Here is a 56203-nt window from a genome sequence, read left to right as displayed (position 1 = left end):
GCAGCATCTCGGGGCGCGGCGGGCAGCCGGGCAGGTAGATGTCGACCGGCACGATGTGGTCGACGCCCTGCACGATCGCGTAGTTGTTGAACATGCCGCCCGAGGAGGCGCACACGCCCATGGAGATGACCCACTTGGGGTTCGGCATCTGGTCGTAGACCTGCCGCAGGACCGGCGCCATCTTCTGGCTGACCCGGCCGGCCACGATCATCAGGTCCGCCTGCCTCGGCGAGCCGCGGAAGACCTCCATCCCGAAGCGGGCGAGGTCGTAGCGGCCGGCGCCGGTGGTCATCATCTCGATGGCGCAGCAGGCCAGGCCGAAGGTCGCCGGGAAGACCGACGACTTGCGCACCCAGCCCGCGGCCTGCTCGACGGTGGTCAGCAGGAAGCCGCTCGGCAGTTTCTCTTCGATACCCATGTGTACGCCCCTAGTCCCATTCCAGGCCGCCGCGCCGCCAGACGTAGGCGTAGGCGACGAAGACGGTGAGCACGAAGAGCAGCATCTCCACGAGCCCGAACAGCCCCAGGGCGTCGAAGGTGACGGCCCAGGGGTAGAGGAAGACGATCTCGATGTCGAAGACGATGAAGAGCATCGCCGTCAGGTAGTACTTGATCGGGAAGCGCCCGCCTCCCGCTGCCTGCGGGGTGGGCTCGATGCCGCACTCGTACGCCTCGAGCTTGGCCCTGTTGTAGCGCTTGGGGCCGACGATCGAGGCCATGACCACGGAGAAGACAGCGAAGGCTGCCCCGAGCGCTCCCAGTACGAGGATGGGCGCGTAGACGTTCACCGCTCCTCGCTCCTTCCAGTCGACGACGCTGCCGGCGGGCCGTTGCGGGCCGTTTTCGGACCGGTGTTCCGTTCACGAAGATCGCGTATATGTGAGGCAGTTCACAAGCCCGAGTCGACTGCATCCTATGCCCGTCCTTCTGTGATCTGCGACACGGGGTGGGGCAACAAGTTTGTGATCTCCACCACCTGACGAATGATCATGAAGCCGGATGGACGGCGATCTTCGCACGTGAAGCGGCCGACTGATCACCACACGTGACATTCCGGCGCGTCTTCGCTGGTCGGAGGGGGTGTGCTCTATCAAACGATGCCCACTACAGGCAAATTTGCCCTGGACACCCCGGCTTGGTAAATGGCGCGGAACGCACCTCCGGCGAGACCGGAGGGCGCGACTCCGGCACCGCCTCCACACCCCTCCGGGGGCCCGGGCGGCAAGATCGTGAATCCGTGCTCAATCTGTGACCTCCGCCACGCCCGGACCCCGCGGCGCGAGCCCTTCTTTGCGCGGGGAGGACCACCCGTGCTAGGCGCGCGGAGCGAAGTGGATCAATCGGACAATGTCATGGTCACGGCCTCTTAACGGGGCAATGATCGACTTCCGGGAGAGGCCTCCGGAGCACCACGCTCCGCCCAAAGTGGGCGCGTACACGCCGAGTGTGGCGTAACACACCTTTGTTGAACGGAACCTCCCACGGCTGATAGCCGTGGTGGCATGTCCCAGACCGCCCACATACCCAGCCACCGGAAACCCCGTCGAGCCGGCAGGAACCCCCTGCTGCGCACGGGCGTTGCCGGTGGCGTCCTCAGCACCCTCGCGGTGACCGCCGCGGCCGCCCCCTCCTCCGCCGAGGAGCGGGAGAAGGCCGCCGACACCGCGGAGATGCCCGTGATCGTCCCCGACGCGGCCACCGGCGCCCTGCGGGCCGCCGACGCCAACCGGACGGTCGCGACCCGGTACGAGGCCGAGGCCGCTCGGACCCTGGCCGCCGAGCAGGCCATGAAGCGGGCCGGGGAACTGGCCGAGAGGAAGAAGGCCGAGGCCGAGCGCAGGGCGGCGGAGGCCGCCGAGGCCGAGCGCGAGCGCGCCGCCCGGGAGCGCGCGGCGCGCGACTCCCGGCGCACCACCCTCGCCACCGCTCCCGCCGCGACCGACGCCCCCACCGCCTCCGCACCGGCCGGCAGCGGCAACGTGGCGACCCTGGTCGGCTTCCTGCGCGCGCAGGTCGGCAAGGCGTACGTCCTGGGTGCCACCGGCCCGAGCGCCTACGACTGCTCCAGCCTCACCCAGGCCGCCTTCCGCCAGATCGGGATCAGCCTCCCGCGGACCTCGCAGCCGCAGTCCACGGCGGGCACCCAGGTCCCCCTGAGCAGCGTGCGGCCGGGCGACATCCTCTACTGGGGCAGCGCCGGCAGCGCCTACCACGTCGCCGTCTACATCGGTGACGGCCGCTTCGTCGGCGCCCAGAACCCCTCCACCGGCGTCGTCGAGCGCGACATGAGCTACGACATGCCGACGGGCGCGGTGCGCGTGCTCTGACGCCACCCGGCGCCGAGTACGGCCAGGCGCCCCGCGCGCGAAGGGCCGTCCGGTCTTCCGGACGGCCCTTCGCGCGCTCCTCGGCGCACTCTCCCGCGCGCCGCCGCACGCACGATCGCGTGCGGCGGCGCGCTACGCGCGCGGGGCGACCTTCGTCAGCCCGTTGATGATCCGGTCCATCGCGTCGCCGCCCGTCGGGTCCGTCAGGTTCGCCAGCAGCTTCAGCGTGAAGCGCATCAGCACCGGGTGGGTCAGACCGCGCTCGGCGGCCAGCCTCATGACCTTGGGATTGCCGATCAGCTTCACGAAGGCGCGGCCCAGCGTGTAGTAGCCGCCGTAGGTGTCCTTGAGGATCCTCGGGTAGCGCCGCAGCACCAGCTCGCGCTGCGCCGGGCTCCGCCGGGCGTGGGCCTGGACGATGACGTCGGCCGCGATCTGCCCGGACTCCATGGCGTACGCGATGCCCTCGCCGTTGAACGGGTTGACCATGCCGCCCGCGTCACCGACCAGCAGCAGCCCCCGCGTGTAGTGCGGCTGCCGGTTGAAGGCCATCGGCAGGGCCGCGCCGCGGATCGGGCCGGTCATGTTCTCGGGCGTGTACCCCCACTCCTCGGGCATCGAGGCGCACCACGCCTTGAGGACCTCTCGCCAGTCCAGCTCCTTGAAGGACGAGGAGGTGTTGAGCACGCCCAGACCGACGTTGGAGGTGCCGTCGCCCATCCCGAAGACCCAGCCGTAGCCGGGCAGCAGCCGGTCCTGTGCCCCCCGCCGGTCCCACAGCTCCAGCCAGGACTCCAGATAGTCGTCGTCGTGGCGCGGCGAGGTGAAGTACGTGCGCACGGCCACGCCCATCGGACGGTCCTCGCGCCGGTGCAGACCCATCGCCAGCGACAGCCGCGTGGAGTTGCCGTCCGCGGCGACCACCAGCGGGGCGCGGAAGGAGACCGGCGTCTTCTCCTCGCCCAGCTTCGCCTCCACACCGATGATCCGGCCCGTGCGCCCGTCGGTGATCGGCGCACCGACGTTGCACCGCTCGTACAGCCGGGCCCCCGCCTTCTCGGCCTGCCGGGCCAGCTGCTCGTCGAAGTCGTCGCGCCTGCGGACCAGTCCGTAGTCCGGGAAGCTCGCCAGCTCCGGCCAGTCGAGCTGGAGCCGGGTGCCGCCGGCGATGATCCGCAGGCCCTTGTTGCGCAGCCAGCCCGCCTCCTCGGAGACGTCGATCCCCATCGCCACGAGCTGCTTGACCGCGCGCGGGGTCAGCCCGTCGCCGCAGACCTTCTCCCTGGGGAAGGCCGTCTTCTCCAGCAGCAGGACGTCGAGCCCGGAACGGGCCAGGTGGTAGGCGGTGGTGGACCCGGCGGGGCCGGCCCCGACCACGATCACATCGGCGCTGTGCTCGGAGGCTGCCTTCGAGGGGGACTCGGTCACGACGGACTCCCGCAAGACTCGGTATTCAACGTGCCGGTCGCGCCGGGCACTGGACGAGTGCAGTGTATGTGGGCGCCTCCGGCCCGCCGGGAAAGGGATGTGCGCGCGAACTCCCCCTCACGCACCGCCGATCGTTCCGCGCGCCCCGCCCCTTTCCCGTTCCCTTTCCCGCTCCCGGTTGCGGTCCCGGTCCTACGGGGCGAACCCCCGGTGCAGGGCGACGATCCCGCCCGTCAGATCGCGCCAGGCGACCTTCTCCCACCCCGCGTCCTGGAGCCTGCGGGCCAGGCCGGGCTGGTCGGGCCAGGCGCGGATGGACTCGGCGAGGTAGACGTAGGCGTCCGGGTTGCTGGACACGGCCTCCGCCACGGGCGGCAGGGCCCGCATCAGGTACTCGGTGTAGACCTTGCGGAAGGGCTCCCAGGTGGGGTGGCTGAACTCGCAGATGACGACCCGGCCACCGGACTTGGTCACCCGCAGCATCTCGCGCAGCGCGGTGTCGGTGTCGTGGACGTTGCGCAGCCCGAAGGAGATGGTGACGGCGTCGAACGCCTCGTCGGCGAACGGCAGTCGGGTCGCGTCCCCGGCCGTGAACGGCATCCACGGCTCGCGCTTCTTGCCCTCCCGCAGCATCCCGAGGGAGAAGTCGCACGGCACGGTGTACGCCCCGGCCGTCGCGAACGGCACCGACGACGTCCCCGTCCCGGCCGCCAGGTCCAGCACCCGCTCCCCCGGCCGAGCGTCCACGGCGCGGGCGACCTCGCGCCGCCACAGCCGGGCCTGCCCGAGGGACAGCACGTCGTTGGTGATGTCGTACCGGGCCGCCACCTTGTCGAACATCGCGGCGACTTCGTTGGGCTGCTTGTCCAGGGATGCGCGCGTCATACGCCCATCCTCCCAGCCCCACCCCCCTGCCCCCGCCCCGGCTCCCCGGCGCATGGGCGCACAGAGCTTTCGGACACCACCGCGAACCTGCCGGCCACCGTGAGGGCCGCGACCGTTCGGATCCGGCCGATCCGGCCAGGCCACGCCCAAGCCCTTTGCGATGCCACCGACGGGTGCGTTACACACTGCCTCCGTAGATGTACCGACTGCCACCACGGGGGGATCGTGTCGTTCGACGAAGAGTGGGCCCAACTCGTGGCCAAGGCCACGCGCGAGCAAGCGGCCCGCACCCGCCTCAACGGGGACAGCGGTGGGGGCGGCGGGAAGAAGCTCCGCGTCACCCCGAGCGAGCTCACCAAACGTGCGGGCAAGGCCGACACCGTCCGGGGCAACCTCGGCAAGGCGGACGACGCCACGATGAGGGAGACAGCGCAGGTCGCGGCCGGGCTGACCGGTTTCAAGTCCGCAGAGGCCTTCGCAACCTTCGCAGAGCGTTGGGAAGAGCAGATGAAGTACCTGCAAGGTCTGCTGAGCGACGGCGTCGCGAAGCCACTGCGTACGGCAGCGAACGATTTCCAACGCGAGGACGAGGACCGGGCCAAGGTAATCGACGGGCTGAAACTCGAAGAGGATGAGACGGGGAAGAAATGACGCTCGGTTACAGCACCGTCAAGAACGCCGATCTCGCCCCGCTGGCCGAGGCTGTCACCAAGTGGCGGAACCTGCCCGGTCAGTTCGACACCATCGCCACCTCCTTCAGGAACGGGGTGTCCAAGGCCCTGCGCACCTCCGACTGGGATGGGAAAGCCGCAGAAGCGGCCTTCAAGAAGTTCGACGAGGTGGAGAGGCAGTTCAAGAACGCCTCGGAGGAAGCCAAAGACATCCATCGCCTGCTCGACAGTGCGCTGGAGAACTTCCGCTCCGCCCAGAAACGCATCCATGACGTCACCAACGAGGTTGCCGAGGACAAGAACCTGAAGATGTCCTCCAGCGGCCTGGTGTACCTAGACCCGGATGACAAAAAAGAGCCCGGCCGGCTCGCCGTCCTCAAGCAGGCATACGAGGATGTGGTCCGCGGTTACAACGAAAAGATCAAGACGGCGCTCGCTGACGCCACCGAGGCGGATACAGCGCTGCACTGGGCCCTCTCGCAGGATCCCAACGGGCGCTCGTCCGGCTTCCACCCGGACATGTTCAACAGTGTCAAGGACGCTCAGCAGAGGCGCCGCGAAGCCCGAAAGGACGCCGATACCCTCGTCAAGCTCACTGCTCTCGGAAGAGAAATGACCGACGAGCAACTCAAGCAGTTCAACCGCCTGGCCAGGAAACATGAGGGCGACCCCTACTTCGCTGAGCGTTACGCGACCAAGGTCGGCCCCGAGGGAACCCTGCGCCTCTGGCAAGGCATCGCCGACCAGCGACGCCACTCCGACAAGGACGCGGTGAAGACCCTGGCGGACATCCAGAAGTCTCTGTCCCACACACTCGCCACCGCCTCTCACTCCGAGAGCGACGCCATGCGGGAGTGGAAGAGGGAGATGATCAGGCTCGGGGACGACCGTATCCAATTCACCCACTCAGGCGCGGCGGCGAACCTTCCGAGCCAGGGATCCTACGGTTTTTCCATCATGAGCAGCCTGATGCGCCATGGTGAGTACGAAACCGAATTCCTCAAAGAGTACGGCAACGAGCTCTACTACTTCGAAAAGGAACACAAGGGCGATCTCGAAGGTCTCTGGTACGTCGACGATCACAAAGCCCGTCTCAATTTTGGATCCGACGAAGGCAATGATCCCATGGCTGGCTACTTGGAGGCCCTCGGTCACAATCCGGAAGCTTCCAAGGCGATGTTCAACTCAGAACCCTGGGCTGCAAACGGAAACCACGAAAGCAACCTCAGCCCGTTCCTCGACTACCTGATGCGCGAACGTGACTGGCTCCAAGACCCGACGGCAGGCGAAGACGCCCACAAAGGTTACGGGTACGACGAATTTGGGCACGCACTGGAGTCGGCGACCCTCGGAGTCCCATACGATCGTCCCGATCTCGGCCTGAAGCGCGACGACATGACAGCGAACATCATGAGCCAAGTTGTCGCAGTCGTCAGCACAGACGCGAGTTTCGCTTCCGACAGGCCCGGAGTGGGGGACAGCTTGGCAAAGATGGGGGCTGGCTACATCGATGATCTGCACTGGGCTGTCTCTGACTTCGGGGGTGCGGACTACACAGAAGAAGCAAGAAACTCCGCTTTCCGCCACAAAGAAGGGGACGGCCATTTCAGCGTAAACGCCAGCACGGCCGAAAAATTCCTGGCTTCTGTCGGAGGAAACGAAGGCGGCTACGAAATACTTGCTTCAGCTCAGCAGGAGTACGTTGCCTCCCTGATGAGAGTTCAGCCTGAACCGAATGATGAGGCGAAGCTGATCCTAGAAGCAGGATCCAAGTTCAACGGAGTGATTGACGGTGCGCGAACCCTCGAAATCATGAATACATACGGGGACAACAAAGAAGAGGCAGAGCGCAAGTTGACCGAAGCTGCAGAGTGGGAAAAATTTGCCGTCAGTCAGGGAATCGGATTGGGCGCCGGACTTCTGACCCTTCCCTTTGGCGGTCCTACTGCTTCTGCAGCGGTAGCTTTCGCGGTTCCCGCCGTGGTGGAAGGGGTGGCGAGCGCCACGGAAACCCAATACGAAGTATCACTGAATCGCCAGCTAAAAGAAAAGATGGATAAATTCGAGGAGGAAAACAGGATAGACGTCATGGAATTCTATGACCGAGGGAAGGCCCGATCCGTGGACCCGCTCGACGCTTTCGTAAGCGCTCACGGGATTTCACCAGACAGCCCTTGGCTTCAGGAAATCAACCTCGAGGACAGATACGACACCGGACGCAACGATATTACACCGCTGTTTCGACAGTAGCCTGAGTCGCCGGCGAAAGGGTCGGGACACAGACAAGTACGGCTCCAAACGGAAGCGCTCGACCAGACTCCAGCAGGTAAGCAATCTTTTCGCCTCGAAGAGAGAATCACCAGAGAGACGGCCCAGTGGAGAAAAAGCTTTTTCGATTGCGCATCGCCTTCGCTTTCGGAAGCATCGCCTTGATGACATCATCTTGCTTCAGCGGAGACAGAGGAGATTCAGTCACCGCACAGGATGTATGCGGTGGCCTATCAGAGGCCGCCGCCTCCGCCATGGAAAAGATAACGGCGACAGAGGAATTCGGAAAGGATTCCGTCAGCGACAAAGGAGAGTTCACAGACGCCCTCTTGTCCGACCTGAAGGCAGGAAGAGAGGGAAAGAAGAGAGAGTTCTGCCGAGTCCACCCCGACAAGAATAAGGATTCACCCGTTCCGCGCATTCACTTCGGAATGCAAGACCGAGACGACATCCCCCCGGAAAAAGAAACAGCAGTCGTCGGCGAAGAAGATTTTCCTTTTGCCCTGCGGGCGACTTCCACCTATACGTCTGCTGACGTATATTTCGAGTGTCGCTCAACCAGCACAGAAAGAAATAGCAGAGAACACCCTGTAGTGCATGGAAAACTTTCCTACGGCCCTCGACTCGTAGGGGGGGAGGGTGGTTTGGACGCAATCAAACTGCACATGGACATACTTCAACATGTGGCGCGCAACATCGCGGGGGAACTGGGGTGCGAGGACCACGGGGACATCCCCGAGCGGGATGAGCCCTGGTAGGTCAGGCGCGGCGGTGGAGGAGGCGGCCGGCGAGGACCGTGGCGAGGCAGCGGCCGTCGGCGGTGTGGACGGCGAAGTCCGCGCGGGCGCCCGCGGAGAGGGTGGCGGGGCGGGGAGCGGGCAGGACGGTCAGACCGGAGCGCTGGACGGCGTTGCGGACCGCGGGGTGGCCGAAGGGACCGACGACGGAGGTGACGCCCTGGCGCAGCAGGCGTTGCAGACCGCGGCGGGCGCTGTGCCCCCAGCGCACCTCGTCCATCTCCAGGGCGGCCAGGGCCTCGCCCGTCAGCGGTTCGGTGTCGGGGATGCCGGGAAGGCCCACCTCACGCGGGTCCGGGTGGTAGGCGGCCTCCAGCCACGCCACCGCGTCCACCGCGCAGCGGCCGGGCGCAAGTTCGCCGGGCCAGTGGCGGACGCGGGCGGCCGGGTACGTCCCGGCGAGTTCGTCCGCCGGGCCGATCGCCGCGATCCTGTCGCCCTCGACCGCCACCGCGTACCCGTCCAGCCGCTCGCCGCCCTCGGCGGAGCGGACGGCGAGCGGGGTGTGGATGGTCAGCACGGCGGCGGGCGGGCGGGTCGGCGGGATCAGCCGGCGTCGATGAGCTTCAGCTCGGGGTGGGCGGTGCCGCCCTCGATCGCGGTGGAGGACAGGTGGGATACGACGCGGTCGTCCACCGGGTCCTTCGCCGGGTCGTCGTGGACGACCAGGTGCTCGTACGTCGTCGAGCGCTGCGCCGGTACGCGTCCGGCCTTGCGGATGAGGTCGATCAGCTCCATGCGGTTGGAGCGGTGCTTCGCCCCGGCCGAGGAGACGACGTTCTCCTCCAGCATCACCGAGCCCAGGTCGTCCGCGCCGTAGTGCAGGGAGAGTTGGCCGGTCTCCTTGCCCGTCGTCAGCCAGGAGCCCTGGATGTGGGCGACGTTGTCCAGGAAGAGCCGGGCGACGGCCAGGATGCGCAGGTACTCGAAGACCGTGGCCTGGGTGCGGCCCTTCAGGTGGTTGTTCTCCGGCTGGTAGGTGTACGGGATGAAGGCGCGGAAGCCGCCGGTGCGGTCCTGTACGTCGCGGATCATCCGCAGGTGCTCGATGCGTTCGGCGTTGGTCTCGCCGGTGCCCATCAGCATGGTGGAGGTGGACTCCACGCCCAGCCGGTGGGCGGTCTCCATGATCTCCAGCCAGCGCTCGCCGGACTCCTTCAGCGGCGCGATCGCCTTGCGCGGGCGCTCGGGGAGCAGTTCGGCGCCGGCTCCGGCGAAGGAGTCCAGGCCGGCGTCGTGGATGCGGCGGATCGCCTCCTCCACCGTCACGCCCGAGATCCGGGCCATGTGCTCGACCTCGGAGGCGCCCAGGGAGTGGATCACCAGCTGGGGGAAGCGCTCCTTGATCGCCGAGAAGTGCTCCTCGTAGTACTCCACGCCGAAGTCGGGGTGGTGCCCGCCCTGGAACATGATCTGGGTGCCGCCCAGCGCCACGGTCTCCTCGCAGCGGCGCAGGATGTCGTCCAGGTCCCGCGTCCAGCCCTTCTCCGTGTCCTTGGGGGCCGCGTAGAAGGCGCAGAACCGGCAGGCGGTCACACAGACGTTGGTGTAGTTGATGTTCCGCTCGATGATGTACGTGGCGATGTGCTCGGTGCCCGCGTACCGGCGGCGGCGTGCCGCGTCGGCGGCCTGGCCCAGCGCGTGCAGCGGGGCGTGCCGGTAGAGCTCCAACGCCTCCTCCGCGCTGATCCGCCCGCCCCCGGCGGCGCGGTCGAGTACGGACTGGAGGTCGGCGTTATCGGTCACCGGGCGGTCCTCTCGGGCTTGGCGGTCGGGTCGGTCGGGCTTGGCGGCCGGCCGGTCGGCGCGCGGCGGCACGGCGTCCGATCCAGCGTACGCCAGCGTCCGGGCGGCCTTTCGGCAGGTCAGTCCGGCTCGCCCGGTCCGCCCGGCCGCTGCTCCGGGCGGCCCCGGAGCGGTACGGCCTCAGCTCAGCAGGTCGACGCGCACATCGGCCGGGAATCCGGTGGTGGGGCCGGTCCGGCGGGCGAACTCGGCGATGCCGCCCAGCTGTTCGGGGCCCAGCCGGAAGTCCAGGGTGGTGAAGTAGCGCTCCAGCAGCTCGGCGTCGAAGGCCTCCCAGCGGGCCGCCTGCTCGGCCACCTTGCCGACCTCCTCCAGGGACAGGTCCCGGGAGGCGAGGAAGGCCCTGTGGACCTCCCGCACGGTCTCCGGCTCGCGCTCCAGGTAGTCGCGGCGGGCGGCGAAGACGGCGAAGACGAACGGCAGGCCCGTCCACTCCTTCCACATCAGTCCCAGGTCGTGGACCCGGAGGCCGAGCCGGGGCGCGTCGTGCAGGGATGCGCGCAGCGCGGCGTCGCCGATCAGCACCGCGGCCTGGGCCTCCTGCATCATCAGGCCGAGGTCGGGCGGGCAGGTGTAGTAGTCGGGGGCGAGGCCGTGGCGTTCGGCGAGCAGCAGCTGGGCCAGCCGCACCGAGGTGCGGGACGTGGAGCCGAGTGCGACGCGCTCGCCGTCGAGGGTGTCCAGCGGCACCTTGGAGACGATCACACAGGACATCACCGGGCCGTCGCAGCCCACCGCGATATCCGGCAGCGCGACCAGCCGGTCGGCGTTGCGGAGGAATTCCACGAGGGTGATCGGGCCGATATCGAGATCCCCGTTCACCAGCTGTTCACTCAGTTTCTCGGGGGTGTCCTTGGTGAGCTCCAGGTCCAGCAGGGTGCCGGTGCGGGCGAGCCCCCAGTAGAGGGGCAGACAGTTGAGGAACTGGATGTGCCCGACGCGGGGCCGCCTCCGCGGGGGCTCGGCGACGGGCCGGTCAGCGTCATTGGTGTCCACCTTGCGAGGCTATCCCCGCAGGTGCGGTCCGCCCCCTCGGGGGTGCTCACCCGGACGGACGCGCCGGAACATGATCACCCTTCCCCTCCGGGGGGCACCGTGCTACGCTCACAGCAAGTTGCAGTTTGGTTTCCCTTGCAGTACAGAGCCTGCGGAGCATGTGACCGCGGGCTCTCGTCGTTTTCAGAGTTCTTAATCGGCTTCTGGAGCAGGGCAACCCTTATAGGCCCAAGGAGGGCTTATGGCTACCGGAACCGTCAAGTGGTTCAACGCCGAAAAGGGCTTTGGCTTCATCGCCCAGGACGGCGGCGGTCCCGATGTGTTCGTTCACTACTCCGCGATCAACGCCAACGGGTTCCGCTCCCTGGAGGAGAACCAGGCGGTCACCTTCGACGTGACGCAGGGCCCGAAGGGCCCGCAGGCGGAGAACGTCACCGCGGCCTGAGTTGCCCGGCTCGGCCAGACCTTCTGGCCGTGACGGCGTACGGCCGTCCGTGAGGGCGGTACGGCGTCGGCAGACGACCGGATAAGCAGTACCCAAGGAGCCCCCGCCACGGCGGGGGCTCCTGCCTTTCCCGGCCCCGGGCCGGGGGGAACACGGCACCGCGGCCGAGGGGCAGTGTGCCGGCTGTGCCACCACGGCCCACGGCGCGGATGCGGGAGCGGGCCGCTCCCGCATCCGCGCCGGGACGGCCACGGGCCCCTGCCGGCTCCCGGGTGCGGGAGCCGGCAGGGGCCCGTGGGCGTTCGTTGTGAGCGGCCGGTCAGGCGGTGGCGGGGGCCGGCTCGCCGCCCCGGCGGCCTTCAGCGCCTCCCGTGCCTCCGGCGGAGGCGGCACCGGTGCCAGTGCCGGCATCGGCGTCGGCGTCGGCGATGTCGAAGCTCCGGGCGCTGCGGAAGGCGTCCAGGTCGAGGATCCTCTCGCGGGCCGCGACGACGACCGGGACCGCCGCCTGGCCGGCGACGTTGGTGGCCGTCCGGATCATGTCCAGGACCGGGTCGATCGCCAGCAGCAGACCCACGCCCTCCAGCGGCAGACCGAGGGTGGAGAGGGTCAGCGTGGTCATCACGGTGGCGCCGGTGAGGCCGGCGGTGGCGGCCGAGCCGATGACCGAGACGAAGGCGATCAGCACGTAGTCGCCGATGCCGAGGGAGACGCCGAAGATCTCCGCGACGAAGATCGCGGCGAGCGCCGGGTAGACCGCGGCGCAGCCGTCCATCTTGGTGGTGGCCCCGAACGGCGCGGCGAAGGACGCGTACTCCCTGGGCACCCCGAGCCGTTCGATGGCCTTCTGGGTCACCGGCATGGTGCCGACCGAGGACCGGGAGACGAAGCCGAGCTGGATGGCGGGCCAGGCGCCGCGGAAGAACTGCAGCGGGCTGACCCGGGCGGCCAGCGCCAGCAGCAGCGGGTAGACGCCGAACATCACCAGCAGGGAGCCGATGTAGACGTCGGCGGTGAAGGTGGCGTACTGGCCGATCAGGTTCCAGCCGTACTGGTCGATGGCGCGGCCGATCAGGCCGAGGGTGCCCAGCGGGGCCAGCCGGATCACCCACCACAGGGCCTTCTGCAGCAGGGCGAGGGCCGCCTCGGAGAAGGAGAGCAGCGGTGCGGCCCGCTCGCCGATCCGCAGGGCGGCTATGCCGGCGACGGCGGCCATGAAGACGATCTGCAGGACGTTCAGTTCGGTGAACGGCGTGATCACGTCGGTGGGGATGATCCCGGTGAGGAAGTCCAGCCAGGAGCCCGCCTGTTCGGGCCGGGCGCCGTCATTCGGGGACAGGCCGGTGCCCGCGCCCGGGTTCGTGAGCAGACCGATGGTCAGGCCGATCCCGACGGCGATCAGCGAGGTGGCCATGAACCACAGCAGGGTGCGGCCGGCCAGCCGGGCGGCGCCCGAGACGTTCCGCAGGTTGGTGATCGAGACGGTGATGGCGAAGAAGACCAGCGGGCCGACGGCCAGTTTCAGCAACTGGACGAAGGTGCCGCCGATCCTGTCGAGGGCGGTGCTGAGCCAGGCGACGTCGCCGCTGCGGGCGACCCAGCCCAGCAGGGCTCCCAGGACCAGGCCGAGGAGTATCTGGGCCCAGAAGGGGACCCTGGAAAGGCCTGTGCGGCGCTTCGGCCCGGTGGAAGCGGCGGGCGCGGTGGGCGCGGCGGACTCGCCGGGCGCGCTGGATGGCGTGTTTGAAGACACGGACACACTCCGGTGGGACATGTGACGGGGACTGGGTTCTCTGGGTTCTGCGCGTTCTGTGCGTGCGTCGGGACGACGGTGCCGGAGAACCCGGAAAGAGGGAAGAGCGCGCCGGAGGGACCCGGCCGCCGTGGTCGCGCGGGAATCAGCCGATGCGACAGGCCGCGGACAGGCAGCGGCAGAGGTCGACGTGCAGCCGGGCCACGAGCATCGTGCTCCTGGCCTGGGGGGTGGTGCGGGCTGCGGTCGTCATGGTCCTCACGCTAACACCGGGCTCCGGGTCTTCCCGGGCGCCGCCTGGGCGGAACGGTTTCCGCCGACGCACAACGCCCCGCCGGGCAAAGGCATTCCCGGCGGGGCGTCGTGAGGGATTGTGACGAGGGTTACGCGGTGCGAGGGGCCCGGGGCCGGGCCGGGGCCCGGTCCTCCCGGCCGGCCTGCCCGGTCCTCCCGCCTAGTCCTCCTGGCTCTGGTTGGCGGCCAGCTTCCGCTTGGCCCGGTCCACGCGCTCGGCGATCTGCACGGACATCTCGTCGCGCTGCCTGCGCAGCAGCACCAGGCTGAGCGGCGCGGAGACGACCATGGCGAGCATCAGCAGCCACAGCGGGTTGGCCCTGCCGATGGCCTCGGGCAGTACGCCGACGTAGGCGAGCACCGCGACGGCCACGAAGCAGGCGAGGAAGACGCCCAGCCGCATGGCCGTGTAGCGGAGCGTCGCGTGCGGCGCGCGGCCCGGCACGGCGCCGGACGCGGTGTCCGGCCCGGCGTCCGGCCCGGTGTTCGTGTTGCCGGTCTCCGAAGTGCTGGTCACGGTGGTGGATCCTTTCGGCGTGGCCGGGTCAGCTGAGCCGGAGCCACATGGTGATGTCGTCCCGGAGGTCGTCGTCCGCGACGCGGATGGCGTCGGGTACGCGTCCGACCTCCTTGTAGCCGCACGAACCGTAGAAGTGCTCCAGCCCGAGCCCGCCGCGGCAGGTGAGCCGGATGCCCCGGACGCCGTCCATGCCCCGGGCGGCCTCCTCCACGGCGGCCATCAGGGCCCGGCCCTCGCCCCGGCCCTGGCGGTCGGGGCGCAGCATCACGGTGTACAGCCACACCCAGTGTCGCATCAGCCGGTGTGTGTTCGGCATGAGGAAGGCGGTGCCCGCGACCCGCTCCTCCTCGTCGTACGCCGCCAGCAGCCGCGCCCGCCCCTCGGCCATCGCGGTCAGGTGCCGGGTCAGTTCGGGCCGTACGTCCGCGTCGGTCACCGGCGGTACGAAGCCGACGGCTCCGCCCGCGTTGGTCACCTGCGCCCACAGGGCGCAGATCCCGTCGGTCAGCCGCCGGTCGACGGGAGGGTCGAGTACGTACCGCAGCGTCATCGAGCCGTCCTCAACGGTGTGTTCCGCATCACGTCCGCCGCCGGGTCACAGCCGCATCGGCTGCGGCGACTCGCGCCGCGCCGGGTCCGGGCCGTCGTACTCGCGGACGATCTCGTAGCGGGTGTTGCGCTCGATGGGGCGGAAGCCGGCGTCGCGGATCAGCTCCAGCAGGTCCTCGCGGGTGAGCTTGTCGGGGGTGCCGTAGTTGTCCGCGTCATGGGTGATCTTGTACTCGACCACCGATCCGTCCATGTCGTCCGCGCCGTGCTGGAGGGCGAGCTGGGCGGTCTGCACGCCGTGCATCACCCAGAACACCTTCACGTGCGGCACGTTGTCGAACAGCAGCCGCGAGACCGCGAACGTCTTGAGCGCCTCCGCGCCGGTGGCCATGGTGGTGCGGGACTGGATCCGGTTGCGGACCTTGCCGTCCTTCATGTCCACGAAGTCGTGCTGGTAGCGCAGCGGGATGAAGACCTGGAAGCCGCCGGTCTCGTCCTGCAGCTCGCGCAGCCGCAGCACGTGGTCGACGCGGTGGCGGGGCTCCTCGATGTGCCCGTACAGCATGGTGCAGGGCGTCTTGAGGCCCTTGGAGTGGGCGAGGCGGTGGATGCGCGACCAGTCCTCCCAGTGGGTGCGGTGGTCGACGATGTGCTGCCGCACCTCCCAGTCGAAGATCTCCGCGCCGCCGCCGGTGAGCGACTCCAGACCGGCGTCGATCAGCTCGTCGAGGATCTCGGACGCCGGCAGGCCGGAGATCGTCTCGAAGTGGTGGATCTCGGTGGCGGTGAACGCCTTCAGGGAGACGTCCGGCAGCGCCTTCTTCAGCTCCCGCAGCGAGCGCGGGTAGTAGCGCCAGGGCAGGGTGGGGTGGAGGCCGTTGACGATGTGCAGCTCGGTGAGGTTGTCGCCCTCCATCGCCTTGGCCAGCCGCACGGCCTCCTCGATGCGCATGGTGTACGCGTCCTTCTCCCCCGGCTTGCGCTGGAAGGAGCAGTAGGCGCACGAGGCCGTGCACACGTTGGTCATGTTCAGGTGGCGGTTGACGTTGAAGTAGACGACGTCGCCGTTGAGCCTCGTGCGCATCTCGTGGGCGAGGCCGCCCAGCCAGGCCAGGTCGTCGGACTCGTACAGGGCGATGCCGTCCTCACGGCTGAGCCGCTCGCCGGCGCGGACCTTCTCCTCCAGCTCGCGCTTGAGCCCAGCGTCCATGCGTCGCCGCCTCCTTGTTCCTGTGTGGGTCGCGGGTCCTGCGGGCCGTCCCTTGCGGGCGACCCGTCGAGCCTACGCCTGCTCCGCCGCGCGCCCGGGCGGTACCCCGGGGCGCGCGGCGGAGGCGCTCACTCCTCCTCGGCGGGCAGTACGCCCACCCGGTTCTCCCACTTGGTGGAGAGCACGATGGTGGTGCGGGTCCGCGAGACGCCCTTGGTGCCCGAGAGCCTGCGGATCGTCCGCTCCAGTCCGTCCACGTCGGTGGCGCGGACCTTCAGCATGAAGGAGTCGTCCCCGGCGATGAACCAGCAGTCCTCGATCTCCGCCAGCTCCCTCAGCCGCTCCACCACGTCCTCGTGGTCGACGGAGTCCGAGAGCTGGATGCCGATCAGGGCGGTGACGCCCAGGCCCAGGGAGGGGGCGTCCACGGTCGCGCGGTAGCCGGTGATGACGCCGGCCGCCTCCAGCCGGTTGATGCGGTCGGTCACGCTGGGGCCGGAGAGGCCGACGAGCCGGCCCAGCTCCGCGTACGAGGCCCTGCCGTTCTCGCGCAGCGCCTGGATGAGCTGTCTGTCCACCGCGTCCATGCGTCCTGGTGCCTTCCGTCGTTCGGGCCGTCGTCCGGGCTGTCCGGCTGTCGGATACCGCAAGAGCTTTCCGTAATCGAATCTAAGGCATCCGGGCTCGCCGCCCTACGACTGCCTCTGTGCGCCCCCCAGCTCGCCTTCCCATCGGCGGTAGAGATCGTGTGGAACGCCCAGTGCGTCCAGCGCGCGGCCGGCGACGAAGTCGACCAGTTCCTGGATGTGGGCCGCCCCCGCGTAGAACGCGGGCGAGGCCGGCAGCACCACGGCCCCGGCCTCGTCCAGGGTGACCAGATGCCTGAGCGTCTGGCCGTTCAGCGGCGTCTCGCGCACGGCGACGACCAGCGGGCGGCGTTCCTTGAGCGTGACGCTCGCCGTGCGCTGGAGCAGGTCCTTGGACAGTCCCAGGGCGATGCCCGCCACGGACGCGGTGGAGGCCGGGACGACGATCATGCCCCTGGCCGGGTACGAGCCGGACGACGGTCCCGCGGCCAGGTCGCCGGCGGGCCAGTACCGTACGGTCCCGCCGCCCGTGCCCGCCTCCTCGCCCGCCTCCGGGCCGGGTTCGGGGATCGCCACGTCGTACGCGTCCGGGGTGCCGTCCGCCCCCCGGGCCAGCCAGCGCCGCAGGTCCTCGCGCCAGTGGGCGTCGCGGAAGGGGTGGCCGGTCTCGTCCAGCAGGGTCAGCCGGGAGGCCCGGCTGACCACCAGGTCCACGTCCTCGCCCGCCGCGAGCAGCGCGCGGATCACCGACGCGGCGTACGGCGTCCCGGACGCCCCGGACACACCGACGATCCACGGCCGTCGCACACTGTCCCTCACGGCACCGAGCCTAACGGCCGCCGCACCGCCCTCCCGCGCCGGCCGGGGCACCCTGGACCCTGGCCGTCTCCGCCCCCGAAGTAGTTGGATCGCCGCATGTCCCGTATGCCCCGCACGCCCACCGAGCACATCGAGCACATCGAGCACGTCGAGCACGCCGAGCACTCCAGGCACCTCCCGGACACCGGCAGCGCCTCGCGCACCCGGCGCACGGGGCGCACGGGGCGCACCGGGCGCGCGGGCCTGGCGGCGGCCGGCTGCGCCCTTCTGATCGCCGCCTCCACCGCCTGCGAGGCCCCCGGGAGGGCCGACGCCGAGACCAGGGTCCGCCAGTCCGTCGAGAGGCTCGGCGAGTGGGACACGGTGTCGGTCACCGTGCGCGTCGAGGCCCCGGCCGACGAGATACACGCCTTCCTGCGGCGCAACCACGAGCGGGGCATAGGCCCGGCGGTCTCCCGGACCGACGCGCTGCTGCTGTCCCGGATGGAGACGGCGCTCGTGTTCGGTGCGGACAGGCCGCTGAAGGACCTCGGCGGGAAGGACCGGCTCGACACGGCCGCGGCCGTGAACTTCGGCAACCGGGACGTGGCCGCCTACAAGTCGGTGGGCGCCGACTTCTACGTGCGCGCCGACTGGACGCGGCTGGCGCACGAGACGAACCGGAGCCGCGAGACGGTGGTGCAGGCGGCCGAGCTGGCCCGCTCGGCGGACGATCTGCCGCCCTCCCTCGCCGCGGCACGGGACATGTTCGAAGGCCGGTGGGTGCAGATCGACCCCGAGGAGTTCGACCACTTCGCGCGGGCGGTGGGCGGCAAGTACGGCGAGCGCGCCCAGCGGCTGGCCAACAGCGTGGACATCCTGCAGAGCGCGCGGGCCCAGCACCATGTGATCGGCGCGGTGCGCCGGGCCCTGGACGACCACGCCGTCCTGCGGGACGCCGGGCGGGCGGACGGCACCGAGCGCGTCAGGGTGACCCTCCCGGCCCGGGAGGCCGCCGACGGCCTCGCACGGACGCTGGCCCCGCTGGAGGACCGCTTCGACGGGATCGGGTTCTCCTGGCTGGAGCGGGCGCCGGACCGGCGGGTCACGGCGGAGCTGGCGCTGCGCGACGGCGTCCTGTCGGGAATGACGGTGGACCTGGCGCAGTTCACCGGGGAGACGGGTGTCGGGAAACCGGTGGAGATACCTCTCGCCATGTCCTTCGCGCCCGGTTCGGCGGTCCCGGTGAAGGCGCCGGAGGGCGCCAGGTGGCTGGACCCCCAGGACGTGATGGCCGCGGTGCTCTACGAGGAACTGGGCTCGCCGCGGCCCTGAAGACCCCGCCCCGGGGCCCCGGCCGGAACTCCCGACACGTTCCGTGACGTTCTCGGGATGTACGCGGCGGCGGAACGGGCAGACCGAAGACGGCGCCGTTCGAGGCCGCGGCCTCGGTGGCGGCGACGGTGACGACTGCGACGGCGACGGCGACTGCGGTATCGAACGGAAGGGACCGGATGGTGTACGGATCTGCGGCCGGGGCGGCCCGCTCCTCACGCGCCTCCAGGGCCGTGTCGGCGGGTGTGCTGATGGCGTCCTGGGTGGCCCTGCTGTGGGTGCTGGAGGCCGTCGACGTGGCCACCGGAAACTCCCTCGACCCCTACGGCATCTCGCCGCGCGAGACGGAGGAGCTGGCCGACGTGGTGCCGGCGGCGTTCCTGCACTTCGGCTGGGACCACGTGGCGGCCAACAGCCTGCCGCTGCTGGTGCTGGGCTTCCTGGCGGCCGTCCGCGGGATAGGCCGCTTCCTGGCCGTCTGCCTGACGATCATCGTCGTCAGCGGCCTCGGCGTCTGGCTCACCGCGCCGGAGAACTCCCTGACGGCGGGCGCCTCGGGCGTGGTCTTCGGCCTCTTCGGCTATCTGCTGGTGCGCGGCTTCGTCGACCGGGACGCACTCGACATCACCGTGGGCATCACGGTCGTCCTGCTCTACGGCTCGATCCTGTGGGGCGTGCTGCCCACCGCCCAGGGCGTCTCCTGGCAGGGCCATCTGTTCGGGCTGATCGGCGGGGTGCTGGCGGCGTTCTGGTTCCGCCGCTCGGCACCGGCCGCGCGGGTCCGGCGGCAGATACCCTGACCCGCTCGCCCGGCCGGGCTCGCCGCCGGCCGGGCCACCGCCGCGCCTCACACCGTCAGGCCGCGCAGCGCCAGGTCGAGCAGGACGCAGCCGAACAGCGCCATCCCGATGAAGCCGTTGACGGTGAAGAACGCCCGGTTCAGCCGGGACAGGTCGCCGGGCCGCACGATGGAGTGCTCGTAGACGAACGCCGCCACCACGACCGCCAGCCCGGCCCAGTACGGCGCACCGGCTCCGGTCAGCACCCCGTACCAGGCCAGCAGCGCCACGGTGACGGCGTGGGAGCCGCGGGCCCCGTACAGCGCGGCGGCTATGCCGAAACGGGCGGGGACGGACCGCACTCCGTGGGCCCGGTCGGCGGCCACGTCCTGGCAGCCGAAGATCAGGTCGAAGCCGCCGATCCACACGCCCACCGCGAGGCCCAGGACCGCCGCCTCCCACGACCAGGCGCCGGTGACCGCGATCCAGGCGCCCACGGGCCCCATGGCCTGCGCGAGCCCGAGTATGGCGTGCGGGAAGTCGGTGAACCGCTTTCCGTACGGGTAGACCACCATCGGCACCACGGCGACGGGCGCGAGCGCCAGGCACAGCGGGTTCAGCAGGGCGGCGGCCCCCAGGAAGACGGCGAGCGCGGCGAGCGCCCCGGCCCAGGCGGTGCGCACCGACAGCGCCCCGGTGACCAGCTCGCGCCCCGCGGTGCGCGGGTTGCGGGCGTCGATCTCCCGGTCGATGATCCGGTTGGCGGCCATCGCGAAGGTCCGCAGCCCCACCATCGCGACGGTGACGAGGAACAGCTCCCACCAGTGGACGGTGCCGTCGTCCAGGAACATCGCGGTGAGCGAGGCGATGTAGGCGAAGGGCAGCGCGAAGACCGAGTGCTCGATCATCACCAGCCGCAGGAACGCCCTGACCCTGCCGGCGGGCCGGGCGGGCTGCGGCCCGGCGACGCCCTCGGTGAGGGAGCTCACAGCCCGTACTCCCGCCAGCGGCGGCTGACCTTCTCGGCCGTGCCGGGGTCGGACAGGACCATGTCCGGCCACCCCCCGTCGCGCGTGTAGCCCTCCTCGGGCCACTTGGCGGTGGCGTCGATGCCGGCCTTGCCGCCCCAGAACTGCTGGTAGGAGGCGTGGTCGAGGTGGTCCACCGGCCCCTCGGTGAGGAGGAGGTCGCGGGCGTAGTCGGTGTTGCCCAGGGCGCGCCAGGCGACCTCGTGCAGATCGTGGACGTCGCAGTCGGAGTCCACCACGACGATCAGCTTGGTCAGCGACATCATGTGCGCGCCCCAGATGGCGGACATCACCTTCTGCGCGTGCTTGGGGTACTTCTTGTCGATCGAGATGATCGCGCAGTTGTGGAAGCCGCCCGCCTCGGGGAGGTGGTAGTCCACGATGTCCGGGACGATGATCTTCAGCAGCGGCAGGAAGAAGCGTTCCGTCGCCCGGCCCAGCGGCCCGTCCTCCGTCGGCGGGCGGCCCACGACGATGGACTGGAAGACCGGGCGTCTGCGCATCGTCACGCAGTCGATGGTCAGGGCGGGGAAGTCCTCCTGCGGCGTGTAGAAGCCGGTGTGGTCGCCGAAGGGCCCCTCCGGGAGCATCCTGCCCGGCTCCAGCCAGCCCTCCAGCACCACCTCGGCGCGGGCGGGGACCTGGAGCGGCACGGTCTTGCAGTCCACCATCTCCACCCGCTTGCCCTGGAGGAAGCCGGCGAACAGGTACTCGTCGATGTCGCCCGGCAGCGGCGCGGTGGAGGCGTAGGTGACGGCGGGCGGGCAGCCGAAGGCGATGGCGACCGGCAGCCGCTCGCCGCGGCGCGCGGCGACCTGGTAGTGGTTGCGGCTGTCCTTGTGGATCTGCCAGTGCATCCCGATGGTGCGCCTGTCGTGCCGCTGGAGCCGGTACAGGCCGAGGTTGCGGATGCCGCTGTCGGGGTCCCTGGTGTGGGTCAGGCCCAGGTTGAAGAAGGAGCCGCCGTCCTTCGGCCAGGTGAACAGCGCGGGCAGCTTCTCCAGGTCGACGTCGTCGCCGGTGAGGACCACCTCCTGGACGGGCGCGTCCTTGACCTTCCTCGGCGGTACGTGCGCCATCGCGCCCAGCTTGCCGAACGCCTCGCGCACCCCGACGAAGCCGTGCGGCAGTTCGGGCCGCAGCAGCCCGCCGATCTTCTCGCTGATGTCGTCGTAGGACGACAGGCCCAGCGACTTGAGCATGCGGCGGTCGGTGCCGAAGACGTTCATCGCCAGCGGCATGCCGGAGCCCTTGACGTTCTCGAACAGGAGCGCCGGGCCGCCGGACTTCTGGACCCGGTCGACGATCTCCCCGACCTCCAGATGGGGATCGACCTCGGCCTTGATCCGTACGAGGTCGCCGTCGCGCTCCAGGGCCCGCAGCAGCGAGCGGAGATCGTCGTATGCCATACGGGCAAGTATCCGACACCGATTACCCTGGGCGTGTCACGGGGCCTCCTCCGACTCCGGCCCGGCACCCCGGACCACGGGCCCTCGCGGGGCCCGGCACCTGCCGCACTACACGCTTCCAGGGGGCGTTGCCCAATGCTCAGGCTTCTTCCGACCGTTCTGATCCTGGCGGTGTGGATCTACGCCTTCATCGACTGCCTGAACACCCCCGAGAACGAGGTCCGCAAGCTGCCGAAGCTGGCCTGGGTCTTCATCATCGTGCTCTTCGGCTCGGTGCTGTTCGGGCCCATCGCCTGGTTCCTGGCCGGGCGGCCGCGCAGGAACGCGCCCTACGGCGCCACCCGTCCCGACGAGCGCCGCTGGGTCGCGCCGGACGACAACCCCGACTTCCTGAAGTCGATCAACGAGCGCGGGCGGCAGCGGCCCCAGGCGCCGGAACCGGAGCAGGAGCCCGGTGAGGAGAACGGCCGGAAGAACGGCCGGAAGAACGGCCGTAAGGACGACCGGAAGAACGCCAGGGAGGCCGACAAGGAGAACGGCGGGCCGGAGGACACCACTCCGCCCGCCGCCTCCTGAGAGGGCCGCTCCCGCGTCGCACCACGGCGTCACACCACGGCGGGACGGTCACACCCCGCCGTAGGAGTGCAGGCCGTCGAAGAAGATGTTGACGCCGTAGTAGTTGAACAGGAAGCACAGGAAGGCGATCAGCGCCAGGTACGCCGCCCTGCGCCCCTTCCAGCCCGCCGTGGCACGGGCGTGCAGGTACGCCGCGTAGCCGACCCAGGTGATGAACGACCAGGTCTCCTTGGGGTCCCAGCCCCAGTAGCGGCCCCAGGCGTTCTCGGCCCAGATGGCGCCCGCGATGATGGTGAAGGTCCAGAACGGGAAGACGGCGGCGTTGATGCGGTAGGCGAAGCCGTCCAGCGACGCGGAGCTGGGCAGCCGCTCCAGCACGGAGGTGGCGATGGCGCCCGGCCTGCCGCCGGCCTCCAGCTTGGCCTCGTAGCGGTCCCGGAACAGGTACAGCAGCGTGGAGACCGCGCCGAGGTAGAACAGCGCGCCGCACACGATGGCCAGCGAGACGTGGATCCACATCCAGTACGAGTCGAGCGCCGGGACGAGCTGGTCGCTCTCGGTGTAGAAGACCACGATGGCCAGGCCCAGGTCGAGCAGCACGGTGGTGACCAGCGGCAGCCCGATCCAGCGGATGTTCTTCTTCGCCACCAGGAAGGCCAGGTAGGCGCCGACGGCGACCATCGAGAAGGCCGTCGAGAACTCGTACATGTTGCCCCAGGGGGCGCGCTGCACCGACAGGGCGCGGGTGAGCACCGCGCCGAAGTGCAGCAGGAAGGCCAGCACGGTGAGCGAGACGGCGATCCGGCCGTACAGGTCGCCCTGCTCGTCGCCGCCGGCCGCGCCCGGACCGTCGGGCACGCCGGCCCGGCGGCCCGGGGCGGAGCGGGTGACGATCCTGGGGCGCTCCAGCACCTCCGTGCCGCCGGAGGTGCGCACGGTGACGGAGACCTTGCCGGCCCCCTTCTCTCCGGCGCTCTCGGGGCTCTTGGCCCTCCCGGCGCCCTGGGCGCCCCGGGCGGTCAGCGCGGCGGCCGTGCGGGCCACCTTGCTGCGGCTGCCGAACACCCACTCCACGATGTGCGCGACGAAGGCCAGGGCGTACACGGCCATCGCCGACTTGATCAGCAGGTTGCTGAACTCGGCGAGGCTCTCGTTCGCTGCGACGGCGATGTCCACTGGGTTCACTCGTTCTCTCCTCGTGACGAGGGGCCGGCGTCCTCGGTGGCAGCCGGTACGTCTTCTGCGGTCCCCCCCGTGCTCCCCCCGGCGTCCTCCCCGGTGCCCTTCCCCGGGGCCGGGTCCTGCCCGGGAGCCGGGTCCTGCCCGTCCGGACGGTCCCCCTCACCCGGATCCGCCGCGGGCGGCGCGTCGTCCTGGAGGGCGAAGGCCAGGTCGCCCAGCTCCTCGGGGAGCCGTGCGGACTCGCTGCGGCCCAGCCCGGCCATCTCCACCACGGTGACACCGTCCGCGCCGCGCCGGGCGCGGACCCACACCCTGCGGCGCCGCACGAACAGCGAGCCGGCCAGGCCGAGCACGGCGGCGGTGGCCCCGGCCAGCGCCCAGCCCTCCCCGGGCTCCTGGGAGACCTGGAAGCTGGCCCACTGCTCGACGCGGTCGAACGTCAGCGTGCCCGCGCCGTCCGGCAGCTCCACCGACTCCCCGGGGCGCAGGTCGGCCCGGAACAGGTCGCCGTCCTCGGCCTTGAACTGCTCCATCTTGTCGGTGTCGAGCTGGTAGACGTTCTGCGGGAGCCCGGCGTTGACGCCCAGGTCGCCGTGGAAGGCGTTGAGGGAGAGCACCGGGTAGTCCAGCTCGGGGAAGGTCGAGTGCGGGCCGCGCTCGGCGTCGATCCCGTAGGTGGGCGTGAAGATGCCCTGGAAGCCGAGCTGCTCCTTCTCGCCGTCCTTGTTCCGGTAGTCGGTGACCTTGATGACGCCCGTGGAGGTCAGGCCCAGGCTCTCCTGCGGCAGGAACGGCACCGGGCCCCGGTACGCCGTCTTCCCCTGCCCGTCGGTGACGGTGACGACCGGCGCGTAGCCGTGGCCGACCAGGAAGACCTTGGAGTCGCCGACCTTCAGCGGGTGGTTGACCTCGATGGAGGTCTTCTTCTCCGCGCCGTCCGTGCCCTCCCAGTACGAGACGTCGGCGCGGAAGGTGCGCGCGGTGCCGCGCTGCGGGCCGGTTCGCTCGAAGGAGGCGTGGAACTCCTCCAGCGTGAAGCCGAAGACGTCCAGGTCGTCGGTGTCGTACAGCGAGCCGGAGGTGAAGTCGTCGTAGTGGACGAGCGTGTTGGAGAACCCGTCGCCCTCCACCACGAGCTTGCCGCCCTCGGAGTTCCACAGCTGCCCCGCCGCGAAGGCGAGCAGCATCACGATCAGCGAGACGTGGAAGACGAGGTTCCCGGCCTCGCGCAGATAGCCCTTCTCGGCGGCGACCGATCCCCCTGGGCCGGACCCGCCGGCTCCGCCGGAACCGTCCGGCCCGCCGGGCTCCTCGGTCAGGGACGTGCGGAAGCGGCGCCCGCGCAGCAGCGTCCGCGCCGCCCGGAGCACCCGCTCCGGCTCGGCGTCGGTGCGCCAGGTGGTGTGGGCGGGCATCCTGGTCAGCCGGCGCGGCGCGCGCGGCGGACGGGAGCGGAGCTGGCCGACGAACTGCCAGCTGCGCGGGACGATGCAGCCGATGAGCGAGACGAACAGCAGGATGTAGATCGCGGAGAACCACACCGAGCTGTAGACGTCGAAGAGCTGGAGCTCGTCGTAGACCTCCGCCAGCGTCCCGTTGCGCTCCTTGAAGTCCCGCACGGCGAAGGCGTCCGCGCCGTTCTGCGGGATCAGCGAGCCGGGCACGGCGGCGAGCGAGAGCAGGAAGAGCAGGATCAGCGCGACCCGCATCGAGGTGAGCTGCCGCCAGAACCAGCGGGCCCAGCCCACCGGCCCCAGGGCGGGTGCGTCGGTGCCAGGGTCCTCGCGGGGGGCGGTGGAGATCCGGCCGCCCGCCTCCTGCTCGTCGGCGCCGGTCCGGGTGTTCTCGGGAGCGTTCCCGACATCGGCTGTGGGCATCTCAGATCCCTACGGTGAAGCTGTCGGTCCAGGTGCGCATCTCGGTCAGCAGCAGGTCCCACACCCCGGTGAGCATCAGGACCCCCAGCGCGATCAGCATCCCCCCGCCGATCCGCATGACCCACGCGTAGTGCCGCTTGACCGCGGCGAAGGCGCCGATCGCCCGCCGGAAGGCCACCGCCGCCAGTATCAGCGGCAGGCCCAGGCCCAGGCAGTAGGCGACCGTCAGCAGCGCTCCCCGCCCCGCGCTCGCCTCGCTGAGCGCCAGCGCGTTGACGGCGGTCAGCGTGGGCCCCAGGCACGGGGTCCAGCCGACGCCGAAGAGCACGCCGAGCACGGGGGCGCCGGTCAGGCCCACGGCCGGCCTGCGGTGGAAGCGGAACTCGCGCTGCCCGACCCCCTTCAGCAGACCCGCGAAGAGCAGGCCCATCGCGATCAGGACCACGCCCAGGACGCGGCTGATCGTCTCCTGGTGCTCCAGGAGCGTCTGGCCGAAGTATCCGAAGAGGGCTCCGCCCGAGACGAAGACCGCCGTGAAGCCCGCGACGAACAGGGAGGCGCCGAGCGCCATCCGCCCCCGGCGCGCCTCGGCCAGGTCCGCGCCGCCGATTCCCGTGACGTAGGAGAGGTAGCCGGGGACGAGCGGCAGGACGCACGGGGAGAAGAACGACACCAGCCCGCCCAGCAGCGCGACGGGGATCGCCAGCAGCAGACCGCCCGACAGGACGGTCTCGTTGATCCCCGTGGCGGAGGCGAGGTGGAGCATCCGCCTCACTTCTCCTTGGCCAGGGGGTCGATGATGGAGCGGAGCTCCTCCTCACCGAGCGGCTTCAGGGCCCGGGCCGCGATCCTCCCCTCCCGGTCGAGGACGAGGGTGGAGGGGATGGCCTGCGGGTTGAGACTGCCCTTGGGGAAGCGCAGCAGGAGCTTGCCCGAGGGGTCGTAGAGGCTGGGGTAGGGGACCTCGTACTCGTCCTCGAAGCGCTGGGCCGGCACCCGGTCGAGGTCCCGGGTGTTGATCCCGACGAACCGCACCCCCTGGTCCTCGGTCTCCTCGGCCACCTTCACCAGGTGCGGCATCTCGGCGCGGCAGGGCGGGCACCACGATCCCCAGACGTTGAGGACCACGACCTGGCCCCGGTAGTCGGCGACGTCCAGCCGCTCCCCGTCGACCGTCTCGCCGGAGAGTTCGGGGGCGGGCTCGCGGTCGGCGGGCTTCACCCTGGTGACCGCGCCCGTCCCCTCCACGTAGTTCTTGCCGGAACCGCCGCTCTGCTGCTGACCGCCGTCCCCGCCGCAGCCCGACAGGAGCAGTGCGCAGGCCACCGCGGCGGTGACGGCCGCGGACAGCCGGGAGCGGCCCGGAGAGCCGATGGCGCGAAGAAACATGTGAAAAGTTTCCCATGCGCCCCGCGCGGGCGTTCCCCCACCCCCGTCAAAAGGCCCCACCGGGCGATAACCCGACAACTCCCCCCGCCCGGATGTGACTTGCCTCACACGGAGCGGGGATCGCCGGACGGCCGCGGCCGTCTCCGCCGCCGTCCCGCGGCCTCCCGCCGGACGGCGGCGCGAACCTCTCAGGCCCCGAACCCCGGGCCGCTGCCCCCCGCCTGCCCCCTGGCCGGCTTCGCCCCGGCCCTCAGGTGCGGCGGCACCAGCTCGCGGGCGGGCTCGCTGTAGCCGACCGAGACGATCCGGTCCCCGACGAAGGTGAAGGTGGTCAGCGACGCCAGGGTGCACTGCCGCCTGCGCGGGTCGTGCCACAGCCGGCGGCGTTCGACGAAGCTGCGCACCGTCCAGATCGGCAGCTGGTGGCTGACGCACAGCGCCTCGTGGCCGCGGGCGGCGTCCCGGGCGGCCTCCAGCGCCGCCATCATCCGCACCACCTGGTCGATGTACGGCTCGCCCCACGACGGGCGGAAGGGGTTGCGCAGGTGCGGCCAGTTCGCGACCCGCCGCAGGGCCCCGTCCCCGACACCGAAGGTCTTGCCCTGGAAGATGTTCTCCGCCTCGATCAGCCGCTCGTCGCTGGCCACGTCCAGGCCGTGGGCCTTGGCGATCGGCGAGGCGGTCTCCTGGGCGCGCTCCAGCGGGGAGGCGACGACATGGGTGATGTCGCGCCCGGCCAGGTGCTCGGCGACCCGCTCGGCCATGCGGCGGCCCAGGTCGGAGAGGTGGTAGCCGGGCAGGCGCCCGTAGAGGATCCCCTGGGGGTTCTCCACCTCGCCGTGCCGCATCAGGTGGACGACGGTGCGCTTCCCGCCGCCGTGCTGCTCGCGCTCCCCCGCCGTCTCGCCGGTGACCGCCACGTCCGCCGGGTCCGTCATGCCCGCGGGGTCCGCGGACTCCGCCGGGTTCGGGGCGCCCGCGTTCGGCTCGTCCGTCATGCCCCCTCCTCTCCGGCGGTGGCCCGCGCGGCGGCGCGTGCGGCCGCCGGCAGGGCGGCGGCGATCCGCTCGACGGCCCGGTCGTCGTGGGCGGTGGAGACGAACCAGGACTCGAAGGCCGAGGGCGGCAGGTAGACGCCCCGGGCCAGCATCTCGTGGAAGAAGGCGGTGAAGCGGAACGACTCCTGGCGCCTGGCCGCGTCGTAGTCCGCCACCTCCTCGTCGGTGAAGAAGACCGAGAACATGTTGCCCGCGTTCTGCAGCCGGTGGGCCACGCCCGCCTCGGTGAGCGCCTCGGCGACCAGGGCGCGGATCCGCGCGGAGACGGCGTCCAGCCGCTCGTACGCCGCGTCGTCCAGCAGGCGGAGCTGGGCGAGGCCGGCGGCGGTGGCGACCGGGTTCCCGGAGAGGGTGCCGGCCTGGTAGACGGGGCCGGCGGGGGCGAGGTGCGCCATCACGTCGGCCCGGCCGCCGAAGGCCGCGGCCGGGAAGCCGCCGCCCATCACCTTGCCGAAGGTCATCAGGTCCGGCACGACGCCGTCCAGGCCGTACCAGCCGGCCTTGGAGACGCGGAAGCCCGTCATCACCTCGTCCGAGACGTACAGCGCCCCGTTCTCCTCGCACAGGCGCTTGAGCCCGGCGTTGAAGCCGTCGCGCGGCGGCACGACGCCCATGTTGCCCGGCGACGCCTCGGTGATCACGCACGCGATCTCGCCGGGGTGCGCGGCGAAGGCGGCGGCGACCGAGTCCAGATCGTTGTACGGCAGCACCAGCGTGTCCCCGGCCTGCGCGCCCGTCACACCGGGGGTGTCGGGCAGGGCGAAGGTGGCCACGCCCGAGCCGGCGGCGGCCAGCAGGGCGTCGACGTGCCCGTGGTAGCAGCCGGCGAACTTGACCACCTTGGCCCGCCCGGTGAAACCGCGCGCCAGGCGGATCGCGGACATCGTGGCCTCGGTGCCGGAGGAGACCAGCCGTACCTGGTCGACGGGGGCGATGCGGGCGACGATCTCCTCGGCCAGTTCGACCTCGCCCTCGCCGGGCGTGCCGAAGGACGTGCCGCGCGCGACCGCCGCGCGCACCGCCTCCACCACGGCGGGGTGGGCGTGCCCGAGGACCATCGGGCCCCAGGAGCACACGAGGTCCACGTACTCACGGCCGTCGGCGTCGGTGAGGTACGGACCGGTACCGGACACCATGAAGCGGGGCGTACCGCCCACGGCGCGGAAGGCGCGCACCGGAGAATTCACGCCTCCGGGCGTCACGACGGCGGCACGGTCGTACAGCGACTGCGATACTGGGGCATCGTACGGATAGCTCACGCAAGCCATGGTCTCAGAGCCTCGCGCGCATGTGCGGCCGGGCGTTTCACAGCCCGCCAGAAGGGGAGGTCTCTGGAAGTCTCTGAGACGATGATCTGGTTGCGCGGCGGGGGCCGCAAGTGGTCGGGTGGTGACATGCAGCGCGGTGGCGGACTGGGCGAGGGCACGGGGGACCTGGGCCGGGGGCCCAGGCGGGCGCGGGGCCGCCACCGGCGGGACCGCGACGTGAGGGCGGTCAGCGAGACCGCCGAGGCCGGGAGCGCCGGAGCCGCCGGGGCCGAGAGCACGGAGACGAGGAGCAGCAAGGGTGGCCGGGTGGGGGTGACCTACAAGTACTTCGGCGCGCCGGACGGCGCCACAGCCGCCCGGGTGCCCATCACGATGCGCCCGGACGAGCTCGGCGGGGACGAACTGGGCCACGGGATGTTCACCAGGATCAAGCCGGAGACGATGGCCGCCATGGTCCTCACCGGCATCGAGGGCGTCCCCCTGCACAAGGTGCCGCCACTGGAACTGGTCGTGCTCCACTCCGACTACGCGGTGGTCAGGCTCCCCATGACGGTCGTCGACCCGCTGCGCGGCATCGGGGAGGAGTCGGTGGGCGCCGCCGCCTTCATCTGGTCCACCGTCCCCGACCGGGGAGGCCCGCGCGACGCCTTCGACGTCTACCGGCTCCTGCACGAGTGGCAGGACTTCTCCCACCGGCTCCACGAGGCCGGCCACCAGCCGTACTGCCTGGTCTGGCCCTGACGGGCCGGCACCGGTACCGGCCCGCGCTCCCGTGTCCGTCGCACGCTCCGTCCTGCTGTTCGCCCTCGCCGCCCTTCTGGAGATCGGCGGCGCCTGGCTGGTGTGGCAGGGGGTGCGCGAGCACCGCGGCTGGGCCTGGATCGGCGCCGGGGTGGTCGCGCTGGGCGCCTACGGCTTCGTCGCCACCTTCCAGCCGGACGCGAACTTCGGCCGTGTGCTGGCGGCGTACGGCGGGGTCTTCGTCGCGGGCTCCCTGACCTGGGGCATGGTCGTGGACGGTTTCCGGCCGGACCGCTGGGACGTCGCGGGGGCGCTGGTCTGCCTGGCCGGGGTCGCACTGATCATGTACGCGCCGCGGGGCGGGTGAACCGGCCGCCCGTCCTGCGGGGCGACCCGGCCGGGGACGCCCGCCGCGGCACCCGCCACCATGTTCATCCGCGTTCATCCGCGTTCATCCGCACGTGACACCATCACGTCCACCGCCCTGCGAGGAGCCCTTCATGACCCTGCCCGCCGAGCAGCAGCCCACCGCCGTCGTCACCGGCGCGAGCAGCGGCATCGGTGCCGCCACCGCGCGCCGGCTGGCCGCCGCCGGCTACCGCACCGTGCTCACCGCCCGCCGCGCCGACCGCGTGGAGGAACTCGCCGCCGAGCTGAACGGTGACGGCCACCGGGCCGAGGCGCACCCCCTGGACGTCACCGACCGCGCCGCCGTGGACGCCTTCGCCTCCCGGCTCGGCCCCCTCGCCCCCGGCAGCGTGCTGGTCAACAACGCCGGCGGCGCCCTGGGGCTGGACCCGGTGGCCACCGCCGACCCCGCCGACTGGCGGTCGATGTACGAGGTCAACGTGCTGGGCACGCTGCACATGACGCAGGCCCTGCTCCCGGCCCTGACCGCCTCCGGCGAAGGCACCGTGCTCGTGCTCTCCTCCACCGCGGGCCACGGCACCTACGAGGGCGGCGCCGGATACGTCGCCTCCAAGCACGGCGCCCACGTCCTGGCCGAGACCCTCCGCCTGGAGCTGTGCGGGCAGCCGGTGCGCGTCATCGAGATCGCGCCCGGCATGGTGCGCACCGAGGAGTTCTCCCTCACCCGCTTCCGCGGCGACGCCGACAAGGCGGCGAAGGTCTACGAGGGCGTCGCCGAGCCGCTGACCGCCGAGGACGTGGCCGACACCGTCGTCTGGGCCGTCACCCGCCCTCCGCACGTCAACATCGACCTGCTGGTGGTCCGCCCCCGCGCCCAGGCGTCCAACACCAAGGTGCACCGCGAGCGCTGAGCGGCGAACGCCGAACGGCCGGGCGCCCGTCCCGCGGAAGCGGGGCGGGCGCCCGGCCGTTCCGGTCCGTACGCCTCAGAGCCGCTCGGGGGTGCGGATGCCCAGCAGCGCCATGCCCTGCCGCAGGGTGCGGGCCGTCAGGTCGCACAGGAAGAGCCTGTTCTCCCTGACCGCCTCCGACTCGGCCCGGATCACCGGGCACTGGTCGTAGAACGTGGTGTAGAGCGAGGCGAGCTGGTACAGGTACGCGGCCAGCTTGTGCGGCTCGTACGTCTCGGCCACACCCGCCAGCGTCTCGGCGAACTCGTCCAGGTGCAGGCCCAGCGCCCGCTCGGCCGGGGCCAGCCCCACCTGCGGGTGCGCGGCGGGCTTCGCGTCGCCCGCCTTGCGCAGGATCGACTGGATCCGGGCGTAGGCGTACTGGAGGTAGACGCTGGTGTCGCCGTTGAGGGAGACCATCCGGTCCAGGTCGAAGACGTAGTCGCGCGACATGGACGTCGACAGGTCGGCGTACTTCACCGCGCCGATGCCCACCTGGGCGCCGCGCTCGGCGATCTCCTCCTCCGTCAGCTCCAGACCGCCCTGCTCAGCCTTCTCCCGCACCACGGCCGTGGCCCGCTCGACGGCCTCGTCCAGCAGGTCCACCAGCCGGACCGTCTCGCCCTCACGGGTCTTGAACGGCTTGCCGTCCTTGCCCAGCACCGTGCCGAAGGCGAGCTGCCGCGCGGCGCCCTCGGGCAGCCAGCCGGCCCGGCGCGCGGTCTCGAAGACCATCTTGAAGTGCAGCGCCTGCCGGGCGTCCACCACGTACAGCAGGGTGTCGGCGCCCAGCTTCCCGACCCGGTCGCGGATGGCGGCCAGATCGGTGGCGGCGTAGCCGAAGCCGCCGTTGGACTTCTGCACGATCAGCGGGACGGGCTTGCCGTCGGGGCCCTTGACGTCGTCGAAGAACACGCACAGCGCGCCCTCTGACCGGACCGCGACGCCGCTGTCCTCCAGCTCCTTCACGACCTGCTGGAGATCGTCGTTGTAGGCGCTCTCGCCGACCACGTCCTCGTCGCGGATCTCCACGTCGAGCTGGTCGTAGACCGCGTGGAAGTAGATCATCGACTCGCCGACGATCCTCCGCCACATCTCCAGCGTCGTCCCGTCGCCGCTCTGCAGGAGCACCACCCGGTCGCGGGCGCGCGCCTTGAACTCCTCGTCGGAGTCGAACAGCGTCCGGGACGCCTTGTAGAGCCGGTTCAGCCGGGACATCGCGGCCTCGCCGGACGCGCCGGAGCCGCCGGCCTCCTCGCCGGAGGAGTGGTCCAGCTCGTGCGGGTGCTCGACCAGGTACTGGATGAGCATGCCGAACTGCGTGCCCCAGTCCCCGATGTGGTGCCGCCGGATCACCTTCTCGCCCCGGTGCTCCAGGATCTGCACGATCGCGTCGCCGATCACCGTCGAGCGCAGGTGCCCGACGTGCATCTCCTTGGCCACGTTGGGCTGCGAGTAGTCGATGACCGTCGTGCCCGGCCGCTCCGCGTACGGCACGCCCAGCCGCTCGTCGGCCGCCCGTGCCGCCAGCGTCCGCACGATCGCGGCGTCGGAGACGGTGATGTTGAGGAAGCCGGGCCCGGAGACCTCGATGCCGGCGATCTCGTCCGTCTCCGGCATCGCGGCGACGACCCTGCCCGCCAGCTCCCGCGGGTTGCCCTTGAGCTTCTTGGCCAGCGCCAGCATCCCGTTGGCCTGGAAGTCCGCCCGGTCGCTGCGTCGCAGCAGCGGGTCTGCCGACGCGGCCTCCGGCAGGGCTGCCGAGAGGGCGTCCGCGACGCGCTGGTGGACGGTTGCGGCAAGGGAGGGGACCGAGGCCATGAAGGAGTGCCGTTCCTCTGAGTGGGGTTTTCCGGATCGGTCCAGTATCCCACGCGGCCCACCGCCGGGGCGCGCGCGTTTATCACGGGCGCGCGGCCGGCACCGCGTCTGAAACAATGGGACCACCGCCCCCGTGGACCGCCGTCCCGGGCACGGAAGCCGGCGACCGGCGCGCGAAGCAGCGCCGGGAACAGCCGAGAACAGCAAGAACAGCCAGGAACAGCCAGGAAAGGGACGTGCCGACCGTGGCTCAGAGCACAGAGGCCGACTGGGTCTCCCGCATCGCGGACGAGGTCATCGCCGAGGCGGAGCGCCGCGCCCCCGGCAAACCGGTCGTCTGCGCCTCGGGCCTGAGCCCCTCCGGCCCCATCCACCTGGGCAACCTCCGCGAGGTGATGGTGCCGCACCTCGTCGCCGACGAGATCAAGCGGCGCGGTGTGCCCTGCGAGCACATCCTGTCCTGGGACGACTACGACCGCTTCCGCAAGGTCCCGGCGGGCATCGAGGGCGTCGGCACCTCGTGGTCCGAGCACATCGGCAAGCCGCTCACCCTGGTGCCCGCGCCTCCCGGCAGCGAGCACCCGAGCTGGGCCGAGCACTTCAAGGCCGCCATGGTGCGGGCGCTGGACGAGCTGGGCGTCGAGGTGCGCGGCATCAGCCAGACGGAGATGTACACCTCCGGCGCGTACGGCGAGCAGATCCTCTTCGCCATGCGCGAGCGCGCCCGCATCGACGCCGTCCTGGACCGCTACCGCACCAAGGTCACGCCCGAGAGCGCGGCCAAGGCCGCGAAGAAGCAGAGCAAGCCGAAGGACGCCGAGATGTCCGCGGCGGAGATCGAGGCCGCCGAGGGCTCGGGCGCCGCGGGCGAGGACGACGGCAGCACGGGCGACGCCGGGTACTTCCCGTACAAGCCGTACTGCTCCGTCTGCGACCGCGACCTGACGACGATCACCGCGTACGACGACGAGAGCACGCGGATGACGTACGTGTGCCGGTGCGGCAACGAGGAGACGGTGCTGCTGTCGGAGCACCGCCGCGGCAAGCTGGTCTGGAAGGTCGACTGGCCGATGCGCTGGGCGTACGAGGGCGTGGTCTTCGAGCCCTCCGGCGTGGACCACCAGTCCCCCGGCTCCTCCTACGTCGTCGGCGGGCAGCTGGTGCGGGAGATCTTCGGCGGCGAGCAGCCCATCGGCCCGATGTACGCCTTCGTCGGCATCAGCGGCATGGCGAAGATGTCCAGCTCCAAGGGCGGGGTGCCCACCCCGCTCGACGCGCTGGAGATCATGGAGGCGCCGCTGCTGCGCTGGCTGTACGCCCGCCGCCGCCCGAACCAGTCCTTCAAGATCGCCTTCGACCAGGAGATCCAGCGGCTCTACGACGAGTGGGACGCCCTGGAGCGCAAGGTCGCCGAAGGCGCCGCGCAGCCCGCGGACGCCGCCGCGTACCTCCGCGCCACCACCACGGCCGCCGGCGAACTGCCCCGCACCCCGCACCCGCTGCCGTACCGCACGCTGGCGTCGGTGGCGGACATCACCACCGGGGACGAGGCGCAGACGCTGCGCATCCTGAGCGAGCTGGACCCGGACAACCCCGTCCGCTCCCTGGACGAGACGCGTCCGCGCCTGGACTGCGCGCAGCGCTGGATCAGCACCCACGTACCGGCCGAGCAGCGCACCCGGGTGCGCGAGGAGCCGGACACCGAGCTGCTGGCCTCGCTCGACGACGACGCGCGCGAGTCGCTGCGGCTGCTGCTGGACGGCCTGGACGACCACTGGTCGCTGGACGGGCTGACCACGCTGGTCTACGGCGTGCCCAAGGTCCGGGCGGGCCTGTCGCCGGAGGCCAAGCCGACACCGGAGCTGAAGGTGGCCCAGCGCGCCTTCTTCGCGCTGCTGTACAGGCTGCTGGTGGGCCGTGACACCGGCCCTCGGCTGCCCACGCTGCTGCTGGCCGTCGGCGCCGACCGGGTCCGCAAGCTGCTGGGCGCGTAACCCGCCGGCCCGCGCCCGCGCCGTACGCGCCGGGCGACACCGGAAGGACGCGGACGGGCCTGGTGGGCGGTCAGCCCCCCAGGCCCATCTCGTCGTTGTACCGCTCCCGGAACTCCCGCAGGTACGGGCGGAGGTGACCCTCGCTCAGCAGGCTGCCGTCGGCGTCGGTGACGTTGTGGTGCTCGTGGAGGGCGCGGGCCAGTTCCCGGGCGTTGGGGCGTCGGCCGTGCTCGGCCATGAACTCCCGGAACGCGTGGTAGTACACCTCCGTGTACTGGGTGCCGCTGGGCATGCCGGTCGGCCTGGTGGCGTCCGGCTCCGGCACCGCCTCCCGGCGCGGCGCCGGCACGGGGGCGGGCGCGGTCCGGACGTCGGCGCCGGAACCGGGGCGGCCCATCGGGCGCCGGCGGCCTCCCTCGTTGACCGGCACCGTCACCCCGTTCCGGGCCGCCGCGGCCTCGGCCGCGTACACGGGGGCGGGGGCCTCGACCGGCGCCTCCACCGGCACCTCCACCGGCACGGCCCGCGCGTCCTGTACGGCCGCCTCCCGCACGGCCGCCTCCTCCTCGGCGGACCTCCAGGACGGGGGCAGGATCTCGCGCCCGTCCCGCACGGCCGCCTCCATCGGGGCAGCCTCCTGCCCGGCCCCCTCCACGGGCACCTCACCCGCCCCCTCGCCGGGCGCGTCCGCGCCCCGGGACGCCCTGCCGGGCGCGGACTCCTGCCCCGCGGACGTCCCCGGAGGCAGCGCCTCGACCGCGGCGGCCTTCCCGCCCGTGGCCGCGGCCTTCCCGCCCGTGACCGCTGCCTTCCCGCCCGTGGCGGGGAGTCCCTGCGGGTCGATGCCCGCGGCGGCCAGCCCGGCCGGGCCGGTCTCCGCCAGCGGCACCCCGTACCGCGCCAGCCGCAGCGGCATCAGCGCCTCCACCGGCGCCCGCCGCTTCCAGCCGCGCCCGTAGCGCGCCCGCAGCCGCGCCTCGTAGATGAGGCGGTCCTGCTCCATGCGGATCACCTGGTCGTAGGAGCGCAGCTCCCACAGCTTCATCCGGCGCCACAGCCGGAAGGTGGAGGGGAAGGCCAGCAGCCAGCGCGAGATCCGCACACCCTCCATGTGCTTGTCGGCGGTGATGTCGGCGATCCGGCCGACCGCGTGCCGCGCGGCCTCGACCGCGACGACGAACAGCACCGGGATCACCGCGTGCATGCCGACCCCCAGCGGGTCGGGCCAGGCGGCGGCGCCGTTGAAGGCGATGGTGGCGGCCGTCAGCAGCCAGGCGGTCTGCCGCAGCATCGGGAAGGGGATGCGGATCCAGGTCAGCAGCAGGTCCAGGGCGAGCAGCACCACGATCCCGGCGTCGATGCCGATGGGGAAGAACGGCGCGAAGCCGCCGAAGCCCTTCTGCTCGGCGAGGTCGCGGACGGCGGCGTACGATCCGGCGAAGCCGATCGCCGCGATCACCACCGCCCCGGCGACGACCACGCCGATCAGTATTCGGTGAGTGCGTGTCAGGTCCACTGCTGTGTCCTCGCGAGATCGTCGTCGGCGCCGGTGCCCGCCGTCCGGCCGGGACGGCGGGAGGGGCGGCGGAAGGGACGGGGAGCGGGAGGCCCCCGAGGGGAAGACAGGTTACGCGCGGCGGGTGGCGGATACGGAGGGCCCCGGCCCGGTCGGCCGCGTCAGCCCGGTCGGCCCGGTCACTTGACGGCCTTGACGGCCTCCTTCGCCGCCTTCTCCGCGCCCTTGCGGATGTCCTCGGCCTTCGGCGTCTTGCCGGTCTCGAAGCCGGCGCCCTCGTAGTCCACGGTCACCACGACGTTGCCGGTGATGGCGACGATCCGCTGCTCGCGGTACTCCTCGGTCTTCTCGCCGTCCTTCTTCTCCGTCTCGAAGGCTATGGACGTCGCCTGGTCGCCGACCCCGTCGAGCGGAGTGTCCTTGACCTTCTTGTTCTCCTCGTCCTGCGAGATCGCGGCCACCTGCTGGCCCGCGTACTCGGCGGCCCGCTCGCTGCCGCTGCCGAGCGTCACGTCGGAGTCGAACCGCTTGAGGGAGACGGTCAGCGCCCGGTACTGGTAGTCGTCCAGACCGCTCCACAGGCAGGTGCCGTAGCCGTCGGCGTCCTTGGAGCCGAGGTTCTTGCCCTTCTTCTTCGCCTCGGGCACCACGTCGCCGACCGTGTCCCCCGAGAGGGTCTTGCAGGGGTCGGGCAGGGTGGTGAACTTCACCGGCGCCGGGGTCGGGGACGCGCTGGAGGCGGAGGCGCTGGGCGAGGGCCTGGCGGAGTCGTCACCGTCGGAGCCGGAGGAGCAGCCCGCGACCAGCAGCATGGGCACGGCGGCGCAGGCGAGGGTGCGGACGGCGGTGCGCGTGGCGTTACGGTGCATGGTTCCTTCGCTTCCGGATGTGCTGGGCGCCGGGCACGCCCTGTCGGACGGCACGACGGTACGCCACTCGGGCGATGACACCGCAGCAGCCTAGGACGGCCGCGGGCTCCGGAGGGCGGCGCCGGGGCCGGGTGTGTCCGTCGTCTCAGTCCGTCGTCCCGGTCCGTCGCCCCGGTTTCGCCCCGGCTCCGGCGGGGCGCCGGGCGGGCCCGCGAACGGGCGTCAGTCCCGGAACTCCCCGGCGAGCTGACCGGCCAGTTTCAGCGCCTTCTCCTGCAGTTCGGAGCTGTCGGGCAGCCTGCGCTTGTCCGTCACCCACTGCTCGTACTCGACGGTGACGATGACGTTCCCGGTGCGGAAGACCAGGGTGATGTCCCGGTGGACGCCCGAGTCGGCGGTGATCAGCTCGTCGTCGATGTACGCGGCGTCCCCGACGGCCTCCAGGGGGCGCGGGGCCAGCGCCGCGCCGGGCGCGGGCTGCGGCACGGCCGTCCCCGGCTCGCCGCCGGCGTCGCCTTCCCCGCCGTCACCGTCGCCGTCCTCGCCACCGCTTCCGGTGGGCGCATCGCTCTTCTTGGACGCCCTGCCGGAGTCCTCGCCGCCGTCCCCGGCCTCCTCCGCACCGGCCTCGTCCCCGTCCGTCTCCTCCCCGGAGCCGGGGGACTCCTCGTCCGCGGGCGGCGAGGTGGGGATGCCGGCCTCCAGCGCCATGTCCTCGTACAGGCGCACCGCACGCTCGTCGTCGCTGACGGCGGGGTCGTACGACACGACCCGCTCGAAATCGACCAGGAGGTGGCGGCTGCCCATGCCGGTGGAGCTCTTCCAACGGCATCCGACCCGGCGGTCGTTGTCGTAGGTGACGGTCTGTTCGCCCTCGTAGGCCGCCGGGGTCCCGTCGCCGCCCTCCGCGCCGTCCTTCGGGGAGGCGCTCTCCGCGCCCGGCAGCATCGCCCGCAGGAGGCCGGTGTCGACCGCGCCGCAGGGCTCGGGCAGATCGCGGTAGGTGCCGGGCGGAGCCGTGGCGGCGGCGGTGCCGACCGTGCCGGGCTTGCTGTCGGCCGCGGCGCCGCCCGTGCCGGAGCCGCCGGTGCAGCCGACGGTTCCGACGGCCAGCACGGCGACGAGCGCCGCGCCGGTGGCGTATGCCTTCCGCTGCACTGCCCAACTCCCTCGTCCGCGCGAACGCTCGAAAACACGTTGCCGCCATACGACCACGGCAGAACACAATGTCTATCGCACGACGTCCGTCACGCGCGCCGCGGGACCTCCGCTCATCGGTGCATATGCAGTAATACATCCGCCTTGTGTGTACGGACGTACGCGGTTCGCACCCGATCCGTACGCGATTCGCACGCATGTGGCAGGGCGTGCCCGCACTTCTTCGTCAGGGGGATGAACGAACATGTCGTACACCGAGGTTCCCGGGGCACGGGTGCCGATCCGGATGTGGGCCGACCCGTCCGGCGTCGAGGACGGCGCGATGCGGCAGCTGCGCAACACCGCGACGCTCCCGTGGATCAGGGGCCTGGCGGTCATGCCCGACGTCCACTACGGCAAGGGCGCCACCGTCGGCTCGGTCATCGCCATGGAGGGAGCGGTCTGCCCCGCGGCGGTCGGCGTGGACATCGGCTGCGGCATGTCGGCGGTACGGACCTCCCTGACCGCGAACGACCTGCCCGGCGACCTCTCCCGGCTGCGCTCGCGCATCGAGCAGGCCATCCCGGTCGGCTTCGGCATGCACGACGACCCCGTCGACCCGGGCCGCCTGCCCGACGCCCCCGCCTCCGGCTGGGAGGCCTTCTGGTCCCGTTTCGACGGCGTCACCGAGGCCGTCCACTTCCGCCGGGAGCGGGCCGCGCGGCAGATGGGGACGCTCGGCGGCGGCAACCACTTCGTCGAGGTCTGCCTGGACGAGGACGGCGCCGTCTGGCTGATGCTCCACTCCGGCTCCCGCAACATCGGCAACGAGCTGGCCGAGTACCACATCGGCGTGGCCCGCGGGCTGCCCCACAACCAGGGCCTGGTCGACCGCGACCTGGCCGTGTTCGTCGCCGGCACCCCCCAGATGGAGGCCTACCGCAACGACCTGTTCTGGGCGCAGGAGTACGCCAAGCGCAACCGGGCGGTCATGATGAGCCTGCTCAAGGGCGTGATCCGCAAGGAGTTCAGGAAGGCGGCCCCCTCCTTCGAGCCGGTCATCTCCTGCCACCACAACTACGTGGCCGAGGAGCGCTACGACGGCATGGACCTGCTGGTCACCCGGAAGGGCGCCATCCGCGCGGGCGGCGGCGAGTACGGCATCATCCCCGGCTCGATGGGCACCGGCTCCTACATCGTGCGCGGCCTGGGCAACGCCGCCTCCTTCAACTCCGCCTCCCACGGCGCGGGGCGGCGGATGAGCCGCAACGCGGCGAAGAAGCGGTTCACCGCGCGGGACCTGGAGGAGCAGACCCGGGGTGTGGAGTGCCGCAAGGACTCCGGCGTCGTCGACGAGATCCCGGCCGCCTACAAGCCGATCGAGCAGGTCGTCGAGCGGCAGCGCGATCTGGTCGAGGTGGTCGCGAAGCTGCGGCAGGTCGTCTGCGTCAAGGGCTGACGCGTCCGCGCGGCACGGCCGGGCGGCACGGCGCCGCGCCCGGGCCCCGGCGGCCCCGGGCGCACCCGGCGGCTCAGCGCAGCCGCCGGGCCGCCTCCGTGGCCCAGTAGGTCAGGATCATGTCCGCGCCGGCCCGCCTGGCGCCGGTGAGCGTCTCCATGATCGCCCGTTCCCGCTCGATCCAGCCGCGCTGCGCGGCGGCCTCGACCATCGCGTACTCGCCGGAGACCTGGTAGGCCGCCACGGGCACGTCCACCGCGTCCGCCACCCGGCGCAGCACGTCCAGGTAGGGCAGCGCGGGCTTGACCATCACCATGTCCGCGCCCTCGGCGAGGTCGAGCGCCAGCTCGCGCATCGCCTCCCGCCCGTTGGCCGGGTCCTGCTGGTAGGCCTTGCGGTCGCCCGTCAGCGAGGAGTCCACCGCCTCGCGGAAGGGGCCGTAGAACGCGGAGGCGTACTTGGCCGTGTAGGCCAGCAGCGCCACGTCCTGGTGACCGGCCTCGTCCAGGGCGCGGCGGACGAAGGCGACCTGGCCGTCCATCATCCCGCTGGGCCCCAGCACGTGCGCACCCGCCTCGGCCTGGACGCACGCCATCTCGGCGTACCGCTCCAGCGTGGCGTCGTTGTCCACCCGGCCGCGCTCGTCCAGGACGCCGCAGTGGCCGTGGTCGGTGAACTCGTCCAGGCAGAGGTCGGACATGACGACCAGGTCGTCCCCGACCTCCGCGCGCACGTCGCGCAGCGCCACCTGGAGGATGCCGTCCGGGTCGGTGCCGCACGACCCGGTCGCGTCCTTCTTCCCCTCCTCGGGCACGCCGAAGATCATGATCCCGCCCACGCCCGCCGCCACGGCCTCGGCCGCCGCCTTGCGCAGGGTCTCGCGGGTGTGCTGGTACACGCCCGGCATCGACGAGATCTCGACCGGCTCGGTGATGCCCTCCCGCAGGAAGGCGGGCAGGATCAGATCGGCCGGGTGGAGCCGGTGCTCGGCGACCATCCGGCGCATCGCCGGGGTGGTGCGCAGCCGCCGGGGGCGCACCACGGGGAAGTCCCCGTAGCCGCCGCGCCCCCCGCCGTAGCCGCTGCCGTAGGTGCTCTTGCCGATCGTCACGATGTCCGTGCCCTCCTCCTGGTCGGACGCTTCTCGCTGGGCCGCTGCACCGCCTCGCCGGCCTCGATCATCGCGTCCCGGCGCCTGGCGCCGAACTCCGCCAGCGCCTCGGCCAGCTTGTGCACCGACGGCTCCGGCGCCATGACGTCCACGCGCAGCCCGTGCTCCTCGGCGGTCTTCGCCGTCGCCGGACCGATGCAGGCGATCACCGTCACGTTGTGCGGCTTGCCCGCGATCCCCACGAGGTTGCGGACGGTGGAGGAGGAGGTGAACAGCACGGCGTCGAACCCGCCGCCCTTGATCGCCTCCCGCGTCTCGGCCGGCGGCGGCGAGGCGCGCACCGTCCGGTAGGCGGTGACGTCGTCGACCTCCCAGCCCAGCTCGATCAGACCCGCCACCAGCGTCTCGGTGGCGATGTCGGCGCGCGGCAGGAAGACGCGGTCGATCGGGTCGAAGACCGGGTCGTAGGGCGGCCAGTCCTCCAGCAGCCCGGCCGCGGACTGCTCGCCGCTGGGCACCAGGTCGGGCTTGACGCCGAAGTCGACCAGAGCCTTCGCGGTCTGCTCGCCGACGGCCGCGACCTTGATCCCGGCGAAGGCGCGGGCGTCCAGGCCGTACTCCTCGAACTTCTCGCGCACCGCCTTGACCGCGTTGACCGAGGTGAAGGCGATCCACTCGTAGCGCCCGGTGACCAGGCCCTTGACCGCGCGCTCCATCTGCTGCGGGGTGCGCGGAGGCTCCACCGCGATGGTGGGCACCTCGCTGGGCACCGCGCCGTAGGAGCGCAGCTGGTCGGAGAGCGAGGCGGCCTGCTCCTTGGTACGGGGCACCAGCACCTGCCAGCCGAACAGCGGCTTGGACTCGAACCACGCGAGCCGGTCGCGCTGCGCGGCGGCGCTGAGCTCGCCGACCACGGCTATCGCCGGCCGGGAGCCGTTCGCCGCGGGCAGCACCTTGGCGGCCTTGAGGGTCTGGGCGATGGAGCCCAGCGTCGCCGTCCAGGTGCGCTGCCGGGTGGTGGTGCCGTCGACGGTGACGGTCAGCGGGGTGTCGGGCTTGCGGCCCGCCGTGACCAGTTCGGCGGCGGTGGCGGCGACCGCCTCCAGGGTCGTGGAGACCACCAGGGTGGCGTCGCTGGCGCCGACCTCGTTCCACGCCTGGGCGTCGGCGGTCCGCGCGTCCAGGAACCGCACGTCCGCGCCGTGGCCGTTGCGCAGCGGCACACCGGCGTAGGCCGGCACCCCCACGGCGTTGGCGATGCCCGGCACGACCTCGAAGGTGACCCCCTCGGAGGCGCAGGCCAGCATCTCGCTCGCCGCGTCCGCGTCGAGCCCGGGGTCGCCGGCGACCGCACGGACGACCCGCTTGCCGCCGCGCACGGCCCGCATGACAAGATTTACGGCATCGTCGGCACCCGCGGATGCTGTTGACGTGTCGTCACCTGCCGTCTGGAGCGGGGTGTCGACACCTGCCCGCACGTGCGCCCGCACGACGTCGTACACCTGCGGGTCGGCGACCAGTACATCGGCCTGCGCCAGCGCCTCGACGGCGCGAAGCGTCAGCAGTCCCGGGTCCCCGGGCCCGGCACCGAGGAAGGTGACGTGCCCGTGGGCGCCGTACGAGTGATCGGTGGTGGGGTTCAATGTGCTCGCTCCCCCATCAGACCGGCCGCGCCCTTGGCGAGCATCTCGTCGGCGAGTTCGCGCCCCATGGCCTGGGCCAGGGAGAGCGCCTCACCGGCGGACGCCGGTACGCGACCGGTGGTGGACAACTGCACCAGTGTGGTGCCGTCGGTCGTGCCGACGACACCGCGCAGACGCAGTTCGGTGACATCCTGCCCCTCCTCCGGGATGTCGGCCAGTGCGCCGACGGGCGCGCTGCAACCGGCTTCCAGAGCTGCGAGCAGGGTTCGCTCGGCGGTCACGGCGGCCCGCGTGCGCGGGTCGTCGAGCTCGGCGAGCAGGGCTGCGAGGTCCGTGCGCGAGGCCGCGCACTCGATGGCCAGCGCTCCCTGGCCGGGTGCGGGGAGCACCGCGCCGGGGTCGAGCAGTTCGGTGGCCTCGCCGATCAGGCCGACGCGCCTCAGGCCGGCGGCGGCGAGGACGACCGCGTCCAGCTCGCCGGAGCGCACGTACCCGATGCGGGTGTCGACGTTGCCCCGGATCGGCACGATCTCGATGTCCCGGCCCAGCGACCGGGCCCAGGCGGCCAGCTGCGCCATGCGGCGCGGCGAGCCGGTGCCGACCCGCGCCCCGTCGGGCAGCTCCTCGAAGGTGAGGCCGTCACGGGCGACCAGCGCGTCACGGGGGTCCTCCCGGACGGGCACGGCCGCCAGCGCCAGCTGTTCTGGCTGGGTGGTGGGAAGGTCCTTCAGCGAGTGAACGGCGAAGTCGATCCCGCCGCCGAGCAGCGCGTCGCGCAGCGCGGAGACGAAGACCCCTGTGCCGCCGATCCGGGCGAGGTGCTCACGGGAGACGTCGCCGAAGGTGGTGATCTCCACCAGCTCGACGGGCCGGCCCGTGAGGCGCCGGACCCGCTCGGCCACCTGCCCGGACTGGGCCATGGCGAGTCGGCTGCGGCGGGTGCCCAGCTTCAGCGGCGGGGGTGCGTTGGTGCTCATTGCCGCTCCTGTTCGGGGTTACTGACAGCCGCGACGGTCTGCGGGTCGAGGTCGAAGAGCTCTCGCAGCGCGTCGGCGTATCCGGCGCCGCCCGGTTCGCCGGCGAGCTGCTTGACGCGCACGGTCGGCGCGTGCAGCAGCTTGTCGACGACCCGGCGCACGGTCTGGGTGATCTCGGCGCGCTGTTTGGCGTCGAGTCCGGGAAGGCGCCCGTCCAGGCGCGCCATCTCGGCCGCGACCACGTCGGCGGCCATGGCGCGCAGCGCGACCACGGTGGGCGTGATCGTCGCGGCCCGCTGGGCGGCGCCGAAGGCCGCGACCTCGTCGGCGACGATGCCGCGCACCTTGTCGACGTCCGCGGCCATGGGGGCGTCGGCGGAGGCCTCGGCCAGCGACTCGATGTCCACCAACCGTACGCCTTCGAGGCGGTGCGCGGCGGCGTCGATGTCGCGGGGCATGGCCAGGTCGAGCAGCGCCATCGGCTCCTCGCGGGAGCCGCGGGACCCAGCGCGCGCGGCGAGCGCCGCCGCCAGGTCGTCGGCCGTCAGCACCAGCCCGGTGGCGCCGGTGCAGGAGACGGCGACGTCCGCGTGCGGGAGCTCGGCGGGCATGTCGTGGGCGGGCACGGCGCGCGCGGTGAGCCCGCCGCCGTGGAGCCCGGCGGCCAGGCGCCGGGCGCGCTCCAGCGTCCTGTTGGCGATCACCAGTTCGGTGACACCGGCGCGCGCGAGCACCGTCGCGGCCAGGGAGGACATCGAGCCGGCGCCGATCACCAGGGCGCGCCGGCCGCGCACCCACTCGGCGACCGGGCGCCCGGCGGCGAGCTGCTCCAGGCCGAAGGTGACCAGGGACTGCCCGGCCCGGTCGATGCCGGTCTCGCTGTGCGCCCGCTTGCCGACCCGCAGCGCCTGCTGGAACAGGTCGTTCATCAGCCGCCCGGCGGTGTGCTGGTCCTGCGCCACGGCCAGCGCGTCCTTGATCTGGCCGAGGATCTGGCCCTCGCCGACGACCATCGAGTCCAGCCCGCAGGCCACCGAGAACAGGTGGTGGACGGCCCGGTCCTCGTAGTGGACGTACAGGTACGGGGTCAGCTCCTCCAGGCCGACGCCGCTGTAGCGGGCCAGCAGGGAGGACAGCTCGGCGACGCCGGCGTGGAACTTGTCGACGTCGGCGTAGAGCTCGGTGCGGTTGCAGGTGGAGAGCACCGCGGCCTCGGAGGTGGGCTCGGCGCCGACCGCGTCCTGCAGGAGCTTGCCGCGCACCTCGGGCGCCAGCGAGGCCCGCTCCAGGACGCTCACCGGTGCGCTGCGGTGGCTCAGCCCCACTACCAGCAGACTCATGCGCGTCCTCCGCTCCGCTCGGACCGTACGGCGTGCGGTGCGCGCGTGACGTGTCTCACGGTCGCTCGTTCGTTCATGCGGGCATCACGGCGGGCACGTCCCCGTCAGGCCCCTGTTCGCTTTCCTCGCCGCGGCGGCGCACGGCCGCGGCGGGCGGCGCGGCGGGCGGGGTGGTGTCGGCACCGCCCTCGCCGGGCGCCTCCTCGCCGGCCTTGCGCTGCTCGTGGAAGGCGAGGATCTGCAGTTCTATGGAGAGGTCGACCTTGCGCACGTCCACACCGTCGGGCACGGACAGCACGGTCGGCGCGAAGTTGAGGATGGAGGTCACCCCGGCGGCCACGAGCCGGTCGCAGACCTGCTGGGCGGCTCCGGCGGGGGTGGCGATGACGCCGATGGAGACGCCGTTCTCCTCGATGATCGCCTCGAGGTCGTCGGTGTGCTGCACCGGTATGCCCGCGACCGGCTTCCCGGCCATCGACGGGTCCGCGTCGATCAGCGCGGCGACCCTGAAGCCCCTGGAGGCGAAACCGCCGTAGTTGGCGAGCGCGGCCCCCAGGTTTCCGATGCCGACGATCACGACGGGCCAGTCCTGTGTCAGGCCCAGCTCGCGGGAGATCTGGTAGACGAGGTACTCGACGTCGTAGCCCACACCGCGTGTGCCGTACGAGCCGAGGTAGGAGAAGTCCTTGCGCAGCTTGGCGGAGTTGACGCCGGCGGCGGCCGCCAGCTCCTCCGAGGAGACCGTGGGCACCGAGCGCTCGGAGAGCGCGGTGAGCGCCCGCAGGTACAGCGGAAGCCGGGCGACGGTGGCCTCGGGGATCCCTCGGCTACGGGTCGCCGGTCGGTGTGTTCGGCCAGTTGCCACAATGCTCCTGCCGTCTGCGCGAAACGGTGAGCGGCCCCGCTGGACACCCGCTGGACATGCGTCCGGACCGCTCCGTCCCGACCAGGCTATGTCTTTGTGAACGTGTGCACAAAGACGGTGTCCGCTTTGTCCGGCCAAAGTGACCGGTGCCACACGCGCCGCACGGAACCGGATCCCGCCCGGCACACCTCCCACATATACGCCCGTCGGCCGTGGAACGTCCCGAGAAGCGGTCGAGAAGCGGTCGAACCCCCCGCCGCGGGCCCTCCCCGCACAGGCCCCGGCAGCGGCTCCCCGCCGCGGTCACGCCTCCAGCGCCGCGCGCAGCCGCCGCGGGTCCACCCGCCAGAAGTCGTGCTGCGCGCCGTCCACGAGCACCACCGGGATCTGCTCCCAGTACCTGCGGTACAGCTCCTCGTCCTGCGTGATGTCCTTCTCCTCCCAGCGCGCGCCCAGTTGCGCGCACACCTCGCTGACCACCGCGCGTGCGTCGTCGCAAAGATGGCATCCGGGCTTGCCGATGAGGGTGACGGTCTTCATGACCGCCATTGTGCCGCCGCGCCCGCCTTCCGCCGCACCCGCTCCCGTTCCCGGGCCGCGCACCCTCCGGCGTCCGCTCCGGAACCTCCTCCGGAACCCCCTTCCGGCACCGTGCGCGGGCGCCCTCCGCGGGCCCGGGGCGCCGGAGGGGACGAGGTCGCCGGCCGGACCCGGAACGCGCTTTCCCCGGTTGGCGCAGTCACCGCCCTGCCGACACCCCTCCGTCACCGGAACCCCACGGAACACTGGCTATGCTCGCGGCATGGCCGCACTTGGATGGCTCGTCCCCCGCAGGCGTTCGGCGACGGCTCGCAGCGTTCTCGCAGGCGAGGCCGCCGCCGAGGCGGCGCGCAAGACCTCGCGGGAGGTCGACGCGCTCGCCCCCGGCGAGGCGGGGAAACCGGCGGAGCCGGAGTTCCCGGTCCACGGGGACACCAGGGCCGCGGCCTTCTTCGACCTCGACAACACGATCATGCAGGGCGCGGCCCTGTTCCACTTCGGCCGCGGCCTGTACAAGCGGAAGTTCTTCCACAAGCGCGAACTGTTCCGCTTCGCCTGGCAGCAGGCCTGGTTCCGGCTCGCGGGCTCGGAGAACGCCGAGCACATGCAGGACGCCCGCGACAGCGCGCTGTCCATCGTCAAGGGCCACCGCGTCTCGGAGCTGATGGAGATCGGCGAGGAGATCTACGACGAGTACATGGCCGGCCGGATCTGGCCGGGCACCCGCGCGCTGGCCCAGGCGCACCTGGACGCGGGCCAGAAGGTGTGGCTGGTCACCGCCGCCCCCGTGGAGACCGCCACGATCATCGCCCGCAGACTGGGGCTGACCGGCGCCCTGGGCACGGTCGCCGAGTCCGTCGACGGCGTCTACACCGGGCGCCTGGTCGGCGAGCCGCTGCACGGCCCGGCGAAGGCGGAGGCGGTGCGCGCGCTGGCCGCCGCCGAGGACCTGGACCTCTCCCGCTGCGCCGCCTACAGCGACTCGGCCAACGACATCCCGATGCTCTCGCTGGTCGGGCACCCGTACGCCATCAACCCCGACAGCAGGCTGCGCGCCCACGCGCGCGAGCGGGGCTGGCGGCTGCGCGACTACCGGACCGGCAGGAAGGCCGCGAAGGTGGGCATCCCCGCCGCGGCCGGGGTGGGCGCGGTGGCCGGAGGCGCCGCCGCGGCCATGGCGATCCAGCGCCGCCGCCGCTGAGGCGGCCCCCGGATACGGCCGCACCGGTCGCCAGTTCGGAAGGGAACCACCCTCCGGGCACAAGCGAACCGCCGACCGATCGGAAAGTGACACGAACCGGTCGGATCGACACCCCGGTTCACCGCCCGAGCAACCGTAAACGCATAACAGAGCAAACCTAACCGGCGATTTCGGCAACTAGGTGTAGCACGGCCTGTACGAAGCGTTATTCTCCTCAGACGCAATCCGGTGTCCACACGCCCTTGTGACGGGCGGACGGTCCCGCACTGCACGTGATGGAAGCTCTGCCTCTGGGAGTCCCGTGTACCCACACGTCGGGGTTGACGCCTCGGGCCTGGCTGCGCTGCGCACGCTGGTCATCGACCAGCTGCGCGTCCTCGTCCCCTCCGCGCACGCCGTCCCCGCCCTCGCCGCACCTGTCCCCGCAGGCCCCGTCTACGCCCTGGCCGAGGGAGCCGCCGGCACCGCCGCGGTGGGCCGGCGCGCCCGCACCGCGGCCGTCCCGGGCGCCGCCCGGCGCCCGGTGGACGGCGACAGCCGCCGCATGATGGACCTCGTCGAACGCGCCCAGGGCGGCGAGGCCGAGGCCTTCGGGCACCTCTACGACCAGTACTCCGACACCGTCTACCGCTACATCTACTACCGCGTCGGCGGCCGGGCCACGGCCGAGGACCTCACCAGCGAGACGTTCCTGCGCGCCCTGCGCCGGATCGGCACCTTCACCTGGCAGGGCCGGGACTTCGGCGCCTGGCTGGTCACCATCGCGCGCAACCTGGTCGCCGACCACTTCAAGTCGAGCCGCTTCCGCCTCGAGGTGACCACCGGCGAGATGCTCGACGCCAACGAGGTGGAGCGCAGCCCGGAGGATTCGGTCCTGGAGTCCCTCTCCAACGCGGCCCTGCTGGAGGCCGTCCGCCGGCTCAACCCGCAGCAGCAGGAGTGCGTGACGCTCCGCTTCCTCCAGGGCCTGTCGGTCGCCGAGACCGCGCGGGTCATGGGGAAGAACGAGGGCGCGATCAAGACCCTCCAGTACCGGGCGGTGCGGACCCTGGCCCGGCTGCTGCCGGAGGACAGCCGATGACACGCGGTGACGTGCGGTGACGTTCCGTTTCGCGGGCGCCGGCGGGGCGATCGCGCCCCCCTCGGGGCGTAACCCCGTCGGCCGGTGGTCGTTGTGCGGTTTGCAGACTCCCCGCGGCCCGTCGCGTCCGGACTGCGGCGCCCGAGCCGCCGCTCCCGTACGGCCGTGCAACCCTCCTGTGGGGCAGGGAGTCGACTGTGCTGACGAGAGGAGGTGCCGCCCGTGATGGGAGCCGTATCGCCGAGCCGGCGGGCAAACGCCTTCGCCCAGGCCCTCGACGAGCGCGAGTCCGAGGGCAGGGCGGCCGACCGGTCCGGGGGTGCCGCCCCCGGAGCCCCGGCCGGGGCGGCGGATGAGACGAGAGCCGGAGCCGGACCGACGGGCGGACCGTCCGACGAGCCGACGGCGCTGCTGTCGCTGGCCGACAGGCTGGGCGCCCTGCCGAAGCCGGTCATGGACCCCGACGTCAAGGCCGCCCAGCGGGCACAGCTCCTCGCCGCCGTGGAGAACGCCTTCGCCGGGAGCGGCGAGGGCGCCTCGGTCCCCGGCCCGCGTTCCGCCCGCACGGGGCGCGGCGGGGCCCACCGGGCCTCCCCGCTGGGCCCGTTGAGCAGACTGCGTCCCAGGACGAGGCTCACCAAGGGGCTGGCGGCCGGCGGTCTGGGCTTCGGTGTCGCGGCGGGCGCCCTCAGCGGAGCCGCCGTGGCCAGCACCGACGCCCTGCCCGGTGACACCCTCTACGGCCTCAAGCTGGGCGTGGAGGACCTCAGACTCGGCATGGCGGGCGACGAGGCCGACCGCGGCAGGGTCCATCTGAACCACGCCTCCACACGGTTGAACGAGGCCCGGCGCCTGCTGGAGCGCGGCCGGTCGGGCCCGCTGGACCACGAGTCGCTCGGCGACATCCGCAGGACGCTCTCCCTCATGCGCGACGACGTCTCCGAGGGCCACCGGCTGCTCAGCCAGGCGTACGAGCGCGAGGGCGATGTCGCGCCGATCCGCTCGCTGTCGTCCTTCTCCCAGTCCCACCGCACCAAGTGGGACGAGGTACGCGCGGGCCTCCCCGTCCAGCTCACCGACGTCGGCGACGAGGTCAGTTCGCTCTTCGACGCCATAGAGGACGAGGTCGGCCCGCTGAGGCCCCTGCTGGACTCCGGGCAGGAGGACACGGACTCCGCCGCCGGCACCGACGGCGGCGACCGGCCGGGCACCGGCCGTACGGTCCCGCCGTCTTCGCCCGTACCCGGCGGGAGCGGCGCGGACGGCACGGAGGAAGGTGACCGGGACGGCGAACGGCGGCCCAGTCCGTCCGACTCGTCCGGTTCCACCGACCCGGGCGGGGAGAGGCTCCTGCCCGCCCCCGGCGACCTGCTGGAACCCTCACCCGGTGAGGACGGCGCGTCGGCGTCGCCGGACGGCGCCCCCCGGCTCCCCGAGCCGGACATCACCATCCCGCCGCTCCTCCCGAACCTCCTGCCGGGACTGGGCATCGAGGCGGGCGGCGACTCCGACTAGCGGACGGGCGGCCGGTGTTCGCGGGAACACCGGCCGCCCGAAGCGCGCACCGCGGGAAGAGGTACCGCCGGGGCACGTACCGTCGCGGCACCGCTCAGAAGAACACCGAACGCCGCCTCACCAGCAGCCTGTAGAGGGTGTGCTGAATCGTCTCGCGCACCTGGTCGGTGAGGTTGAACATCAGCATCGGATCGTCGACCGCCTCCGGCGGGTAGTCGTCCATCGGGACCGGCTCGCCGAACTGGATCGTCCACTTCGTCGGCAGCGGCACCATCCCCAGCGGCCCCAGCCAGGGGAAGGTGGGCGTGACCGGGAAGTACGGAATGCCCAGCAGCCGCGCCAGCGTCCTGAAGTCGCCCACCATCGGGTAGATCTCCTCCGCCCCGACGATCGAGCACGGCACGATCGGCACCCCGGCCCGCAGCGCCGTGGAGACGAAGCCGCCGCGCCCGAACCGCTGGAGTTTGTAGCGCTCGGAGAACGGTTTCCCCAGCCCCTTGAAGCCCTCCGGCATCACCCCGACGACCTCGCCCCGTTCCAGCAGCCGCTGGGCGTCCTCCGCGCACGCCAGGGTGTGCCCGGCCTTCCGGGCCAGCTCGTTGACGACCGGCAGCATGAAGACCAGATCGGCCGCCAGCAACCGCAGGGCCCGCCCCTGCGGGTGGTGGTCGTGCACGGCGACCTGGAGCATCAGCGCGTCCAGCGGCAGGGTCCCGGAGTGGTTGGCGACCACCAGCGCGCCGCCCTCGGAGGGGATGTTCTCGATGCCGAGCACCTCGACCCGGAAGTACTTCTCGTACATCGGCCGCAGCATCGACATCAGCACGTGGTCGGTGAGGTCGGCGTCGTAGCCGAACTCGTCGACCTCGTAATCCCCGGTGATCCGCCGCCGCAGGAAGGCCAGCCCCTCGGCGATCCTGCGGTCCCAGTCGCCCCGGCCCGCCCGGTCCTCCGCAGGCGCCGCGGACGCGTCCCGGTCCCCCGCCCGCGTCCCGGAAGCGCGCCCCGGACCGGCCTGGGGACCGGCCTGCGGGCCGGCCTCCGGCACGGCCGCGAGCGGCGTCTGCGCGCCGCCCCGCTCCTCCTGGCCGGTACGGCCGCCGTCGCCCCCCGTACGGCGCCCGCCGCCCGTAGCCCGCCCCCGGGCGGCCCGGGACGGGCCGCCGCGCGACCGGTCGTCGTCGAAGGGAATGACCTTGGCGTCAGCCATGGCGGACGACCTCCTCGATGCGGTCCACCGCTTGTGCGAGTTTCTCCGGCGGCAGCAGCCCCGGGCCGCATGCGCGCGCGAAGTCGGCGAAGGTCCCGGCCGTGGTGTACCGCGGCTCGAAGCCGAGGACCTCGCGCATCTGTGTGGTCTCCACGACCCTGCCGTGCGTCAGCAGCCGGATCTGCTCGGCCGAGAAGTCCGTGACACCGACCGCGCGCAGCGCGGTCCCGGTCCACCGGATCGCCGGCAGCAGCAGGGGCAGCGTGGGCCGTCCCAGCCGCCGCGCGGCCTGGGACAGCAGGAGTACCCCGTCGCCCGCGATGTTGAACGTCCCCGAGTTGAGCGTGCCGCGTCGCGGCTCTCCGGCCGCCAGCCGCAGCACCTCGACGACGTCGTCCTCGTGGACGAACTGCAGCCGCGGGTCGTACCCGAGGACGGTCGGCAGCACCGGCAGCCGGAAGTACTCCGCCAGCGGCGTGTCCGCGCCGGGGCCGAGGATGTTGGCGAAGCGCAGCACGGCCACCGCCACGTCGGGGCGGCGGCGGGCGAACCCGCGCACGTACTCCTCGACCTCCACGATGTCCTTCGTGAAGCCGCCGCCGGGCAGCGCCTTGGCCGCCGTGGTCTCGGTGAACACCGCCGGGTCGCGCGACGAGGAGCCGTAGACGTTCGTGCTGGACTTCACCACCAGCCGCTGCACGGACGGCGCCTTCTGACACGCGCCCAGGAGCTGCATGGTGCCGATGACGTTGCTCTCCTTGACCGACGCACGGCTGCCGGGCAGGAGCTGCACCCCGCTGACGTCCAGGTGCACGACGGTGTCCACGTTGTGTTCGGCCAGCACCCCGGCGGCCGAGGGCTGCCGGATGTCGGCACGGACGAACTCGGCCCCGCCGAGGTGGTGCCCGGGCGGCACGGCGTCCACCCCGACGACCCGGTCGACGTCGGGCTCGCGCAGGATCCGCCGCACGAAGCGCCCGCCGAGCCGGCGGGCGACGCCTGTGACGAGCACGACCTTGCCCAACGTTGCTCCCTCTCAGCGTGCGGTGGGCCGCCTCCGGGAGGCCCTGCCACGGGTCCCGGCAGCCCTCCGTACTCCTCGTCGTTCCTCGCGGTCCGTCACCCGAACCGGTTGCGGGCGGGTTTCCGGCCACCGTATCGGCTGGCCGCCTCTCCCCGGTGGAACGCCACCGCCCTCCCACCGACACGGCGGTGGGAGGGCGGTGGTCAGTGTGCGGCGCGCCCGCTCACTTCTTGTTGCGGCGCTGAACGCGCGTGCGCTTGAGCAGCTTGCGGTGCTTCTTCTTGGCCATCCGCTTGCGCCGCTTCTTGATAACAGAGCCCACGACTTACCCTCGCTCACTTCGTCACTCGGTGCGGGGCGTCCGAGCCCACACGACCTACGTCGGCCCAGCCTACCCGGCGCCGGGTAGTGCTCGTGACACGAGGGGGCAACAAGCCCGTCGCTCCGCGGTTACGCGCTCTTCTCCGCCTCCACGTACGATCCGCGGAGGTACTCGTGGACGGCCTGCTCCGGCACCCGGAAGGACCTGCCCACCCGGATCGCCGGCAGATGACCGCTGTGCACCAGGCGGTACACGGTCATCTTGGACACTCGCATCACCGAGGCGACTTCCGCCACGGTCAGGAACACGACCTCGTTCAGAGGCCTCTCGGCAGCAGCCATGTCACACCTGAACCTTCCGCACATGTCGGGCACCGGCTTCCCCTCCGGTGTCTCCTGCTCGCATGCGCGCTCCTCCCCAGATTAGGTGCGGGTGATGCAAGTGGGGAAGAGGAGTAGCCATCGGGCTCCTAATATGACAGACAGGAACGATTGAGCACATAACGAGCGAGCGGACGGTAGCCGTCCGATGTCGTAAGGTCATCTACCGGGCGGCCGTCCGTGCCCGTCCCTCCACTCCGGCGACGCACACCGCGGGATCGCCCCCGCCGCTCGGCCCCGCCTCCCGTCGTCCGGCTGACCTGCCCCGCAGCCCGTCCACACCCCCTGGCAGCCGGCCCCGCGGCGGCCTCCGGCCGTCAACGCGGCGTCGAGGACCGTGCGCACGGGGGAGAGCGAGCGGGAGCGTGCGCCCGGCGCACCGGGCGAGGGGCGCGCTCCCTCCCCCGGATCAGCGCGACTCCCCGTACGCACCGGAGGAGACGGGGACGTACTCAGAACCGGGTCGCCATGTCGACACATCTCCCCCGCAGCGGTGCGAGGGCGGGGGGTTCCTCCGCCGACGGGGCACCGGACAGCGAGCGTAGAAGCCCGGGAACCGGCGGGGCGCGCCCGGCGTCCGGCAGTGCCGGAACACGGCTCGGAACCCGGCTCCGCGGCTGCTCAGGGCAGCAGTCCGTGCGCCGGGTACACCGAGCGCCGCGCGGCCAGCACGGCCTGGTCCAGGGCGCTCGCCGGGTCGTAGCCGGCCTCCCAGTCCGACCACACCGGCTCGCGCCCATCCGTCATCCGCCGCGGAGCGTCCTGCCGGGTGCGTGCGTACACCTGCCGCCGCCAGTCCTCCGGGATCACGGCCCTCGGGGCGATCGGCTCGCCCGCCGCGATCGCCACCAGATGCGTCCAGGAGCGCGGTACGACGTCGACGACCGCGTAACCGCCTCCGCCGAGCGCGATCCAGCGCCCCTGCGCGTACTCGTGCGCCCAGTCGTGGCAGGCCTCCGCGGCCACCCGCTGGGCGTCGACGGTCACCGCCAGGTGCGCGAGGGGATCCTCGATGTGCGTGTCGGCGCCGTGCTGGGTCACCAACACCTGCGGCCGGAAGGAGCGCAGCAGTTCCGGCACCACCCCGTGCAGCGCCCGCAGCCATCCGCCGTCGGACGTGCCGGGCGGGAGCGCGATGTTGACCGCGCTCCCCTCCGCCTTCTCCCCGCCGGTCTCCTCCGGCCAGCCGGTCCCGGGAAAGAGCATGCGGGGATGCTCGTGCAGCGACACCGTCAGCACCCGCGGATCGTCCCAGAAGGCCGCCTGGACGCCGTCCCCGTGGTGGACGTCGACGTCCACGTAGGCGACCCGTTCGGCGCCCAGCTCCAGCAGCCGGGCGATGGCCAGGGAGGCGTCGTTGTAGACGCAGAAACCGGCCGCCCCGCCCGGCATCGCGTGGTGCAGTCCGCCGGCGAAGTTCACGCCGTGGAGGACGTCCCCGCGCCACACCGCCTCGGCGGCTCCGACCGACTGGCCGGCGATCAGCGCCGAGACCTCGTGCATCCCCTCGAAGGCCGGGTCGTCCTCGGTTCCGATGCCGTACGACCCGTCCGCCGACCGGGGGTCCGCGGAGATCCTGCGCACGGTGTCGATGTAGTCGGAACGGTGCACGAGCCTGAGCGTGGAGTCGCCCGCGGGCGCCGCGGCGACCACCTTCAGCCCGGAGGCACCGGGCAGCCCGAACGCCTCGACGAGTTCCACGGTCAGCTTCAGGCGCACCGGGTCCATCGGATGCCCGGGCCCGAAGTCGTATCCGGTGACCGCCTCGTCCCACATCAACTGTGCGCCGCCGCTCATACCCGTCACCGTATCGGGCGGCCCCGGGAAACCACACAGCCGCCCGCACCGCAGCGTCCGGGGCCGTCCGGCCTGGCCCCCGGAGGACATCGGCCGGCTCAGGCCAGGAGGAGCGCGGGCAGTTCGCCCATCGTGGAGAACAGCGCCGCCGCCCCCGACAGCCTCTCCCCCGGCGTCATGGCGGTGAACCCGTACACGTCCATCCCCGCCGCTACGGCCGCACGCACCCCCAGGGGGCTGTCCTCGACCACGGCGCAGCGCCCGGCCGGCACTCCCATCGCCTCGGCGGTGTGCAGGAAGAGGTCCGGCGCGGGCTTCCCCCGCCCGACGTCCTGCGCGCTGAACACACGCTTCTCCCCGAAGCGCTCGTACAGCCCCGTCTTCCCCAGCGCCACCCGGATCCGCTCATGGCCGCCGGACGAGGCGACGCAGTACGGCACGCCTTCGGCGTCGAGGTTCCGCAGCACCTCGCTGACGCCGGGCACGGGCAGCAGGTCACGCCGGAAGGCCTCGAAGACGCGGTCGTGGAAGACGGAGTCGAAGTCACCGGGCAGCCGCTGCCCGGAACGCTCCAGGACCAGGTCGTGGATCCGGTGCATGGCGGAACCCATGTAGTCCCGGATGGATTCCTCGTACGTGGTCGGGTGTCCCAGTTCCGTCAGATAGGCGGCGAGAATCCGGTTGGATATCGGCTCGCTGTCCACGAGTACACCGTCGTTGTCGAAGATCACCAGGTCATAACGCATACGCCACCCAACCCGAACGCACGAGAAGTTCCGTGAACGCGAGAAAGCCCTGCCGGAAACCCGGCAGGGCTTTCTCCACAAATCGTTCGGCGGCGTCCTACTCTCCCACACGGTCCCCCATGCAGTACCATCGGCGCTGAAAGGCTTAGCTTCCGGGTTCGGAATGTAACCGGGCGTTTCCCTTACGCTGTGACCACCGAAACACCATGACACACACGCAACCGCCGGCACGACGGGTCGTGGTCTCAGAACCCACACAGTGGACGCGAACATCTACGGACAAGCCCTCGGCCTATTAGTACCAGTCAACTCCACCGGTCACCCGGCTTCCATCTCTGGCCTATCAACCCGGTCGTCTCC

The 56203-nt window shown here is 71.7% G+C and carries 53 protein-coding genes and 2 rRNA genes (1 of these 55 cut by a window edge); 16 read left to right on the top strand and 39 right to left on the bottom strand.

Features of this window, described 5'->3' with window-relative positions:
• Window positions 1-418: the 5' portion of a NuoB/complex I 20 kDa subunit family protein gene (locus BMY40_RS17015; RefSeq protein ID WP_093660456.1), read on the bottom strand. The gene continues 137 nt to the left of window position 1, outside the view; only the first 418 of its 555 coding nucleotides appear in the window; it begins with the start codon at window positions 416-418; its stop codon lies off the left edge, out of view.
• 10 nt (window positions 419-428) lie between these two features.
• On the bottom strand, window positions 429-788 hold the full coding sequence (locus BMY40_RS17010) for an NADH-quinone oxidoreductase subunit A (protein WP_093660454.1): 360 nt from the start codon (window positions 786-788) through the stop codon (window positions 429-431).
• Between the two features lie 714 nt (window positions 789-1502).
• On the opposite strand from BMY40_RS17010, the gene BMY40_RS17005 reads away from it, so the two are divergent.
• Window positions 1503-2327, top strand: a complete 825-nt coding sequence (locus tag BMY40_RS17005; protein ID WP_093660452.1) for a C40 family peptidase — start codon at window positions 1503-1505, stop codon at window positions 2325-2327.
• 132 nt (window positions 2328-2459) lie between these two features.
• On the opposite strand, the gene BMY40_RS17000 is transcribed toward BMY40_RS17005, so the two are convergent.
• Together BMY40_RS17000 and BMY40_RS16995 are read right to left on the bottom strand one after the other, a co-directional pair.
• Window positions 2460-3755, bottom strand: a complete 1296-nt coding sequence (locus tag BMY40_RS17000; RefSeq protein WP_177214040.1) for a geranylgeranyl reductase family protein — start codon at window positions 3753-3755, stop codon at window positions 2460-2462.
• Window positions 3756-3947: 192 nt separating this feature from the next.
• Window positions 3948-4640, bottom strand: coding sequence for a demethylmenaquinone methyltransferase (locus BMY40_RS16995; protein ID WP_093660448.1), 693 nt, complete (start codon window positions 4638-4640; stop codon window positions 3948-3950).
• A gap of 225 nt (window positions 4641-4865) precedes the next feature.
• Between BMY40_RS16995 and BMY40_RS16990 the strand changes: the two genes are divergently transcribed.
• The 3 genes from BMY40_RS16990 (at window position 4866) to BMY40_RS27775 (ending at window position 8337) form a co-directional block, all read left to right on the top strand.
• The gene (locus BMY40_RS16990; RefSeq protein WP_093660446.1) at window positions 4866-5291 is read left to right on the top strand and encodes a type VII secretion target; all 426 of its coding nucleotides are present in this window, start codon (window positions 4866-4868) and stop codon (window positions 5289-5291) included.
• Window positions 5288-7561, top strand: a complete 2274-nt coding sequence (locus BMY40_RS16985) for a hypothetical protein (RefSeq protein ID WP_093660444.1) — start codon at window positions 5288-5290, stop codon at window positions 7559-7561. Before BMY40_RS16990 ends, BMY40_RS16985 begins: the two co-directional genes overlap by 4 nt.
• Window positions 7562-7686: 125 nt before the next feature.
• Window positions 7687-8337, top strand: coding sequence for a hypothetical protein (locus BMY40_RS27775; protein WP_143071785.1), 651 nt, complete (start codon window positions 7687-7689; stop codon window positions 8335-8337).
• Between the two features lies 1 nt (window position 8338).
• On the opposite strand, the gene BMY40_RS16980 is transcribed toward BMY40_RS27775, so the two are convergent.
• From BMY40_RS16980 to BMY40_RS16970, 3 genes are all read right to left on the bottom strand, one after another.
• Window positions 8339-8896: an imidazolonepropionase-like domain-containing protein gene (locus tag BMY40_RS16980; protein WP_093660442.1), complete on the bottom strand. Its 558-nt coding sequence runs from the start codon at window positions 8894-8896 to the stop codon at window positions 8339-8341.
• Between the two features lie 26 nt (window positions 8897-8922).
• Window positions 8923-10122, bottom strand: a complete 1200-nt coding sequence (gene mqnC / locus BMY40_RS16975) for a cyclic dehypoxanthinyl futalosine synthase (RefSeq protein ID WP_093660440.1) — start codon at window positions 10120-10122, stop codon at window positions 8923-8925.
• A gap of 180 nt (window positions 10123-10302) precedes the next feature.
• The gene (locus BMY40_RS16970) at window positions 10303-11178 is read right to left on the bottom strand and encodes a menaquinone biosynthetic enzyme MqnA/MqnD family protein (RefSeq protein WP_093660438.1); all 876 of its coding nucleotides are present in this window, start codon (window positions 11176-11178) and stop codon (window positions 10303-10305) included.
• A gap of 241 nt (window positions 11179-11419) precedes the next feature.
• On the opposite strand from BMY40_RS16970, the gene BMY40_RS16965 reads away from it, so the two are divergent.
• Window positions 11420-11623 (top strand): cold-shock protein, encoded by a 204-nt coding sequence (locus BMY40_RS16965; RefSeq protein ID WP_093660436.1) that lies wholly within the window; start codon window positions 11420-11422, stop codon window positions 11621-11623.
• Window positions 11624-11942: 319 nt separating this feature from the next.
• On the opposite strand, the gene BMY40_RS16960 is transcribed toward BMY40_RS16965, so the two are convergent.
• The 6 genes from BMY40_RS16960 to BMY40_RS16935 form a co-directional block, all read right to left on the bottom strand.
• Window positions 11943-13397 carry a dicarboxylate/amino acid:cation symporter gene (locus BMY40_RS16960; RefSeq protein WP_093660434.1) on the bottom strand — a complete coding sequence of 485 codons (1455 nt, stop codon included), beginning with the start codon at window positions 13395-13397 and terminating at the stop codon, window positions 11943-11945.
• A 433-nt stretch (window positions 13398-13830) separates the two neighbouring features.
• On the bottom strand, window positions 13831-14187 hold the full coding sequence (locus BMY40_RS16955; protein ID WP_342745078.1) for a DUF4229 domain-containing protein: 357 nt from the start codon (window positions 14185-14187) through the stop codon (window positions 13831-13833).
• Between the two features lie 28 nt (window positions 14188-14215).
• On the bottom strand, window positions 14216-14740 hold the full coding sequence (locus BMY40_RS16950) for a GNAT family N-acetyltransferase (protein WP_093660432.1): 525 nt from the start codon (window positions 14738-14740) through the stop codon (window positions 14216-14218).
• A 45-nt stretch (window positions 14741-14785) separates the two neighbouring features.
• Entirely contained in the window at window positions 14786-15949 is a 1164-nt protein-coding gene (gene mqnE, locus BMY40_RS16945) for an aminofutalosine synthase MqnE (protein ID WP_093660430.1), read from the bottom strand.
• A 128-nt stretch (window positions 15950-16077) separates the two neighbouring features.
• Window positions 16078-16536, bottom strand: coding sequence for an Lrp/AsnC family transcriptional regulator (locus tag BMY40_RS16940; RefSeq protein ID WP_093660428.1), 459 nt, complete (start codon window positions 16534-16536; stop codon window positions 16078-16080).
• Window positions 16537-16641: 105 nt separating this feature from the next.
• Complete coding sequence (locus BMY40_RS16935; protein ID WP_093660426.1) at window positions 16642-17355, bottom strand: UbiX family flavin prenyltransferase; 714 nt, start codon at window positions 17353-17355, stop codon at window positions 16642-16644.
• A gap of 96 nt (window positions 17356-17451) precedes the next feature.
• Between BMY40_RS16935 and BMY40_RS16930 the strand changes: the two genes are divergently transcribed.
• Both BMY40_RS16930 and BMY40_RS16925 read left to right on the top strand, forming a co-directional pair.
• On the top strand, window positions 17452-18669 hold the full coding sequence (locus BMY40_RS16930; RefSeq protein WP_143071784.1) for a hypothetical protein: 1218 nt from the start codon (window positions 17452-17454) through the stop codon (window positions 18667-18669).
• A gap of 179 nt (window positions 18670-18848) precedes the next feature.
• On the top strand, window positions 18849-19469 hold the full coding sequence (locus tag BMY40_RS16925) for a rhomboid family intramembrane serine protease (RefSeq protein ID WP_093660422.1): 621 nt from the start codon (window positions 18849-18851) through the stop codon (window positions 19467-19469).
• Between the two features lie 47 nt (window positions 19470-19516).
• Here the strand turns inward: BMY40_RS16925 and mqnP are convergent, their stop codons facing one another.
• Window positions 19517-20437 carry a menaquinone biosynthesis prenyltransferase MqnP gene (gene mqnP / locus BMY40_RS16920; RefSeq protein WP_093660420.1) on the bottom strand — a complete coding sequence of 307 codons (921 nt, stop codon included), beginning with the start codon at window positions 20435-20437 and terminating at the stop codon, window positions 19517-19519.
• Complete coding sequence (locus tag BMY40_RS16915; RefSeq protein WP_093660418.1) at window positions 20434-21885, bottom strand: menaquinone biosynthesis decarboxylase; 1452 nt, start codon at window positions 21883-21885, stop codon at window positions 20434-20436. Before BMY40_RS16915 ends, mqnP begins: the two co-directional genes overlap by 4 nt.
• A 135-nt stretch (window positions 21886-22020) precedes the next feature.
• On the opposite strand from BMY40_RS16915, the gene BMY40_RS16910 reads away from it, so the two are divergent.
• On the top strand, window positions 22021-22461 hold the full coding sequence (locus BMY40_RS16910; protein WP_093660416.1) for a PLD nuclease N-terminal domain-containing protein: 441 nt from the start codon (window positions 22021-22023) through the stop codon (window positions 22459-22461).
• A 48-nt stretch (window positions 22462-22509) separates the two neighbouring features.
• Here BMY40_RS16910 and ccsB read toward each other — a convergent pair whose 3' ends face one another.
• From ccsB to hemL, 6 genes are all read right to left on the bottom strand, one after another.
• Complete coding sequence (gene ccsB / locus BMY40_RS16905; protein WP_093660414.1) at window positions 22510-23637, bottom strand: c-type cytochrome biogenesis protein CcsB; 1128 nt, start codon at window positions 23635-23637, stop codon at window positions 22510-22512.
• A 5-nt stretch (window positions 23638-23642) separates the two neighbouring features.
• The gene (gene resB, locus BMY40_RS16900; RefSeq protein WP_093660412.1) at window positions 23643-25520 is read right to left on the bottom strand and encodes a cytochrome c biogenesis protein ResB; all 1878 of its coding nucleotides are present in this window, start codon (window positions 25518-25520) and stop codon (window positions 23643-23645) included.
• Window position 25521: 1 nt separating this feature from the next.
• Window positions 25522-26286, bottom strand: coding sequence for a cytochrome c biogenesis CcdA family protein (locus BMY40_RS16895; protein ID WP_093660410.1), 765 nt, complete (start codon window positions 26284-26286; stop codon window positions 25522-25524).
• Between the two features lie 5 nt (window positions 26287-26291).
• Window positions 26292-26909: a TlpA family protein disulfide reductase gene (locus BMY40_RS16890; protein ID WP_093660408.1), complete on the bottom strand. Its 618-nt coding sequence runs from the start codon at window positions 26907-26909 to the stop codon at window positions 26292-26294.
• A gap of 188 nt (window positions 26910-27097) precedes the next feature.
• Complete coding sequence (locus tag BMY40_RS16885; RefSeq protein ID WP_245770151.1) at window positions 27098-27757, bottom strand: histidine phosphatase family protein; 660 nt, start codon at window positions 27755-27757, stop codon at window positions 27098-27100.
• 146 nt (window positions 27758-27903) lie between these two features.
• Window positions 27904-29235, bottom strand: coding sequence for a glutamate-1-semialdehyde 2,1-aminomutase (hemL, locus tag BMY40_RS16880; RefSeq protein ID WP_093660406.1), 1332 nt, complete (start codon window positions 29233-29235; stop codon window positions 27904-27906).
• Window positions 29236-29361: 126 nt separating this feature from the next.
• Here hemL and BMY40_RS16875 point away from each other — a divergent pair, with 126 nt between their 5' ends.
• The 3 genes from BMY40_RS16875 (at window position 29362) to BMY40_RS16865 (ending at window position 31256) form a co-directional block, all read left to right on the top strand.
• On the top strand, window positions 29362-29976 hold the full coding sequence (locus BMY40_RS16875; RefSeq protein ID WP_093660404.1) for a hypothetical protein: 615 nt from the start codon (window positions 29362-29364) through the stop codon (window positions 29974-29976).
• A gap of 31 nt (window positions 29977-30007) precedes the next feature.
• Window positions 30008-30343, top strand: a complete 336-nt coding sequence (locus BMY40_RS16870) for a YnfA family protein (RefSeq protein WP_093660402.1) — start codon at window positions 30008-30010, stop codon at window positions 30341-30343.
• Window positions 30344-30476: 133 nt separating this feature from the next.
• On the top strand, window positions 30477-31256 hold the full coding sequence (locus tag BMY40_RS16865) for an SDR family NAD(P)-dependent oxidoreductase (protein ID WP_093660400.1): 780 nt from the start codon (window positions 30477-30479) through the stop codon (window positions 31254-31256).
• A gap of 75 nt (window positions 31257-31331) precedes the next feature.
• On the opposite strand, the gene argS is transcribed toward BMY40_RS16865, so the two are convergent.
• Window positions 31332-33116, bottom strand: coding sequence for an arginine--tRNA ligase (argS, locus tag BMY40_RS16860; protein ID WP_093660398.1), 1785 nt, complete (start codon window positions 33114-33116; stop codon window positions 31332-31334).
• Window positions 33117-33361: 245 nt separating this feature from the next.
• On the opposite strand from argS, the gene lysS reads away from it, so the two are divergent.
• A complete protein-coding gene (gene lysS, locus BMY40_RS16855) occupies window positions 33362-35110 on the top strand; it encodes a lysine--tRNA ligase (RefSeq protein ID WP_093660713.1) in 1749 nt (582 codons plus the stop codon).
• Window positions 35111-35180: 70 nt separating this feature from the next.
• Here lysS and BMY40_RS16850 read toward each other — a convergent pair whose 3' ends face one another.
• The 3 genes from BMY40_RS16850 to BMY40_RS16840 all read right to left on the bottom strand — a co-directional run bounded on the left by BMY40_RS16850 (window position 35181) and on the right by BMY40_RS16840 (window position 38653).
• Window positions 35181-36620, bottom strand: coding sequence for a DUF2637 domain-containing protein (locus tag BMY40_RS16850; protein WP_093660711.1), 1440 nt, complete (start codon window positions 36618-36620; stop codon window positions 35181-35183).
• Between the two features lie 185 nt (window positions 36621-36805).
• Window positions 36806-37495, bottom strand: coding sequence for a DUF3558 family protein (locus tag BMY40_RS16845; RefSeq protein ID WP_093660396.1), 690 nt, complete (start codon window positions 37493-37495; stop codon window positions 36806-36808).
• Window positions 37496-37717: 222 nt separating this feature from the next.
• Entirely contained in the window at window positions 37718-38653 is a 936-nt protein-coding gene (locus BMY40_RS16840; protein ID WP_093660394.1) for a hypothetical protein, read from the bottom strand.
• 244 nt (window positions 38654-38897) lie between these two features.
• Between BMY40_RS16840 and BMY40_RS16835 the strand changes: the two genes are divergently transcribed.
• Complete coding sequence (locus tag BMY40_RS16835) at window positions 38898-40091, top strand: RtcB family protein (protein ID WP_093660392.1); 1194 nt, start codon at window positions 38898-38900, stop codon at window positions 40089-40091.
• A 73-nt stretch (window positions 40092-40164) separates the two neighbouring features.
• Here the strand turns inward: BMY40_RS16835 and hemB are convergent, their stop codons facing one another.
• The 6 genes from hemB to BMY40_RS16805 form a co-directional block, all read right to left on the bottom strand.
• On the bottom strand, window positions 40165-41196 hold the full coding sequence (hemB, locus tag BMY40_RS16830) for a porphobilinogen synthase (protein ID WP_281250790.1): 1032 nt from the start codon (window positions 41194-41196) through the stop codon (window positions 40165-40167).
• A 2-nt stretch (window positions 41197-41198) separates the two neighbouring features.
• A complete protein-coding gene (locus BMY40_RS16825) occupies window positions 41199-42845 on the bottom strand; it encodes a bifunctional uroporphyrinogen-III C-methyltransferase/uroporphyrinogen-III synthase (RefSeq protein ID WP_093660390.1) in 1647 nt (548 codons plus the stop codon).
• Window positions 42842-43822 (bottom strand): hydroxymethylbilane synthase, encoded by a 981-nt coding sequence (hemC, locus tag BMY40_RS16820; protein ID WP_093660388.1) that lies wholly within the window; start codon window positions 43820-43822, stop codon window positions 42842-42844. Before hemC ends, BMY40_RS16825 begins: the two co-directional genes overlap by 4 nt.
• On the bottom strand, window positions 43819-45162 hold the full coding sequence (locus BMY40_RS16815) for a glutamyl-tRNA reductase (RefSeq protein WP_093660386.1): 1344 nt from the start codon (window positions 45160-45162) through the stop codon (window positions 43819-43821). Before BMY40_RS16815 ends, hemC begins: the two co-directional genes overlap by 4 nt.
• 73 nt (window positions 45163-45235) lie before the next feature.
• Complete coding sequence (locus BMY40_RS16810; protein ID WP_093660384.1) at window positions 45236-46027, bottom strand: redox-sensing transcriptional repressor Rex; 792 nt, start codon at window positions 46025-46027, stop codon at window positions 45236-45238.
• A 303-nt stretch (window positions 46028-46330) separates the two neighbouring features.
• Window positions 46331-46567 carry a glutaredoxin family protein gene (locus BMY40_RS16805; RefSeq protein WP_245770146.1) on the bottom strand — a complete coding sequence of 79 codons (237 nt, stop codon included), beginning with the start codon at window positions 46565-46567 and terminating at the stop codon, window positions 46331-46333.
• Between the two features lie 262 nt (window positions 46568-46829).
• Here BMY40_RS16805 and BMY40_RS16800 point away from each other — a divergent pair, with 262 nt between their 5' ends.
• From BMY40_RS16800 to BMY40_RS16790, 3 genes are all read left to right on the top strand, one after another.
• A complete protein-coding gene (locus tag BMY40_RS16800) occupies window positions 46830-47768 on the top strand; it encodes an HAD family hydrolase (RefSeq protein WP_093660380.1) in 939 nt (312 codons plus the stop codon).
• A gap of 301 nt (window positions 47769-48069) precedes the next feature.
• Window positions 48070-48849, top strand: a complete 780-nt coding sequence (locus BMY40_RS16795) for an ECF subfamily RNA polymerase sigma factor, BldN family (RefSeq protein WP_093660378.1) — start codon at window positions 48070-48072, stop codon at window positions 48847-48849.
• A gap of 222 nt (window positions 48850-49071) precedes the next feature.
• Window positions 49072-50364 (top strand): DUF5667 domain-containing protein, encoded by a 1293-nt coding sequence (locus BMY40_RS16790; RefSeq protein WP_093660375.1) that lies wholly within the window; start codon window positions 49072-49074, stop codon window positions 50362-50364.
• Window positions 50365-50458: 94 nt separating this feature from the next.
• Here BMY40_RS16790 and BMY40_RS16785 read toward each other — a convergent pair whose 3' ends face one another.
• From BMY40_RS16785 to BMY40_RS16750, 8 genes are all read right to left on the bottom strand, one after another.
• A complete protein-coding gene (locus BMY40_RS16785; protein WP_093660373.1) occupies window positions 50459-51574 on the bottom strand; it encodes a lysophospholipid acyltransferase family protein in 1116 nt (371 codons plus the stop codon).
• A complete protein-coding gene (locus tag BMY40_RS16780; protein ID WP_093660371.1) occupies window positions 51567-52598 on the bottom strand; it encodes an NAD-dependent epimerase/dehydratase family protein in 1032 nt (343 codons plus the stop codon). The genes BMY40_RS16785 and BMY40_RS16780 overlap by 8 nt, the downstream gene beginning before the upstream one ends.
• 223 nt (window positions 52599-52821) lie before the next feature.
• Complete coding sequence (locus BMY40_RS16775; protein ID WP_003948845.1) at window positions 52822-52920, bottom strand: 30S ribosomal protein bS22; 99 nt, start codon at window positions 52918-52920, stop codon at window positions 52822-52824.
• A gap of 128 nt (window positions 52921-53048) precedes the next feature.
• Complete coding sequence (locus BMY40_RS16770; RefSeq protein ID WP_177214038.1) at window positions 53049-53261, bottom strand: helix-turn-helix domain-containing protein; 213 nt, start codon at window positions 53259-53261, stop codon at window positions 53049-53051.
• Window positions 53262-53921: 660 nt separating this feature from the next.
• Window positions 53922-55097: an acetoin utilization protein AcuC gene (locus BMY40_RS16765; RefSeq protein WP_093660367.1), complete on the bottom strand. Its 1176-nt coding sequence runs from the start codon at window positions 55095-55097 to the stop codon at window positions 53922-53924.
• Window positions 55098-55195: 98 nt separating this feature from the next.
• Entirely contained in the window at window positions 55196-55843 is a 648-nt protein-coding gene (locus BMY40_RS16760; RefSeq protein WP_093660365.1) for an HAD family hydrolase, read from the bottom strand.
• Between the two features lie 84 nt (window positions 55844-55927).
• Window positions 55928-56044: ribosomal RNA gene (gene rrf, locus BMY40_RS16755) — 5S ribosomal RNA — on the bottom strand.
• Between the two features lie 74 nt (window positions 56045-56118).
• Window positions 56119-56203, bottom strand: a 23S ribosomal RNA gene (locus BMY40_RS16750); the annotation flags it as partial.

Source organism: Streptomyces radiopugnans (assembly GCF_900110735.1).
Lineage (GTDB): Bacteria > Actinomycetota > Actinomycetes > Streptomycetales > Streptomycetaceae > Streptomyces > Streptomyces radiopugnans.
Note: the sequence above shows the minus strand (reverse complement) of the source record. Positions and strands in the feature narration are given on the sequence as shown.

What these genes read in the sequence shown, in the direction of transcription:
- BMY40_RS16940 (WP_093660428.1), bottom strand. Translation starts at nt 16,536, where the DNA reads ATGGACGCGGTGGACAGACAGCTCATCCAGGCGCTGCGCGAGAACGGC.
- BMY40_RS16875 (WP_093660404.1), top strand. Translation starts at nt 29,362, where the DNA reads ATGCAGCGCGGTGGCGGACTGGGCGAGGGCACGGGGGACCTGGGCCGG.
- BMY40_RS16865 (WP_093660400.1), top strand. Translation starts at nt 30,477, where the DNA reads ATGACCCTGCCCGCCGAGCAGCAGCCCACCGCCGTCGTCACCGGCGCG.
- BMY40_RS16965 (WP_093660436.1), top strand. Translation starts at nt 11,420, where the DNA reads ATGGCTACCGGAACCGTCAAGTGGTTCAACGCCGAAAAGGGCTTTGGC.
- argS (WP_093660398.1), bottom strand. Translation starts at nt 33,116, where the DNA reads ATGGCCTCGGTCCCCTCCCTTGCCGCAACCGTCCACCAGCGCGTCGCG.
- BMY40_RS16960 (WP_093660434.1), bottom strand. Translation starts at nt 13,397, where the DNA reads ATGTCCCACCGGAGTGTGTCCGTGTCTTCAAACACGCCATCCAGCGCG.
- BMY40_RS16950 (WP_093660432.1), bottom strand. Translation starts at nt 14,740, where the DNA reads ATGACGCTGCGGTACGTACTCGACCCTCCCGTCGACCGGCGGCTGACC.
- BMY40_RS16890 (WP_093660408.1), bottom strand. Translation starts at nt 26,909, where the DNA reads ATGTTTCTTCGCGCCATCGGCTCTCCGGGCCGCTCCCGGCTGTCCGCG.
- BMY40_RS16765 (WP_093660367.1), bottom strand. Translation starts at nt 55,097, where the DNA reads ATGAGCGGCGGCGCACAGTTGATGTGGGACGAGGCGGTCACCGGATAC.
- BMY40_RS16930 (WP_143071784.1), top strand. Translation starts at nt 17,452, where the DNA reads ATGTCCCGTATGCCCCGCACGCCCACCGAGCACATCGAGCACATCGAG.
- mqnE (WP_093660430.1), bottom strand. Translation starts at nt 15,949, where the DNA reads ATGGACGCTGGGCTCAAGCGCGAGCTGGAGGAGAAGGTCCGCGCCGGC.
- BMY40_RS16785 (WP_093660373.1), bottom strand. Translation starts at nt 51,574, where the DNA reads ATGGCTGACGCCAAGGTCATTCCCTTCGACGACGACCGGTCGCGCGGC.
- BMY40_RS16995 (WP_093660448.1), bottom strand. Translation starts at nt 4,640, where the DNA reads ATGACGCGCGCATCCCTGGACAAGCAGCCCAACGAAGTCGCCGCGATG.
- BMY40_RS16815 (WP_093660386.1), bottom strand. Translation starts at nt 45,162, where the DNA reads ATGAGTCTGCTGGTAGTGGGGCTGAGCCACCGCAGCGCACCGGTGAGC.
- BMY40_RS16770 (WP_177214038.1), bottom strand. Translation starts at nt 53,261, where the DNA reads ATGGCTGCTGCCGAGAGGCCTCTGAACGAGGTCGTGTTCCTGACCGTG.
- BMY40_RS16925 (WP_093660422.1), top strand. Translation starts at nt 18,849, where the DNA reads ATGGTGTACGGATCTGCGGCCGGGGCGGCCCGCTCCTCACGCGCCTCC.
- BMY40_RS16800 (WP_093660380.1), top strand. Translation starts at nt 46,830, where the DNA reads ATGGCCGCACTTGGATGGCTCGTCCCCCGCAGGCGTTCGGCGACGGCT.
- hemC (WP_093660388.1), bottom strand. Translation starts at nt 43,822, where the DNA reads ATGAGCACCAACGCACCCCCGCCGCTGAAGCTGGGCACCCGCCGCAGC.
- BMY40_RS16760 (WP_093660365.1), bottom strand. Translation starts at nt 55,843, where the DNA reads ATGCGTTATGACCTGGTGATCTTCGACAACGACGGTGTACTCGTGGAC.
- hemL (WP_093660406.1), bottom strand. Translation starts at nt 29,235, where the DNA reads ATGGCTTGCGTGAGCTATCCGTACGATGCCCCAGTATCGCAGTCGCTG.
- BMY40_RS16805 (WP_245770146.1), bottom strand. Translation starts at nt 46,567, where the DNA reads ATGAAGACCGTCACCCTCATCGGCAAGCCCGGATGCCATCTTTGCGAC.
- BMY40_RS16845 (WP_093660396.1), bottom strand. Translation starts at nt 37,495, where the DNA reads ATGCACCGTAACGCCACGCGCACCGCCGTCCGCACCCTCGCCTGCGCC.
- BMY40_RS16985 (WP_093660444.1), top strand. Translation starts at nt 5,288, where the DNA reads ATGACGCTCGGTTACAGCACCGTCAAGAACGCCGATCTCGCCCCGCTG.
- BMY40_RS16895 (WP_093660410.1), bottom strand. Translation starts at nt 26,286, where the DNA reads ATGCTCCACCTCGCCTCCGCCACGGGGATCAACGAGACCGTCCTGTCG.
- resB (WP_093660412.1), bottom strand. Translation starts at nt 25,520, where the DNA reads ATGCCCACAGCCGATGTCGGGAACGCTCCCGAGAACACCCGGACCGGC.
- BMY40_RS16910 (WP_093660416.1), top strand. Translation starts at nt 22,021, where the DNA reads ATGCTCAGGCTTCTTCCGACCGTTCTGATCCTGGCGGTGTGGATCTAC.
- BMY40_RS16885 (WP_245770151.1), bottom strand. Translation starts at nt 27,757, where the DNA reads ATGCGGCACGGCGAGGTGGAGAACCCCCAGGGGATCCTCTACGGGCGC.
- BMY40_RS17005 (WP_093660452.1), top strand. Translation starts at nt 1,503, where the DNA reads ATGTCCCAGACCGCCCACATACCCAGCCACCGGAAACCCCGTCGAGCC.
- BMY40_RS16835 (WP_093660392.1), top strand. Translation starts at nt 38,898, where the DNA reads ATGTCGTACACCGAGGTTCCCGGGGCACGGGTGCCGATCCGGATGTGG.
- BMY40_RS16915 (WP_093660418.1), bottom strand. Translation starts at nt 21,885, where the DNA reads ATGGCATACGACGATCTCCGCTCGCTGCTGCGGGCCCTGGAGCGCGAC.